Here is a 57,251-nt window from a genome sequence, read left to right as displayed (position 1 = left end):
ACGACCGTCGCCCGCGACGTGACCCGCGAGGACGTCCTGGCGGCGTACCGCGCCGCGGCCGAGGGCCCGCTCGCCGGCGTCCTGGAGTACTCGGAGGACGCGCTGGTCTCCGCCGACATCGTGGGCAACCCGCACTCGTCGATCTTCGACTCGGCCCTGACCCGTGTCGAAGGCCGCCACATCAAGGTCGTCGCCTGGTACGACAACGAGTGGGGCTTCTCGAACCGTGTGATCGACTCGCTCGAACTCCTCGCCGGCTGACCACAAGCCACCGGCCCGGCAGGCCCGCACACCTGCCCGGCCCCCCCCTGAGAGCGCTCCGGCCCGGCCGTCCCGTAGAGGACGCCCGGCCGGAGCGCTCCGCCATGTGTGGTGCGTTGCGGTGCGGGTCCCGCTCGCTTGATTGGGCAGACGCCCAATCCCGCCCCGACAGCACTGGGCTCCTGCCGGGAGACACCCGTGTCGGCGAGCCCGACCATGGGCACTGGCCGCGATTGCGAGGACGCGCAACGCGCCGTACCCATGAAGGAGTTCCTATGTCAGGGAGATTCAGCCGGACGCTCGGCAGCGCCCTCCTCGCCGTCGTGCTCGCGGCCGTCGCCACGCCGGGCACCGCCGGCGCGGCGGAGGCACCGACGGGCAGGATCGCGTCGCTCGGCACCGACTGGGGCCAGCCCGGCCCGTACGAGGTGAACGTCGACATCGGCGTCGTGCACACCTTCTACTACCCGCGGAACATGGGGCAGTCGGGAGAGCGCCACCCGGTCGTCATCTGGGGCAACGGCACCGGGGCCGTGCCCGGGATCTACAGCTCGCTGCTGCGGCACTGGGCGAGCCAGGGCTTCATCGTCGCCGCCGCCAACACCCCCACCTCGAACTTCGCGATCACCATGCGTTCCGGGATCGACGTCCTGGAGCGGTGGAACGCGGACAGCGGCAGCCCGTTCTACGGGAAGGTCGACCTCGAACACATCGGCTCCGCCGGGCACTCGCAGGGCGGCGCGGCGGCGATCAACGCCGCGATCGACCCGCGCGTCGACACCGCCGTGCCCATCCAGCCGGGTCCCCTCGCCAGCGCCGACCTGATGGACGAACCCGTCTTCTACCTGGCCGGTCAGCGGGACCTGACGGTGTGGCCCGCCCTCGTGAAGGCGTTCTACCGGGACTCCTCCCACGTCCCCGCCGTCTACGGCGAGGTCCGCGGCGCCGGTCACCTCAGCTCCATCGGCGACGGCGGCGACTTCCGGGCCCCGACCACCGCCTGGCTGCGCTTCTGGCTCATGGGCGACGAGCAGGCCCGGGGCATGTTCTTCGGCCCCGGCTGCGGCTACTGCGTGGACGACGACCTCTGGTCCGGCTGGGAACGCAACACCAAGGCCCTGCAGATACCCGGTCCCACGGCCTGACGCGGAGCCGCGTGCCGACGTGGACCGCTCGTGAGACCCGTCCCTCCCGGGGCGGGTCTCACCCGTCGAGGAACTCCGCACACCGGTACGGGCCCAGCACCGCCCCCTCGGCCGCCCGCACGGTGACCTCGACGTCGTCCGCACTGACCTTCGGGTCGAGGACGGACTGGGCGCGTGCCAGCGTGCACACCAGCTGCCCCGTGCCCTGGTCGTGCCCCGACAGCGGATACGCGCCGTCCATGCGGATCGTGACGCGGGCACCCGTCCCGCTCACCGTGTAGCCGCCCAGCTCCTGGACCAGCGAGGTGAGCCCGTCGCGCTGCTCGGCGGGCCCGGGGCCCTGGGCGAGGAGCTTCATCACGGAGTTGAGGTCCTTCAGCTCCCGGTCGAGCAGCGGCACCCCGCGCAGACCGCTGTCCGAGGCGTAGTACAGCCGCATCCCGCGCGTCAGCCCCGACGCCGGCTCGCCCGCGCCGATCACCCCGGTCGGCTGGACACCGCAGCCGACGAGGGCGAACCCCGCCGTCGCCAGCACGGCGACCGCGGCTCCCTGAGGGATCCTCACTCCGCTTCCTCTCCGGTACGTCGCTCGCCCGTGCGCCGCCGCAGGGGCAGGCGCAGCGTGAACACCGCGCCGCCACCCGGCCCGTCGGCCGCGTCGATCGTGCCGCCGTGCAGCCGCGCGTTCTCCAGCGCGATCGCCGTGCCGAGGCCGCTGCCCTGTCCGCCGGCGTCGGCCGCGCCGCGCGTGCGGGCCGCGTCCGCCTTGTAGAAGCGGTCGAAGACCCGGTCCCCGGCCCCCGGCGGCAGCCCCGGACCGTGATCGGCGACCGCCAGCGTGACGCACTCCCCGTCCTCGGCGACGGCCGTCCCGAGCGTCACGGTGACCGGCGGGGCCCCGTGCCGCAGCGCGTTCCCCACGAGATTCGCGACGATCACGTCGACGCGGCGCCGGTCGACGCTCGCCCGCACGCCCTCGGCGAGCTCCGTCCGCACCCGGTCCGTCCAGCCGCGCAGCGCCAGCGACGCCCGTACGGCCTCGGCGAGGTCCGTCTCGGCCGCGTTCAGCCGCACCGCGCCCGCGTCGAAACGGGAGATCTCCATCAGATCCTCGACGAGCCGCGCCAGCCGGGCCGTCTCCGCGCCGACCGTACGGGCCGCGCGCGCCGCGTCCGGCGGCAGCTGGTCGGCGTCCTCCTCGAGGACCGTCGCCACCATCGTCATCGCCGCGAGGGGCGTGCGCAGCTCGTGCGACACGTCCGCCACGAAGCGGCGCGCCTTCGCCTCCTGCTCGCGCAGCTCGGCGTCGGAGGCCTGGAGCGCGTCGGCGGTGTCGTTGAACGTCCTCGCCAGGTCGGCGAGTTCGTCGTGCCCGGTGACGGCGACCCGGCTGCCTAGATCCCCGGCCGCGAGCTCCCGCGTTGCCCGCCCCAGCTCCCGCACGGGACGCAGCACCGTCCGTGCGGCGAGCAGCGCCAGCACGGCGGCGAGCAGCACCACCGGCAGGACGCCCGACCGCACGGAGTCGAGCAGGGCGGCGGTGTCGTCGCGCTCGGCCCGCAGATCGGTGATCGCGAAGACCTCGAGGCCCGAGGTCCTGCGGTCTCCGTCGGCGTACGTCACGGGCATGCCGACGACCAGATAGGGCTCGCCCCGCCACATCACCCGCTGGAAGCGGGCCCCGGTCCCGGTGCGCACGGCGGTGCGCAGTTCGGCGGTGATCCGGCCGTCCGTGTCGGCGAGCGAGTCGGAGACGGCCACGAGGTCCTGGTAGCGGGCGACCACGATGCGGGCGCCGATGCCGTCCGAGACCTTCGCCGCGAAGCGGGACAGAGAGCGCTGGTCGGGCGGGACGTCGAAGTCGGCGGCGACCGCGGTGACCCGCTCCCGCAGGTCGTTCACGGCGGCGTTCTGGGTGCGCTGGAGAACGGCGGTCCGCGCGTCCCGGTAGGCGAGCGCGGTCGCGGTCACGGCGCTGACGAGCGCGACGACGACGAAGGCGACGACGAGCCGGGTACGCAGCCCGCCGACGAGCCGGCCGCCCCGCGACCGCCCGGACCGTCGCCTCACAGCGGCCCGAAGCGGTAGCCGAAGCCCCGCACCGTCTGCACGTACCGCGGCTTCGCCGGTACGTCCTCCAGCTTGGCCCGCAGCCGCCCGACCGCCGCGTCCACCAGCCGGGAGTCGCCCAGGAACGTGTGGTCCCAGACGGACGCGAGGAGCTGCTCGCGGCTGAAGACCCGGCCGGGGGAGGCCGACAGCTCCAGGAGCAGCCGGAGCTCCGTGGGCGGCAGCGCGATCGGGACGCCGTGCTTGGTGACGGTCAGGCCCGCGCGGTCGATGACCAGTCCGGCGGGGTCGCTCTCCGCTCCCCGCACGGGACCGGAGGGCTCCGCCCGCCGCAGCGCGGCCCGGATACGGGCTTCGAGGACGGGCGCGGTGACCGGCTTGACCACGTAGTCGTCGGCGCCCGCCTCCAGGCCCGTCACGATGTCCCGGTCGTCGCCGCGCGCGGTCAGCATGATGACCGGCAGGGTCGTGGTCCGGGCACGGATCCGGCGGCACACCTCGAAGCCGTCCATGCCCGGCAGCATCAGGTCGAGCACGGCCAGCTCGACCTTCGCACCGCCCGGGCCGTCCAGCAGGGCGAGCGCCTGCTCGCCCGTGGCCGCCGTGTCGACGGCGTACCCGTGCCGGCGCAGCACGAGCTCCATTCCGTCCCGTACGGACGCGTCGTCCTCGATGAGCAGTACATGCGGCATGGGAACGATTATGGGCATCCCGATCGCCGATCAGGCGCCCGGGGAGGCGACGGATCCGCAGGTCCGGGGCATTGTTACGTTCTCATCATGTGGCCATGGACAGGTCATCACGTGCCATGGCGAGGGTGGAGCCCATGAAGCCCACCACGACCTCCCGTGCCACGGCCCGGCTGCGCCTCACCGCGCTCGCCGCGCTCCCCGTCCTCGCCTTCACGGCGGCCTGCGGCGGCGGCGACAATGCCGGCGGCGCGGAGAAGAACGACGAGATCGCCTCCGTGCCGGAGACCCCGTCCGCCTCGCGGTCCGCCTCGGCCGACGGCGGCGGCAGCGCCCCGAGCACCGCGCCCGCCGGGAAGAGCGCCTTCTACGACGCCCAGCTGACGTACGTCCGGTGCATGCGCACCAAGGGCGGCTACAAGGACTACCCGGACCCGAAGCTCAGCGGGCACCTCGACTGGTCGAAGATCGAGGAGATCTCGTCCCGGCCCGGCCAGAACGAGGCCGCCAAGGGCGGGAAGAACGGCGTCTGCGCCCCCGAACTCCAGCGGGCCATGCAGGCCGAGCCCAAGCGCGACCAGCAGAAGGACTACGAGTCGATGCTCGCGCACGCCAAGTGCATGCGCGACAACGGCGTCTCCCGCTTCACCAACCCGACCATGAGCGGCGGCAACGCCCAGCCGGGCGGCGACCCCAACCCCGCCTCGCCGACCATCGACACGCACTCGCCGGCGTACAAGCAGGCCCGCGAGGCGTGCAAGACGAAGCTGCTCGACGGTCTGGACGGGATGCAGTGAGGCGCCGCTCGGCCCTTCTTGCGCTCGGCGCGACGACCGTCGCCGCCGCGGTCACCGGGGGCGTCCTCGTCCTCGACCGCGGCGGCGAGACCGGCACGTCCGGCAAGAGCGGCGACCTGCCGCCCGCCACCGCGACCGTCGTCCGCACCGACCTCGTCCGGTCCAAGACGGTCGACGGCACGCTCGACTTCGCACAGCGCCGGACCGTCAAGTCCGCCGTCGAGGGCACCGTCACCGTGGCCGCCCCCGAAGGGAAGACGCTGACCATGGGGCAGGCCCTGTACGAGCTGAACGACAAGCCCGTCACCCTGCTCTACGGACCGGTCCCCATGTTCCGCGAGATGAAGACGGGCGACCGGGGCAGCGACGTCCTCCAACTGGAGCGCAACCTCCGCGACCTCGGCTGGGGGGCCGGCCTGTACGTCGACACGCGGTACGGCAAGGACACCGAGGCCGCCGTCAAGCAGTGGCAGAAGTCCCTGAACCGCGAGCCGACCGGCAGGGTCGGGAAGGGCGACGTCGTCTTCCAGCCCGGCAAGGTCAAGGTGGTCTCCGCCGACGCGGCCCTCGCCGACCAGGTCGCCCCGAACGGCCCCGTCCTGACCATCGCCTCCACCCAGCCCGTCATACGGGCCCAGCTGGACCAGTCCGACGGGGCGCTCACCTCGCGCGGCACCAAGGTCGAGGTCACCCTGCCGAGCGGGAAGACCGCGGCGGGGCGGGTCGCCGGGACCGTGCGCCCCGAGGAGTCCGCGGCGGGCGGCGGTGCGGGCGCCCAGGACGGCATCACCGTCGAGGTCGTCCTGGACGGCGGAGTGGGCGCGGCGACCGGCGAGGACGCCAAGGCGTCGGCGAGCGTGAGGTTCGTCAGCGAGGCGCGCAGGGGAGTCCTCGCCGTCCCCGTCGAGGCGGTCGTCGCCCTGCGCGGCGAGAACGGCGGCTACGGCCTCCAGATCGTCCGGGGGACGGGCACGACGACCGTGCGCGTGGAGACGGGCATGACCGCCGACGGACAGATCGAGGTCAGCGGCCCGGACGTGCGCGAAGGCCTGAAGGTCGGGGTGGCGGCATCATGACGCCGACCCCGGCGACCGGCGCGACGCCGACCCCCGCGACCGGGACGAGCGGTGCTCCCGTGATCGAACTGCGGGACGCCGGCAAGGCGTACCCCGGCGGCGTCCACGCCCTGCGCGCGGTGAACCTCACCGTCGAGGAGGGCGAACTGCTCGCCGTCGTCGGCCCGTCCGGCTCCGGCAAGTCCACGATGCTCAACGTCATGGGCACCCTCGACAAGCCCACCACCGGCACCGTCCGCGTCGCCGGGTACGACGTGTCCCGGCTCTCCGACTCCCGGCTCTCCGCCCTGCGCGCCCGGCACATCGGCTTCGTGTTCCAGCACTTCCACCTGGCGGCGGGGCGCGACGCCGTCGACAACGTCGCCGACGGGCTGCTGTACGCGGGCGTACCGCTGAGGGAGCGGCGGACGCGCGCGCGGGAAGCGCTCGCCAGGGTCCGTCTCGACCACCGCGGCTCCCACACGCCCAACGAACTGTCCGGCGGCGAGAAGCAGCGCGTGGCCATCGCCCGCGCCCTGGTGAAGGAGCCCCGGCTGCTGCTCGCGGACGAACCGACCGGGGCGCTCGACAGTGCGTCCGGCGAGATCGTCATGGAGTTGCTGCACGAGCTGAACGCCTCCGGCACCACGATCTGCGTGATCACCCACGACCAGGAGATCGCCGACTCGCTGCCGCGCCGGGTCCGCTTCAAGGACGGCGAGATCGTCTCGGACACACGGTCCGGATCCGCCGGGGAAGGGGCCCGCTCGTGAAGCCCGAGAACCATGGCCTCAAGCCCTCCCGCCTCTCTCCCGGTGACATCCTCCGCGTCGGCGCGGTCGGCCTGCGCGCACGCCGCGCACGCGTGGTGCTGTCTGCGCTCGGCATCGCCATCGGCATCGCGACGATGGTCGCGGTCGTCGGACTCTCCGAGTCGAGCCGCGCGGACCTCATGGCCCGGCTCGACCGCCTCGGCACCAACCTCCTCACCGCCGAGGCCGGCAAGGACGCCATGGGACAGGAGATCAGACTGCCCAAGAACGCGGTCGCGATGGTCGAGCGCATCGGGCCCGTGCGGCACGCCACGGCCACCGGAGACGTGGACGCCCGCGTCCGCCGCAGCGACGTCGTCCCCGAGGAACGCACCGCGGGCGTCACCACCCAGGCCGCGGGCATCGACCTGCTGTCGGCGCTCGGCGGCGAGGTGGCGAAGGGCGTGTGGCTCGACCCGGCGCGAGAACGGCTCCCGGTGACGGTCCTGGGCGCGGTGGCCGCGGACCGTCTCGGCATCACCCGCACCGGCGAGACGATCATGATGAACGACACGCGCGTGGTCGTCGTCGGCATCCTCGCGCCGCTCGAACTGGTCCCCACCCTGGACCGGGTGGCCCTCGTCGGATTCCCCGCCGCCGAGCACTACTTCGGCTTCGACGGCCATCCCTCGACCGTCTTCGAGCGCTCTACGGACGCCTCGGTGGAGGACGTACGGGCGGTCCTGGCCCGCACCATCAGCCCGGGTGACGAGGGCGGCGTCAAGGTGTCCCGCCCCTCGGACGCGCTGGCAGCCAAGGCCGCCACCGACGAGGGGCTGACGACCCTGATGCTCGGGCTCGGAGCGGTGGCCCTCCTGGTCGGGGGAGTGGGAGTCGCCAACACCATGGTGATCTCCGTCCTGGAGCGCCGCCAGGAGATCGGCCTCCGGCGCTCGCTCGGCGCGACCCGCAACGCGATCCGGCTCCAGTTCCTGACCGAGTCGCTGCTCCTGTCGGCGCTGGGCGGCGCGACGGGCGCGCTGCTCGGGGCGTCGGCGACGTACGTCTTCGCCCGGGTCCAGGGCTGGACGGCCGTGGTCCCGCCCTGGTCGCTGGCGGGCGGCCTGGCCGCGACGCTCCTCATCGGGGTGGTCGCCGGCCTCTATCCGGCGATCCGCGCCTCGCGCCTGCACCCGACGGTGGCGCTGAACGCGAGCTGAACGCGGGCGCGTCCCGGCACCGAAGGAGCCGGGACGCGCCCTGAGGACCGGACGGTGTGGATCAGGCGATGTCGAACCGGTCCAGGTCCATCACCTTGTTCCACGCCGACACGAAGTCGTGCACGAACTTCTCCTTCGCGTCGTCGCTCGCGTAGACCTCGGCCAGCGCGCGCAGCTCGCTGTTGGAGCCGAAGACCAGGTCGGCGCGGGTGCCGGTCCACTTGACCTCGCCGGTGGCGGAGTCGCGGCCCTCGTACGTGGTCGCGTCCTCGGACGTCGCCGTCCACGTCGTCCCCATGTCGAGCAGGTTGACGAAGAAGTCGTTCGTCAGGGAGCCCGGGGTCGTGGTGAGGACACCGTGCGCGGACTGCTGGTGGTTCGCGCCCAGGACGCGGAGGCCGCCGACGAGGACCGTGAGCTCGGGCGCGCTCAGGGTCAGCAGGTTCGCGCGGTCGATCAGCAGGTACTCCGCCGGGAGGCGGTTACCCTTGCCGAGGTAGTTGCGGAAGCCGTCGGCCTGCGGCTCGAGCGCGGCGAAGGACTCCACGTCCGTCTGGTCCTGCGCGGCGTCCACGCGGCCCGGGGTGAACGGCACCTCGACGTCGAAGCCGCCGTCCTTGGCCGCCTTCTCGACGGCCGCGGAGCCCGCGAGCACGACCAGGTCGGCGATCGAGACCTTCTTGGTGCCCGCGGCGTCGAAGGAGGCCTTGACGCTCTCGAGCGTACGCAGCACCTGCGCGAGCTCGTCCGGGTTGTTGACCTCCCAGTTGCGCTGCGGCTCCAGGCGGATGCGGCCGCCGTTGGCGCCGCCCCGCTTGTCGCTGCCACGGAAGGAGGAGGCCGAGGCCCAGGCCGCGGAGACCAGCTGGGAGACCGTGAGGTCGGAACCGAGGATCTGCTCCTTGAGGGAGGCGATGTCCGCGGCGTCGAGCGTCTCGCCCTCGCGCGCCGGCAGCGGGTCCTGCCACAGGAGGACCTCGGAGGGGACCTCCGGACCGAGGTAGCGGACGGCCGGACCCATGTCACGGTGCGTCAGCTTGTACCAGGCGCGGGCGAAGGCGTCCGCGAACTGCTCCGGGTTCTCGTAGAACCGCCGCGAGATCTGCTCGTACGCCGGGTCGAAGCGCAGCGACAGGTCGGTGGTGAGCATCGTCGGGAGGTGCTTCTTCGACGCGTCGTGCGCGTCGGGGATGATCGCCTCGGCGTTCTTCGCCACCCACTGGTGCGCACCGGCCGGGCTCGTGGAGAGCTCGTACTCGTACGCGAAGAGGTGCTTGAAGAAGTCGTGGCCCCACTGCGCGGGAGTGGTGGTCCAGGTGACTTCGAGACCACTGGTGATCGCGTCGGCGCCCTTGCCGGTGCCGTAGGAGTTGGCCCAGCCGAAGCCCTGTGCCTCCAGGGGCGCGGCCTCGGGGTCGGCCCCGACGTTCTCCGCGGGGCCGGCGCCGTGGGTCTTGCCGAAGGTGTGGCCACCGGCGATGAGCGCGACGGTCTCCTCGTCGTTCATCGCCATGCGGCGGAACGTCTCGCGGATGTCGCGGGCCGCGGCGACCGGGTCCGGGTTGCCGTTGGGGCCCTCGGGGTTGACGTAGATGAGGCCCATCTGGACAGCGCCGAGCGGGTTCTCCAGCTCGCGGTCACCGGTGTAGCGCTCGTCGTCGAGCCAGGTGGTCTCGGGGCCCCAGTAGACGTCCTCGTCGGCCTCCCACACGTCGGCGCGCCCGCCGGCGAAGCCGAAGGTCTCGAAGCCCATCGTCTCCAGGGCGACGTTGCCGGTGAGGATCATCAGGTCGGCCCAGGAGATGTTCTGGCCGTACTTCTTCTTGACCGGCCACAGCAGACGGCGGGCCTTGTCAAGGTTGCCGTTGTCCGGCCAGCTGTTGAGCGGCGCGAAGCGCTGCTGGCCGGCGCCGGCGCCACCGCGGCCGTCGCTGATGCGGTACGTACCGGCGCTGTGCCAGGCCATCCGGATCATGAGCGGGCCGTAGTGGCCGAAGTCGGCGGGCCACCAGTCCTGCGAGGTGGTGAGCACCTCGGCGATGTCCCGCTTCACGGCGGCGAGGTCGAGGGCGTTGAACGCCTCGGCGTAGTCGAACTCCGCGCCGAGCGGGTTCCCCACGGCGGGGTTCGTGGCCAGGATCTTCAGGTTGAGCCGGTTCGGCCACCACTGGCTGTTGCCGCCGCCCTGGGTCGGGTGCGCGGCGCGTCCGTGCGCGACCGGGCAGCCACCGCTGCCCTCCGCCTGCGCGTCTCCGACGATTGCTTCATGGTTCTCAGACATGCGGAATCCTTCCGGACCTGGCGAATCACGGTGCTCAGGAAGTGTGACGACACGCGCGGGATGGTCCGTCACGTCGCCGTCTCCCGCCGTGCTGGAGCCTTCCTGCCCCTTGGCCGTCAACAGAACAGATCCTACGATGGACCTAGTCCAAGTCAAGAACCCTGCCAAACACTGTCCGACGGCTGGCGCGCCGAAGAGGTGAGTAGACATGAGTGACCTGCTCGAGCGACTGCGAGCGCGAGGCTGGCGGATGACGTCCCAGCGGCGTGTCGTCGCGGAGGTCCTGGCCGGCGACCACGTGCACCTCACCGCGGACGAGGTGCACGCCCGGGCCGTGGTCCGGCTGCCGGAGATCGCGCGGGCGACGGTCTACAACACGCTGGGCGAGCTGGTGGCCCTGGGGGAGGTGGTGGAACTGTCCACGGACGGACGGGCGAAGCGTTACGACCCGAACGCGCACCGGCCGCACCAGCATCTGGTCTGCTCCGGCTGCGGCGTCATCCGTGACGTCCACCCGACGGGTGACCCGCTGGCCGTCCTCCCGCCCGCGGAGCGGTTCGGCTTCACCGTGTCGAAGGCCGACGTGACGTACCGCGGACTCTGCCCGGCCTGCGCCTGAGCGGGCGCCAGGGAACGCAGGGGAAACGCGGAGGAGCCCCTCCACCGGTGGACGGTGGAGGGGCTCCTCCGCTGCGTGTGCGCCGCGGTCGGGCGGCGACTGCGCGGCGACTACTTGAGGACCGAGAGGGCCTCGTCGTAGCCGGGCTCGTCGGCGATCTCGCCCACGAGCTGCGCGTGCAGGACGGTGTCGTTCTCGTCGAGGACGACGACGGCGCGCGCGGTCAGACCGGCCAGCGGCCCGTCCGCGATCTCCACACCGTAGTTGGTGTGGAACTCGCGGCCCCGGAGCGTCGAGAGGTTCTTGACGTTCTCGAGACCCTCGGCGCCGCAGAAGCGGGCCTGGGCGAAGGGCAGGTCGGCGGAGATGCAGAGCACCACCGTGTTCTCCAGCTCGCCGGCCTTCTTGTTGAAGGCGCGGACGGAGGAGGCGCACGTCGGGGTGTCGACGCTGGGGAAGATGTTGAGGACCTTGCGCTGACCGGCGTAGTCCTTCAGCGTCTTGTCCGCCAGCCCCTCGGCGACGAGCGTGAAGTCGGGAGCCTGGCTGCCGGGAACCGGCAGGGCGCCGTTGACCTGGACGGGGCTGCCCTTCAGCGTGACCTGGGCCATGGGAGATCTCCTTCGGACGGTGTGAGTGGCAACGCGGGAAATCGTACGGCGTGCGGACCTGCGCCGATGACACGGGCCATGGCGGCGGGCCGGGGAGCGCCGACCGGCGGCGTCCGGCTCGGGGGACTCCCGGCTATTCACGTACATGAATAGCGTTTCGGTCCAACGTCTCGAACGCCCTTGACGGCAATGGTTCAGACCTTTAGGTTCCCCACTCGACAGGCGTCCCGCGTTCACATACATGAAGAAGGGGTAACCCCTTGTCCACATGGCGCGATGAATCCCGTACGGCACGCATCCGAAGGCGTTCGCTGCTCTCCGCCCCCCTGCTGCTCACCGCCCTCCTCGCCACGCTGCTCGCCGGCCCCGCCGGCGGCCGTGCCGAGGCCGCCCCCACGACCTTCGTCCACCCCGGTGTCCTGGTCTCGCGGGGCCAGCTCGACTTCACCCGGGAGAAGGTCAACGCCGGGGCGCAGCCCTGGAAGGGCGCCTTCGACCAGATGATGGCGAGCAAGTACGCCTCGCTGTCCCGGGTCCCCAAGCCCCGCGCGGTCGTCGAGTGCGGCTCGTACTCCAACCCGAACCTCGGCTGCACCGACGAGCGCGAGGACGCCATCGCCGCGTACACGCTCTCCCTGGCCTGGTACATCACGCGCGACGACCGGTACGCCCGGAAGGCGATCGAGATCATGGACGCCTGGTCCGGTGTGATCACGGACCACACCAACTCCAACGCGCCCCTGCAGACCGGCTGGGCGGGCTCCTCCTGGCCGCGCGCCGCCGAGATCATCCGCTACACCTCCACCGCCTGGCCCCAGGCCCGCGTCGACCGCTTCAAGACGATGCTGCGCACGGTCTACCTCCCCGAGGTGACCAACGGCTCCCACTCCAACGGCAACTGGGAGCTCAGCATGACCGAGGCCGCGATCGGCATCGCCGTCTTCCTGGAGGACCGCGCCGCCTACGACAAGGCCGTGGGCAAGTTCCGCGGCCGCGTCCCCGCGTACATCTACCTCGCGAGCGACGGCGCCCTCCCGAAGGCGGCGCCGGGCAGCGGCCTCGACACCCGCGACGAGCTCGTCAAGTACTGGCAGGGCCAGACCACCTTCGTCGACGGGCTCACCCAGGAGACCTGCCGCGACCTCACCCACACCGGGTACGGCCTGGCCGCCATCTCCCACATCGCCGAGACGAGCCGCATCCAGGGACAGGACCTCTACCCCGAGGTCGCCGACCGGCTGCGCCACGCCCTCGGCCTCCAGGCCAAGTACGAGCTCGGCGAGCCGGTCCCCGGCTGGCTCTGCGGCGGCACCCTCCGCGACCACCTCGGGCCGGTCACCGAGGTCGGCTTCAACGCGCTGCACGACCGCATGGGGTACGCCATGACGAACACGCAGCGGCTCACCGAGGCCAACCGCCCGGCGGGTACGAACAACCTGTTCGTCGCCTGGGGCACCCTCACCCACGCCGCCAACCCCCGCTGAACACCCGGCGAATTCCCCTGAGTACGCGCTGAGTACCCGCGCCCGTCTCTGAGTACGACAGACAGCTGCTCGACGGGCGCGGGGCGTGCGACAGTACTCCGACGGAGCCCGGGGGGCTCCACGAGTGAGCGCGGGGGGCGACGGCCGTGGATCTGTTCGACGGTGAGCTGGGCGGAAGAGACGACAGCAACGTGGAAGCCGGGGGCAGTTGCTCCTGGGTCACCGTGGTGGTCATCGGCATCGTGGTCCTGATCGTGGTGCTGATGAACTGGCTCTGGGACCTGCTGCACCGCCTGATCTGAGCCGCCGGCACGCTGCTTCGAGGAGCAGCGGGTGACCCGTCCCGACGGCCGGCGAACCGGCGTCAGGACACGGACCTGCCGAAGAACTCCAGCTCCGCGATGGCCACCTGCTTGCGCGGGTCGGCCCGCCACGCCGTGCGGAGGACGAGGCGCACCGACAGCGCGTCACGCACCCGCAGGTCGACGCGCTGGGTGCCGCCGTCGTTGATGAGGTGCTGCGAGACGCGCGTCTCGCCCGAGGCGTCCTTGACCACGAGCTCGAAGGTGCGCGGGGTCGCCTGCCCGTCCGCCTGCGTCGTGTTCTTCGCGCTTCCCGGGGTGATCAGGACGCTCAGCAGATCGGTCGGCTCGGCGAAGACGGCCTCCAGGTACTGGCCCGCCGAGTCACCCGCGTAACCCGTGCCCCACCAGGTGTTGGAGTACCCGTCGCCCGCCAGCTTCGGGTCCTGCTTCGGCGCGGAATGGGAGGCCGCCCAGTTGACGGGATGGACCGGGACGCGCGTGGCGAAGTGGTCCTGGACCGCGCGGGCGGCCGGCGGGCCGCCGACGAACCCGCCGACGACGACCGCCACGACCGCCGTCGCGATCAGGGCGCGGACGATCCAGCGGCCCCGGTCGCGGGTGAGCCCGGGACGCCGGCCCGCGTACGGGCCCTCGGCCGTGGACAGCCGCTCGGGGACCATGGGCGTCGCGCAGTACCGGCAGAAGTGCCGGCCCGGAGTGTTCGCGAGCCGGCAGGCCGGGCACGGGGTGCCGCCCTCGACGGGGGCGGGCGCCGCGGCGGACCTGGTCGCGGGCCGCGCCGCCTCCGGGCGTGCCGGAAGCACGGGAGCGGCGACGGCCGGCTCCGCGGGCCGGCTCCCCGGGACGGGGACGAGGAGGGAGCGTGCGACCGTGTCCGAAGCCCCCTCGGACACCGGCCTCGCCTCGGACACGGCGGCGGGCACAGGCGCGGGCTCGGGTGCCGACGCGGTCGCGGACACGGGCGCCTCGCGGGACGGGTCCACGGCGGGCAGCGGGGCCGTGACCTCCTCGGATCCGGCGGCGGGCGCGCCTTCCCGGACGTCCGGCGCCTCCGGATCCGGTCCGGCCGCGGCGGGCGCCGGCTCCTCCCGGTCCGGGGCGGCGGCGTCCGGCGCCGCGGCGGAAGCACCGGCGGAAGCGCCGACGGGGGCTGTCGCCGCCGGGGCGTCCCAGCGGAGGAACGCCCCGCAGCTGTCGCAGAACGACTGGTCCGCTGCGCGGACCGGGCTCGCGCAGTCCGGGCAGGGGCGGGACAGGGACGCGTCACTCATGGGGGTCAGGCTCCTTCGGAAGTACGGGAAGTGGTCACCGAGACCGTGAACGGCAGGTGCGCGGGGCGGGCCGCGCCCACGACCGCGCGCAGCCGGTGCGGATCGACGGCGGCCGGGTCGGCGACCCGGAGGACGACGTGCAGCCCGGCCACGGGCGCCCCGGGGAACGGGCCGAGCGGGCGGCCCGACCAGCTCGCACCACCGCTCTCGGTGATCTCCGGCGGGACGCCGAAGGCGAGCCGGACCGCCGCCGCGAGACCCTGCCGGGTGCCGCGGACCCGGTGCAGCGCCACCGCGGAGGCGACCGCGTGGCGGCGCAGCGGAAGCGGCTCGGTGCCGTCCAGCTCCGCGCCGACCCAGGTCGCGAGGTAGTCCACGAAGTCGGCGGGGGCCAGCGCGGGCGAGAAGTACGCCTCCAGCGAGTCCAGGACGGTGAACAGCGGAGCGAGGACCACGTCCAGGCCGGCCACGAACCGCTGCCCGAAATCGTCCTCGGCGTAGACGGCGGGCAGCGCCGCCCCCAGCGGGTACGGGGTCGCGAGCCCGGGCACCGTACCCCGCGCGGACCCGCTCACCGCGCCTCGATCACACGCACGCGGTGGTCGAACGGGAAGAGCAGCGCCGAGGGCGACAGCTCGATCCGGTCCGTCGTGTCACCCCGCCGTCCCGTCAGCGGATCCGCCGGATGCAGCAGGACCTCGTCCACCAGCTCCACGCCCGGCACCCGCTGGAGCGCCGCGAAGACCTCTCCCGCCCGCAGCGGGCGCCCGAACGGCCAGCCCTCGCCGTGCGCCCCGCCCGTCAGCGGGTCCAGGTACGCGTACAGCATGTCCAGCGCCTCGGCCCGTACGCGCTCCGCCTCCGCCGCCCGGAACGAGTGCAGCGTCGCCACCACCGTCACCCCCTGGTAGAACGGCGGCCCCACGGCGAGCCGGGTGCCCAGCGGGCGCCGCTCGTCGAGGAATCCGGTCACCCGCGAAAGGAGCTCGTCGCCCGGCACGAGCTGCTCGAACCGCAGCCGCCCGCCCCGGTCCGGCACCGCCTGCGGCACCACCAGGACCCGGACCGCGTTGTCGCCGGCCTCGGCCGCGTCCGCCGCCAGACAGGCGATCCGCGCGGCCTCGGGCGCGGCCCGCCGCGCCAGCTCCTCGTAGTCGCGGGCGGTGACGGCCCGCTCCTGCGCCCGCAGGGTGATGGGCGCGCGGGCCTTGGCCTCCTCGACGGTCTCCCCGTCGACCCCGCCCCGCGCCGCCTCGCGGTTCTCCACCCGCGCGATGTACGGGATGGAGCTGCGGAGCACCGTGATCGTGGAGCGGGCCACATTGCCCGCCCGGCCGCCCCCGGTGCCGTACCGGGCGGCGCGGATCGCCGCGCCCTTCGGCGGCACGGCCCCGAACTGCCGCAGCGTGCCGTCCGGTTGGCGCACGCACGGGCCGAAGGCGATCTCGCCGGTCGTCGCGTCCAGCGTGCAGTGCCGGTCGCCGGGGCGCGAGGAGGCGAAGTCGCGGACCACGGTCCACTCCTGCCAGCCGCCCTCGGGATCCTCCTCGTCCACGTCGCCGCCCGCCCGCTCGGCGACCTGGAGGAGCAGCGGAGGCCGGTCCACGACCGGCGCGTGCGCGAGCCGCACCCGCTGCCCCGGGACGCCCTCGGACGCGCCCAACTGCTCGCTCCGCACCGTCTCGGCGTGCGCCGCGCGGACGGTGCCGCCGATGGTGAACGCGCCCGCCGCCCGTACCGTCGGCGACTCGCTGTAGGACGGCAGACCCTCGACGGGGTCCACGACACGACAGCGCACCCAGCCTGCCGCATGCCCGCCGAGCCGCGACACCGCGTGCCCCGACGGCATGTGCAGCACCACCTCGCCCGGCCGGTTCAGCCCGCCCGTGGAGTCCTCGTCGACCTCGCACACGGTCCAGCCCTCGGCCGCCGTCCACGCCTCCCACACGAGCGGCGGCCGGCGCGGGTCCACGCCGACGCCGTCGACGCGGCTGTCCAGGTCGAGGACGAGCACACAGTCCGGCACGGCCGCCGAAAGCCCGAGGAGCAGCAGGTCGCCGACGCGCGGCAGCGGCGAGAACGCGGGGACGTCCTCACCGCCCCGGAGGTCCTGCGAACGGTCCTCGGGCGTGCCCCCCGCCTCCTGCCGCAGGAGGTGCGTCAACTCGCAGGGCACGACGGTCAGATCGGCGCTCGTCGCGAAGACGACGGCCTCCTCCGTCTCCGTACGCCCGGTGGAGACCTCCGTGCCGGCGGGCAGCAGCACCGGCTCGGGCTGCGGCGCCGACAGCCGGAACGTGATGTCGGCACGGGCGGCGGACGGCGGGAAGAGCGTCACGCCCAGCAGGTCGAGGAAGGCCAGATGGTTCTTCTCCGGAACCCGGTTGAGACGGTAGACGAGCTGGTCCGCCATGTGCGCGACGGCCTCCACCAGCGTGACGCCAGGGTCCGAGACGTTGTGGTCGGTCCACTCGGGGCACGCCTGCTGGATGTAGCGCTTGGCGTCGTCGACGAACTGCTGGAAACGCCGGTCGTCGAGATGGGGTGCGGGCAGGGCCATGGGTGGCTCTTTCAGTCCTCGGAGGGGATGACGTAGAAGGGGAAGACGAGATTGCGCGGGTTGTTGGCGCCGCGCACCCGGTAACGGACGTCGATGTACAGCGTGGTCGGGTCCGTGGGCGCCGGGGCGACCGTGACGTCCTCCACCTCGATGCGCGGCTCCCAGCGGTCGAGCGAGGACATCACCTCGTACCGGACCCGGCCCATCGTCGCGTCGTTGACCGGAGAGAACACCAACTCGTGCACCGCGCAGCCGAATTCGGGCCGCATCGGACGCTCGCCCGGCGCCGTGGCGAGCACCAGGCGCATCGACTCCTCGATCTCGCGGTCGCGCCGGACGAGAGCGATCGAGCCGCTCGGACCGGTGCGCAGCGGGAACGCCCAGCCCGCGCCGACGAAGTGTTCGCTCATGGGTCGGTCCTCCTCAGAAGGGCAGGTTCGCCGCGATGGGGTTGGGCATCGGCACGGTCGAGGTGATGAAGGCGGGTGCGTTGACGACGGCCTGGGTCAGGGCCGAGACCTTGAACTTCGCCCCGGCCTTGATGTCCACGCCGAGCCCCGCGTTCAGCTGGATGCGCCCCTTCGCCGAGAGCGTCAGATCGGTCCCCGACTCGACCGTCACCCCCCGGGCCCCGGAGATCGTGACCGTCCCGTCGCTGTCGATGGTCAGGGTCGTCCGGGCCTCGTTCAGCTCGACGCTCAGTCCCCCCTTCGCGGTGCGCAGCCGGATGCCGTGCGAGGCACGCGTCCGGCCGCCCTCCTCGCGCAGCTCCACCGTGTGACCGGTACGGGACGTCATCGCCCGCCACTGCACCCGCCCGCTCGTCGGATCCACCGGCGGTACGCGGTCGGTGGCCGGGGTGTGCCGGTCGACGCCGTTGTACAGCCCCGCCAGGACGTAGGGATGCTCCAGCGACCCCCGGTCGAAGGCGCACAGGACCTCGTCGTCCACCTCGGGGAGGACGAGACCGCCGCCCCCGCGCCCGCCGAGCTGCGCGACCCGGCACCAGCCGCTCTCGTACGTCGCCGACAGCCACGGGAACCGCAGCCTGACCCGGCCCAGCGACAGCGGGTCCTTCGTGTTCGTGACCAGCGCCACCGCCACGCCCGGCATGGGCGGCGCCGGCTCGCCGCCGCCGGATGCCGTCCCGTACAGCGAACGGAACTGCCGCCCGGACACGGTCAGCCACGTGGTGAACTGCCGCCCCGAGGCGAAGACATGACGCACCCCCGTCGCCGTGTAGCGCCCCTCGAAGGGGAAACCCGCGCCCTTCACGGCCACCGGCTGCCCCGGCTTCAGCGCCGGATTGCCGGTGACGGAGACCTCCACCTCCGCGAACGACCCGGTGACGTCGTCCGCGAGCGCGGCGGCGGCCTGCGCCACCTCCGACTGCGTCGTGAACGGCGTGCCGGTCGCGGCGAGTTCCGCCGGACCGAAGGGCGCCGAGAGCTGCGCCGGGGTGATGTCGGACACGATGTCCCGGCTCGCCACGGCGGGCGTCGGCGAGGACAGCGCCTGCTTCGTGCGGGGGTCCCAGCCGCGCACGTCGACCTTGCCGACCTGCCCCGCGGCCGTCACCGACACCCGGCTGTGCAGGGTGTTGGAGCCGAAGTCCAGGACGTACGGACTCTGCGCGGCCGGCGTGGTGTCGGCCGGCGCGGAGGAGGCCGGGGGCAGCGCGGCGAACACGAGCCGGCCCGCCGGGTCGAGGGACAGCCGGACGTCGTTCTCGCGCGCGAGCCGGGACAGGAAGTCCCAGTCGGTGATGTTGGGCTGGGTCGCCAGCTCGTACACCGTCGGTGTGGCGTCGACCTTGCCGAGCGGGATCCGGTTCAGGGACGCGAGCTTCCGGACGATGTCCGAGGCGGTCATGTTCGGGTAGCCCTCGACGCGCCGGCTGCGCAGAAGGCGGTGACCGGGGTCGTACCCGCGCACGATCAGGTAACGCCCGTGGCCCGGCGCCGCGTCCACCTCGACGGCGGTGACCTCACCGGTGAGCATCGGCTCGCCCAGCCGGCCGTCGGTGAACGGGGACAGCACCGCCATGGCCCCGACCTTCAGATAGGGGAACTTCGCGGTGAGAGTGCCGTCCTTGTCGCTGAACGTCAGCTGGAAGGCGGAGGGGACGTTGACACTGGCATCCACCCAGCCCTCGGTGAGCCGGACCGCGAGCGGGTCCGGGAGCGGTGTGCCGTCGAGCTGCACGTGCAGGACGGTGGTGAAGGTCTTCTCGCTCATGAGGTGCCCTCGGTCTCCGGCGTTTCGGTGGTGGACGGGAGCAGCAGTTCCGTGCCGGGGCGCAGCCGCATCGGGTCGTCGATGCCGTTCGCCTCGGCGATGACCCGCCAGCGGGTCGCGTCCCCGTACTCCCGCCAGGCGAGGGAGGCCAGGGAGTCCCCGGCGACCGTGCGGTGCACGCGCCGCGCAGAGAGCGCGCCCGAGGTCGGGTTCTGCCCCTTGGTGGCGGTCGACACCTCGGTGAGGGAGAGCGAACAGGTGGCGCGGATCGGAATGCCGCTGGGGCTGAAGAGGGTGTACGTCGCCGAGACGGAGGTGACGTACGCGACGAACCGCACCGTCGAGAACGACCCCCAGGAGAACTTCACCCACGGCGGCGACGGCGCCTTCGCGCTGATCGACTGCTGCGTCACCTCGCAGCAGGACAGCAGCAGTTCCACCTGCTGCTGCACGTCGTTGGAGGTCGGGTCGCCGGAGCGGTCCAGGAAGACGTCCAACTGGAGCTTGGCCGGCTCGCTGCCGGTGAACTTCGGCGGCGCGCCCCGCGTGTACGCGACGGCCGGCTCGGTGTGCCAGTGCGCGGACCGGCTCAACTGGAGCTGGTCCGGGTTGAACTGGAACTTCACCTCGCCCAGCCTGCCGCCGATGGACCCGCCGAGATCGGTGGGCGGCTGATGGATGGCGAGCGAGGCGCGCGAGAGTCCGCGCGCGGCCAGGGCGCCCAGGATGCCGGCCATCTCAGGCACCTCCCGCGTCGGTGAACCCGTGGTGCGCGATCTCCAGGGTCTCGGTGGCGACGGCCGGGCTCGCCGGATCGAGCGTCGGACCGGTCCAGCGGACCGGCAGCACCTCGACGAGACCCCACTGGGCGACGATCGACCCGTCGGCGCGCAGCGCGGCGATCTGCGCGGTCGGGCGGGTGATGCCGGTGGCCAGGGACGAGATCCAGGCGGCGACCTTGGCGGTGTCGGGGGTGAGGGGGCGGGTGAGGCGGATGGTGGAGAAGGTGACGCGGGTGGGGAGCTGCCAGACGAAGCCGTTGATGCCGCCCTCCTGCCGCTGCTCCACCTCCACCTCGGAGGAGAGGCCGTCGCAGCCGTTGAACAGGCCGAGGTCCTCGCCGTCGATGGTGAGCTTGAAGAAGACGGTGGATGCGGGGTCCAGCTGCGTGGGCATGGTGGCGGGTCTCTCGGTTAGTCGGTCGGTGTCGGGCGGGGCCCGGGCGGTGCCGGACGGATGCCGGCGATGGCCCGGGGCGAACTCCGGTGGGATCCGGTCAGCGACCGTGGTCCCGGAGCCGGCCCACCCGCTCGCGGTCCGCGCGGAGCTCGGCGCGCAGGAGACGGGAGAGCGGGGTGACGAGCCGACGCGCCAACTCGTCGAGGTGGGTCGGGGATTCGGCGTCGGTGGGGAGTGGGGCGGCGGCGGCCGGGGTGGTGGTGGCCGGGCTGGTGCTGCTGCGCTGCACGGAAGGCGTCCCCGGGCTCGCGGTACGGGTGACCGTGGTGGCGCGGGGGGCCGGTGGGGCTTGTGCCGGTGGGGCAGGTTGCGCGGGCTGTGCGGGTTGGGGCACGGCCTGGGGAGCGGGTGTCGCGGGAGTGGCGGCGGTCGGGCTGGTCGGCGCGGTCGCGGGAACGCTCTGACGCTGGACGGACACCGGTCGGGCGACGGGCCGCGCCGGCGCGGGCGTGCCGATCGGGACGACGGGGCGAGTGCCGGCGACGGGAGTCGCGGCGGCACTGCGCTGGACGGCGGGCGCGGGCGCCGACGTGACGAGGGGAACGACGGGTACGACGGGTGCGGGTACGGGTGCGGCGGGGCTGCCGGGCGCGGCGAGGGGCGCGGGCGCGCGCTGGCCGGGCGCGGTGCGCACGGTGGGGCTCGCGGAGGTCTGGGGGTTCCGGGGGGAGCTCATGGGGCCGGTCGTGGGGCCGGGGAGGCTCGGGGCGAGCGGCCGCGTCGAGGCGAGCGGACGTGCGGACCGGCGCTGCACGGCGGGCGCCTTGGCCCGGGGGACGTCGGCGACGGTGACCAGGGGGACGGGCGCGGGGATGACTCCGGGCGCGGTGGGCCTGGTCGGTGCCGGTCCGGGAGCTGCCGTCGGCGCTGTGGGCGGTGCGGGGGTGGCCGAGGCGGGAGTCGGTGCGACCTGGGTGCGCGGACCGGTCGGAAGGCTCGCGACCGTCGGGGGAGCCGGAGATGTGGCCGGGACCTGAGGACGAGGCGTGGCGGCGGCGCGCTGCACGACGGGGGGTACGGGCGCGGTGACGGCGGGCTGGGCAGGGCTCGCGGCGGCGGGGGCCTTCGGCGTCGTCGGAGGGGTCGCCGAGGTACCCGGCTTGGCCGGGTGCGGCGCCGGGCTCGGCGTGGTGCCGGTGGCGCGGGGCTTCCCGGGGGCGCTCTGAGCGTTGGAGGGCGGTGTTCCCGGGGTGCGCGGGGTGCCGGGAGCGGGCGGCTGGGGTGCTGCCATCCGCTGGACCGACGCTGACGCGGTGTCGGACGGGAGCGAGGGTTCCGGGCTCGCGGACGGCCGCGTGATCGGCGCTCCGATCGGGGACCTGCGCGGTGCGGGGCTCGTACGCGACGCGGGTGCGTCGGGGGTGGAGCGCTGTACGGGTGCGCCGAGACCAGGCCGGGCCGGAGGTGTCACGGCGGCCGGACCCGGACGGGTCGCCGGCTTCGCCGAGGGCGCCTCGGCGGCCGGGCGTACGGAAGGAGCCGGGGTCCCCGGCGTCACGGGGGGCGCCGGACGTACGGGCGCGGGAGTGGGTGCCGGGGTGACCGGGCGTACGGGCACGGCGGCGGGCGCCGGCGCCGCCGGGGGTACCGGAGTCACGGGGGTCGCCGGCGGGGTGGACGCCGTGGTGTTCCAGTCGGCACCGGGCGCGCGACGTGAACGACGTACGGGCGGACGCCGCTGCACGGGAGGAGCAGACGTGTCGCCCGCAGTGGAGGGTGTCCCGGGCCCCGCGGGGGGAGCGGAGCCCGGGACGTTCTGGGGCCGCACGGGGGCCGAGGGCCCCGGTGCGACGGTGGGGGAAGCAGGGGTGGGCGGCACTGCGGCCGGGGTGGTCGGTCCGCCCTCGGGCGTACGCGACGGTGCCGCCGCCCGCTGGACGGGAGCCGTGCCCGGTGCGGCCGTGCCACCGGGCCGCGCGGTACCGGCCGGGGCCAGCTGACGGAGCGGCTGCACGGGCCGGGCGGAGACCAGCGGCGAGCGCCGGACGGGTGCGGGGCGTACGGGGGCGGGGCGCGAGGGCGCCGCGACCGTCGGCGTCCCCACACGGGAGGCGCGCTCAGTGTGACCGACGGGCGCGTCGGGCGCTGTGACGGGCTTGGCCACGGCACGCGCTTCAGGAGTCCGGACCGGGCCGCTTGTGGGCGCGGCGGCCCGCTGAATCGCCGGGGGAACCGCTCGGGACACCGGGGCGGTCGGAGGAGAGGGCGGAGCGACGGGCGCGGACGGTGACACCTGGCGGGCCGGGTCGGTCGGCCCGGCCGCGCGCGGCGCGCTCGCCCCGCGCACCGGAGGGGCCGCAGCTTCGTCCCGTACCGGACGACGACTCGTCCCCGTGTCCTTCCGTACGCCCGACGGGGCGGTGGCGCGCTGGACGGCCGCCGGCGTGGCGCCACCGGTCCGCGCGTCACGTTCCCCACTCGGAGCCGAACGCGGTGCCGAACGTGGTGCCGAGCCCGGTCCCGAAGCCGAAGACGAACGCTGTGCCGAGACCGATCCCGAACGCGTAGCCGTAGCCGAGGTCGAAGCCGGGCCCGCACCCGAAGCCGTTCCCGCCACCGGGAGTCGCAGCCCCGGGAGTTCCGGCGGCTCCGCCCCCTCCGGGCCGGGCGCCGGCTGCCGTACGGGCCGGACCGCGTCCAGGAGCAGGCCGCCGGGCGCGTCCGGGACCGCGCCGTGGCCGAGGTCGGTCTGGAAGGAGGGGTTCCAATGCGTCGCGAGCGACGCGGCGAAGCCGTACTCCGCGACGGTGCGCGGAGCGTCGAGGACCCGCTGCACGGGCGGCAGTGCCCGCCACGCGTCCCCGGGCGCCGTGGCACGTGCCACGGACGCCGAGCTCTCCTCGGAGGCACCGGCCTCCGCCCCGGGCGACTTCCGCGCCCGCCACTTCTCGAACATGCCCATCGTCCCCGACCTCCCTTCCCTGTCCTGTCCTTACGCCTGCGCCCGCTCCACCAGCGAGGCCACCTGCGCCACGTACCTCCGCCGGTCCGCGTGCTCCAGGTCGAGGATGTCGTCCATGCCCCAGTGGAAGTGGAAGGCGAGGTACGCGGTCTCCTCCTCGATCCGGTCGACCGCGTACGTCACGATTCCCCCAGGCGGCTCCCGGCCAGCTCGACCTCGAAGGACTCCTCGCAGTGCGGGCAGGCGACGGCGGCCCGCGTGTGGCCCTCCGCGTTGATCTGCCGGTAGAAGTCCTGGAGGAACGCCAGGTCGGAGGCGAACATGTTCTCCACCGTCCCGTCGTGGACCGACGGGAGCGTGCCCAGCCGGGTGATCACCCGGCCGAGCAGCACCACGGACAGGTACGCCGGGTTCTCACGGACCCGGATGTCCCGCAGCGGGAGCAGCTCGTCCCTCGCCGTGGCCAGCCGCATCGCCCCGTTGCGGTGCACGGTGCCCGCCTCGTCGACGAACCCGCGCGGCAGCTCGAACTCGAACTCCGTGCGGAGGGGCTCCTGTTGGCGGTGCTGCTGCGTACCCGCCGATCCTTCGCGTCGCATTAGCCGAGGGTCAGCTCTTCGAAGGTGATGGTGACCTGCTCGGTCAGGGCGGCGGCGTCGCCGGCCTTGGTCGCGCTCAACTCCACCTTGGTGCACCAGGCGTTGCGCAGGTTGTAGCGCTTCACCTCGCTGAGCTGGTAGTCGAGGAAGATGATGGACGCGTCCTTGCGGGCCGCACCCATGTCGCCGGCGATGGAGGACGCGATCCACTCGGTGAAGGCGGCGGACTGGGTCGCGCCGCGGGTCACCGTGCACTCACCGGCCTTCTTCACGCCGGGGAGCTTCTTGATCATCGGCTTGCCGTCGGCCGAGACCTGCTGGAACTCGATGACGTCCTGCTCCATCGAGAGGCCGCTGATCTCCTGCAGGGTCTCGACCATGACGCCGTCGATCTGCAGGCCGAAATTGTGGGTAGTGAGGGCGTCACCGGTGTCGAGAGACATGGGGGATCACTCCTGTTCGTGGGGCGGGTGCTGGCGTGAGGGAGGGGCGGTGCGGTGGCGCGGCGGGGGAGGTCTACTCCTCCAGGTCGCCGCCACCGCCCTGGAACTGCGCGAGGCGGAAGACCACGAACTCGGCGGGCTTCACCGGGGCGATGCCGATCTCGCAGACCACGCGGCCGAGGTCGACCGACTCCGGCGGGTTCGTCTCGGCGTCGCACTTCACGTAGAAGGCGTCCTCGGCGCGCTGGCCGAACAGGGCGCCCTGACGCCACTCGTTGACGAGGAAGGCCGAGATGTTGCGGCGGATCCGCGCCCACAGCGACTGGTCGTTGGGCTCGAAGACGACCCACTGCGTACCGACGAGGATGGACTCCTCGAGGTAGTTGAAGTAACGGCGGACGTTCAGGTAGCGCCAGGCCGGGTCGGAGGCCAGGGTCCGCGCGCCCCACACCCGGATGCCGCGGCCCGGGAACGCACGGATGCAGTTCACGCCGATCGGGTTGAGCAGGTCCTGCTCGCCGCGCGTGATCTGGAGCTCCAGGTCGACGGCGCCGCGCACGATCTCGTTGGCGGGGGCCTTGTGGACACCGCGCTCGGAGTCGTTCCGGGCCCAGACGCCGGCCATGTGGCCGGACGGCGGAACCGTGCGGGTCTGGCCGGTGGCCGGGTCGAACGACTTGATCCACGGGTAGTAGAGGGCCGCGTACCGGGAGTCGTAACCGGCCGTCTCCTGACGCCAGGTGCGGATGTCGCGGGCGTTGAGGGCGGGCGGCGGGTCGAGGATCGCCATCCGGTCGCCCATGAGCTCGCAGTGCGCGATGAGACCGAGCTGGACGGCCTTGACCTGCTCCAGGTCGATGAGCCCCTGCTGATAGGCGGCCATCAGGTCGGGCACGGCGACCATGTTGATCTCGTCGTACGCCTCCAGGCCGCCGAAGCCGGTGCGGTCGGCGGAGTCGCCGATGAACTGCCCGGACTCCAGCGCGGCGGACGCGCCGGCCCGCGCCGCGACCGGTGCGGGCACCTGCGCGGGCGGGGCGAGGGTCACGGCCTGCGCCTCGGGCCTGGCGAGCTGCCCGCCGGCCGCGGCCTCCTCCAGGAGGATGGTCTTGGAGCGCTGCTTGACCTGCGCCACGACGTAGTTGCGGGCGCTCTTCTTGGCGGAGGCGTCGAAGCTCTCGACGACCTTCTCGCCGTCCTTGACGACCAGCTTGAAACGCTCGGCGTCGCCCTCGACGTCCTGCACCTCGACGGTGAGCGACCCGCCCGCCTCCGATCCGGCGGCGATCGCGGCGACCCGGAACGCGCCGAGCGCGACGGCCTCACCGGCGACGAGCTGCGGCACGGCCGGCTCGGCGGACCCGATGGCCTGCGTGGCGCCCAGCGCGTCCCCGCCGCCGACGCGCACGACGTATGCCGCCGTGCCGCCGTTGTTGAAGAACCCGTAGACGGAGTGGGCGAGGTAGTACCCGTCCGTGAAGTCGCCGAACGAGGCCACGTACTGCGACCAGTTGGTGACGAGCACCGGCTCGTTCAGCGGCCCGACGGGCGAAAGGCCGACGAACGCGGCGACGGACGTCCCGACGCCCTCGATGGGACGGGAGCCGCTGGCGACTTCCTCGACGTAGACGCCGGGGGACAGGTAGGTGGGCACGCTCGGTTGCTCCTCGGTGGTGGGGTCTGTCGGCCGGTGACCGCGGAGACACGGCGGTTCACGGCCGCGGCGTCGGCATCGGCGTCGTCGCGGCGCTCCGACACGACCGACTCTCCTCCGAACCCGTCCCTCGCGGGAGGAGTGAACGGGCGGGCGCGAGGGCAGGAGGACCTGCCCGAAAGTCCCGTGCCCGACGGGTCGCCACAGGGGGCGTCGGGGGCACCGCATCCTGCCCGCGAACAGGGTCGTTCGGGCAGCCGCGCACCCCGCTCTCCCCCCTAGCCTTCGCCCATGACCATGTGGACCTCTCTGGACCCGGCCGATGTGACCGTCGAGCCAGGGGCCCGGACCTCCGCCCGCCTGCGGGTACGCAACACCGGGGACACCGTCGAGGAGTACCGGCTTTCGATCGTCGGCAAACCCTCGGGCTGGTCCCGGGTGGAGCCGGACGTCCTCCGCCTCTACCCGGGCAGCGAGGGGACCGCCGAGATCTCGTTCGCCCCGCCCCGCTCGTCGGACGTGGAGGCCGGACCCGTCGCGTACGGCATCCGTGTCGACCCCCGGGAGAACACCGGTGCCCGGGACGTGCTGGAGGGCCGGCTGACCGTCACGCCCTTCACCGAGACGCGCGCCGAACTGCTGCCGCCCGCGCTCATAGGCCGCTTCCGCGGCCGGGCCCGGATCGCGGTGGACAACCTCGGCAACACCCCGTTGACCGCGTCCCTCGTGGCGCGCGACGAGGCGAACCGCCTCACCTTCGACGTACGGCCCAACGCCGTGCAGATCGCCCCGGGCCGCGCCGCGTTCGGCGAACTCGTGGTGCGGCCGCAGTCGGTGCGGTGGACCGGTGCCGAGGAGTCGCACCGCTTCACCGTGGCCGTGCGGCGGGCCGGCGACGACACCGCCCTCGACCTCGACGCCACGTTCGACCAGCGGCCCGTCCTCGGGAACTGGCTCGTGGTGGTGGGCGGACTCCTCCTGACCGCCGTGATCGCCTTCGTCGTGCTCTGGTTCAACTTCTCGCCGAAGATCGTCAGCGCGGCCAAGGAGATCCGGGCGACGAACGCGCCCCGACCCGCGCCGCAGGGCAGTGGGGACACGCTGCCCGAAGCGCCCCCGCCGCCCAGCGACGCGGCAGCGCCGCCGCCCGGCGGGGACGATTCCGGCGGCGCCCCGCCCCCCACCGACGGGGCGGCACCGCCGCCCCTCGAACAGGGCGACGGCGGGGGCGGCGGAGACGGCGGGAACGGCGGCGGAGGCGGTGGGGCCGGCGGCAATTCGGGCGGTGACACGACCGAGGCCCTGCCCCGCGAAGGCACGTCGACCCAGCCCGTGCAGGACGACGGCGGTGAGACCACCGCACCGGCACCGACCACCGGCGGGAACAAGCAGACCACGCCCCCGCCCGCCCCGGTGAGGAACCAACCCCCGTGGCGCATGGGCGACGCACCGGAGCTCGTCGTCGAGTTCGCCCAGGAGCGGCTGGCCTCCCTCGACAACGCCTGCGACCTCAAGCCGGGCTGGACCAGGGGAGTGATCGACACGCGGACCCGCGCCTCCCTGATCTGCTACCAGAACCTCGTCGTGTCGGAGGGGGAGAACAAGGGGAAGAACTCCGCCGCGATCTTCCACACCGACACGGCGGGCGAGCTGGGCCGGGCCACGCTCACCTCTCTGTGGGCCCAGGGGATCACCGTCGACTCGGTGAAGCCCGGCACCACCACCTGGCAGACCACGCAGCTGATGGCGGCCTTCTGGTGGGCGATCAACCGCGGCTTCGATTCCGGCGACATGGTCGTGGCGCGCACCAACGCCCAGTACGGCATCGACCACTTCCGCTGGAAGCGGGACAAGACCAGCAAGTACAGCACCCAGGTCACCGACCACATCAAGCAGTACCAGTCGGCCGTCGGACTCCCGGCCACGGGCACCGTCGACGGCAACACACTCAAGAAGATGGTCGGCGGCAGCGTGAAGCGCTGAGCCGACCGGCCAGGACGTGAACGGACGAGGGGGCCACCCGCACGGGTGGCCCCCTCGTCGAGGTCTCAGGGGGCACGCCCCCCTGATGTTCCTACGGTGCCCAGGGCATGCCCGCGTCGAGCACGAGCCGCCCCGCCTTCTCGTACTCGCGCCGCGCCCCGGCCCGTACGTCCGCACCGGTCACCGCCGTGCCGCGCGCCGCCGCCAGATAGCCGGCCGTCACCGCCGCCGACCGGATCGCGCCGCCCGCGAGCTCGAACTGCGCCGCGCAGCGCGCGATCTCCTCGCCCAGGCCGTCGGCCTTCGGCGTGCCCGCCAGGCAGGAGTGCCAGAGCGCGACCCGCTGCTCGGCGTCCGGGAACGGGAACTCCACTACCAGGTCGAGCCGGCGGGTGAACGCCTCGTCGATGTTGGCCCGGAGGTTGGTGGTGAGCACCGCGATCCCGGCGAAGGACTCCAGCCGCTGGAGCAGATACGCGCTCTCCAGATTGGCGTACCGGTCGTGCGAGCTCTTCACCTCCGACCGCTTCCCGAAGACCGCGTCGGCCTCGTCGAAGAGCAGCACGCAGTCGGTGCGGTCCACCTCGACGAAGATCCGCTCCAGGTTCTTCTCCGTCTCGCCGACGTACTTGTCGACCACCGACGAGAGGTCCACCACATAGAGGTCCAGGCCCAGTTCGCCCGCGACCACCTCGGCGCCCAGCGTCTTTCCGGTGCCCGACTCGCCGGCGAACAGCGCGACGACACCGCGACCGCGCCCGCCGCCGGTGCGGAGCCGCCACTCGCCGAGCACGCGCTCCCGGTTGCGGGCCCGCCCCGTCAGCTCGTGCAGCATGCCCAGCGGGTCCTCGGGCAGGACGATGTCGGCGAAGCCGACGGCGGGCCGGATCCGCCGCGCATGGCTGTCGAGGAGCGGCGCGGAGACGAGCCGGGCACTGCGCTGCACCTGCGCGAGGGTCGGCGTGGTTCCCTCGAACGCCGCGAGGGCCCGCGCCGAGCGGGCCGCCCGGCGGACCTGGTCGCCGCTGAGGCGGTACGGCGCGGTGGCCTCGTCCAGATCGAAGTCCCCCTCCAGCACCCCCAGTTCCCGGTGCCAGAGGTCGCCGGACCCCGGTGTCACGCCCGGGGCGTCGAGCGCGAGCAGCTCCGCGTCCGGCGCCCACCTCGGGTCGGGCGCGTCGGTGCCCGCGAGGACCACCGTCGCCCCGGACGAGGCCAACGCCCGTACGAGCGGAGCGGGTTGCGGCGGCAGCGGCTCGACGACCACGGCGGCGCCACGCAGCCGCGCCTCGCGGAGGAGCGCGCGCGCCGCCACGGCGTCGACGGACTCCGGCCGGTATCGCAGTACGGGCCGCCCGGCCTCGCGCAGCGCGGCCACGACGGAATCGGTGGCGGCACCGGGGACGCGCTCCCGCAGGTGTACGGTCACGGGCCCGGCGGCCGCGACGCGGGCACCGAGCGTCCCGGCCGCCGTCGCCGCCGGGGCCTGGCCCGTCTCGGTCGGCGGCAGCAACTCCACACCTCTGCCGAGCAGTTCCGCGTCGAGGCGGCTGTCGTCACCCAGCAGGTGCGCGACCAGCCGCTCCGGCACGCGCAGTGCCCGTCCCGGCAGTGGCCGGTCCTCGTCCTCGACGATCAGCAACCCGCCGGAGAGCAGGGGAGCCGCCGAGTGGAAGCGGTCGCGCGCTGCCGGGTCGAGGGGACCGGTGCCGGCGAGGTCGAGGGCGAGCGCCACGGTGGCGCGGCGCCGGCCGACGTCGTCGTTGAGGTACCCGTACAGTGCCTCGAAGCCCCGGTCCACATCGGGCGCGAGGGCCGCGACGAGGATGTGCGCGTCGAGCGCCGACAGGCCGAAGGTCCGGGCGAGCAGGGCGAGTCGGGACGAACCGTCGGTGTCCGGCAGCGGGACGGCGTCGTCGTGCCCCGCCGCGCGCACCGGCTCCGCCGCGATCCGGCGGGCCGTCTCCTCGGTGACGTAGAGGCCGCGCAGCGGATCGCCCGCCGTGGGGTCTCCGGCGCCGCGGGCGTCCACGAGCGCGGCGACGCGCGCACGCAGCGCGGCGATCAGATCCAGCACGCCGTCACCGCCCGCCCGCGTTCTTCGTGCCGGTCGTCCCGGTCGTGCCGGTCGTCCCGTTCGTGGTGCTCGTGGTGCTCATCGTCACCGAGCGCCGCATCATCCGGGGCCGCGAGTCTCCGGGCACGCCGTCGATCCCGCGCACGACGAGCTCCGCGCCCTCGGTGACCGGCGGCGCCACCTCGTACACGGGGGTGACCGGGAACGGCGTGCTGACCACGACGTCCAGGGAAGGCTTGAGCTCGCCGCCGAGCGCCGACCAGATGTCCGCCAGCGACCGCGACTCCGCCGGCGGCACCGCGACGGAGAGCGGAAGGGACTCGGTGATCGGCCGGACCGACTCCGGCACCGCGTCGCCGGTCAGCACCTCGTGCGGGAGCAGCAGCGCCAGCGCGCCCGAGAGCAGCCGGTGTTCGTCCTCCGGCCGGGCCGTCCAGGCGGTCACCAGGTACGAGAGCCGGAACCACCGCGGCGGCTGACGCCTGCGCGTCACGATCCCGTTGGCGTCCCGCTCGGCGTAGGCACCGCGCTCCCGCCGGGCCACGTCCTCCCGGATGTCGTACAGATAGGCGTTCAGGGTGGGGGAGTTACGGCGCGCCGCCCAGTCGCGGGTCGGCGCGTCGAAGGCGATGTCGCCGGTGACGGCGGGCGCGAGCAGCCGGCGCAGCGCCTCGTCGATCTCATGGATCATCAGATGTAGCCTTCGCGGAGCGCGTACGCGACGGCATGCGCCCGGTTGGTGAGCTGGAGACGCGTCATCAGCGCGTGCAGGATGTTCTTGACGGTGCGCTCGGAGTAGGCGAGCTTCTCGCTGATCTGCCGGGTGTCCAGGCCCTCGGCGAGCAGCCGCAGCACGTCCACCTCGCGCGGCGCCATCCCGAAGAGCGGCACCGCCCCGCCGGTGGTCGTCCCCGCCGTCGTCGCCCTCTGCAGCCGCCCCACCTGGTTCAGGAGGCGGCTCACCAGGTCCGGCGGCAGCTCGCCCTCGCCGCGGGCGGCGCTGTGCACGGCGCTCAGCAGGCGCTGTTCGGTGGCCTGGTGCCGCCAGATGATGGCGCGCACCCCGTACTCGACCACCGCGAGCAGGTCGGGTTCGCGCAGCTCCCGGGCGACGAGGACGACACGCTGGTCCCTGCCGCGCAGGAGGCGCCGCAGTTCGGCCGTCGTGGGTTCGTCGATCCGGTCGGCGAGCATCACGGCCACCGCCGGGGAGTCCCGGCACCCGTCGTCCTGCTCGGGGACGAAGTCGACGGTCGGCTGGTGCCGCAGGTGGCTGATGAGCCCGGCCCTGCTGAGCGGATCGGATGCGTGGACGGTCACCGTCACCCGCTGTGTGAGCACTCCGGCTACCTGCCCTTTCCCGCGCGACACGAGGGTCCGGGTGTGGTCGGGCACCCGGGCTCGGCGGTTAAAACGGGCATGCCGGTCTCTGGCGGCCGCTGGTCGGCGCGCATGGTGGGGCCCCCTGTGTTCTGCTGGTCCGCGGCCGGCTCACCGGCCACCGTGGTCCCTCCCAGCTTCCTCAGTGGTGCTCACGTCGCGCTAACGTTCCGCTGCCGTTCATCCGACCCACCGTCCCGGGGCCTGCCATCCCATCTGCCGTGTGGCTCGCGTCACGTGAGGGGCGCGGCCCGCGTCGCCGCTCGCCGCCGGCCGTTCGCTGTTCGCCGTTCGCTGTTCGCCGTTCGCCGTTCGCCGTTCGTCGCTCGCCTCTCGCCTCTCGCCGTTCGTCGCCCGGAGCCGTACGACGACGGCTGCGGCCCGCTCCCCGGGCCGCAGCCGATCCGGTCAACCGGCGGCGGTGCCGAACCACTTCGCCAGGTGGACGAGCAGTTCGTCCTGGTCGTCACCGACCCATGCCACGTGCCCGTCCGGCCGCAGCAGCACGGCGGGTACGTCGAGTTCCTCGGCGGCGTCGACGACGTGGTCGACCCGGTCCGCCCAACCCTCCGCCGAGAGGCTGCCGGTCCGGTCGAGCAGCAGCCCGCGGCCACCGCGCATCAGCTCGTACAGGCGCCCCTGCTTCAGCGTCAGGTCCCGCATCCGCAGGCCGAGCAGCTCGTGGCCCTCGCCGAGGTCGTAGCGGACCCCGATCGCGGTGATCTCCTCGGTCACGTACCGGTTGGCCTCCTCGAAGTCCAGGAGCTTCGAGAACAGTTCGCGCAGGGCCTTCGGGCCGGGCCCGTCCTCCAGGAGCACGCCCTGCGCGAGGGTGCTGGTCAGGACGCGGTCGCCCTCCGGGTGACGCTCGGCGTGGTAGCTGTCCAACAGGCCGTCCGGCGCCCAGCCGTTCACCTCGGCGGCCAGCTTCCAGCCGAGGTTGAACGCGTCCTGCACGCCGAGGTTGAGGCCCTGCCCGCCGGTCGGCGGGTGGATGTGCGCCGCGTCGCCGGCCAGGAGCACCCGGCCGACCCGGTAGCGCTCCGCCAGACGGCTGGCGTCGCCGAACCGGGAGAGCCAGTGCGGCGAGTGCGCGCCGAAGTCGGTGCCGGCGACCTCCCGGAGCCGCTCCTTGAACTCCTCCAGGGTCGGCGTGGCCGGGCGGTCCTCGCTCACGTCCGCGGCGGGCACGATGACGCGGTACGTCCCGTCCCCGTTGGGGATGGTGCCGAACCGCACGACGGTCCTGCGGACGTCCGCCGTCACCGAGGCCACCGTCTCGGGGTCCTCGGCGAGCTCCATCTCGCCGAGCAGCGTCTCGTTCTGCGCGGGTTCACCGGGGAAGCCGACGCCGAGCAGCTTGCGCACCGCGCTGCGGCCGCCGTCGCAGCCGACGAGGTAGCGGGCCCGCAGCCGGGTCCCGTCGGCGAGCTCGGCGGTCACCCCGTCCACGTCCTGCTCAAGACCGACGAGTTCGCAGCCGCGCCGGATCTCCACGCCGAGCTCGACGGCGTGCTCGGTGAGCAGCCGCTCGGTCTCGGTCTGCGGGAGCAGAAGACCGTACGGATGCGCGGTGTCCGCCTGCTCCGGCCACGGCTTGACGATGGCGGAGAACAGGGAGCCGACCGAGAACGGCTCGCCGACCGCCCGGAACCGGTCGAGCAGGCCGCGCTGGTCCATTACCTCGACGCTCCGCACGTGAATGCCGCGCGCACGCTGCTGCCGGGTCGGTTCGGTCAACTTCTCGAGGACGACGGCCCGTACACCGTGGAGCCGCAGTTCGGCGGCCAGCATGAGTCCGGTCGGTCCGCCGCCGGCGATGATGACGTCGAGTATCAATGATCTTCCGTTTCCGCAGGTCGTGGCTGAGATCGCTGATTCTGCGTCATACCCGGGGTCTTGCCGCAAGTCCCCTTGTGGGCTATACCTTGAGGAAGGCGAGGAGTGCGTGAACTCCTCGCCTTCGTCGTTGCCGGTCGCCGGTCGCCGGTCGCCGGTCGCCGGTCGCCGGTCGCCGGTCGCCGGTCGCCGGTCCCGGACCCGGGACGCCGGGTGCGGTCGTCGCGTCACGGCCGTTGTCAGTGGCATGGGCAAGGATGTTCCCCATGACGATCCTTTCCGCCGATGAGGCGTTCTCCGGCATGTCCAGCACGTCCGACCGTGCCGCGTACGAGGCCGCTGTCGACCGCCTGCGCGAGGCGTCCCGCACGTACTACGGCGCGGGCTACAGCCTCATGGACGACGTCACGTACGACCGGCTGCGGCTGGCCGTGAAGGCGTGGGAGGAGGAGCACCCCGACGCCGTCGCGCCGGGCTCGCCCACCGACCAGGTCGCCGACGGAGCCGCCCCCGTCGGCGACGTCGCCCACACCACGCGCCTCCTCAGCCTGGACAACGTCTTCGCCCCCGAGGAGCTCGCGGCCTGGGGAGCGTCGCTCCAGCGCCGGCTCGGCCACGAGCCGACGGGCGGGTTCACCGTCGAACCGAAGATGGACGGCGCGGCCGTCGCCGCCCGCTACCGCGACGGACGGCTCGTGCAGATCATCACCCGGGGCGACGGCGCCCGGGGCGAGGACGTCAGCCACGTCATCGGCACGATCGCGGGCCTGCCCGAGCAGCTGCCGGTCGCCGCCACCTTCGAGGCCCGCGGCGAGGTCCTGTTCACCCAGGAGCAGTTCGAGACCGCCAACGAGGTGCGCACCGCGCACGGCGGCGCGGTCTTCGCGAACCCGCGCAACGGAGCGGCGGGCACCCTGCGGGCCAAGGACCGCCCGTACCGGCTCGCCATGACGTTCTGGGCGTACGGCGCGGTCGACCTCGACGGCGGGGAATTCCTCCCCGCCGGAGCCACCCACGCCGAGACGCTGGCCGCGGTGGCGCGCGCCGGTGTGCGGACGACGGCGGACAACCCGGCCGGGCTGCACGTGGTCGCCACGCTCGCAGAGGCGCAGGAGAAGGTCGACGCGATCGCGGCGCTGCGCGCGGGCCTGCCCTTCGGCATCGACGGCGTCGTCATCAAGGCCGACAGCGCGGCCGAGCAGGCCGCGGTCGGATCCGGCAGCCGCTTCCCCTACTGGGCCATCGCCTACAAGCTCCCGGCGGTCGAGCGGCAGACCGTCCTGGAGGACGTGATCTGGGACGTGGGCCGTACGGGCGTGCTCGCGCCCACCGCGATCCTCGCCCCGGTCGAGCTCGACGGGTCGACCGTCACCCGCGCGACCCTGCACAACCCCGCCGACATCCTCCGGCGCGACCTCCACATCGGCGACACCGTCACGGTCCACAAGGCCGGCGACATCATCCCGCGCGTCGAGGCCGCCGTCGTCGAGCTCCGCCCGCAGGACGCCACCCCGGTCCCCCTGCCGGAGGAGTGCCCCCACTGCGGTGGCGCCATCGACAAGACCCAGGAGCGGTGGCGCTGCGCGAAGGGCACCGCCTGCGCGCTGGCCCCGCTCATCGAGTACGTCGCCGGGCGCGACATCCTCGACATCGACGGCCTCGGCAGGAAGTACGTCGACGCGCTGATCGCCTCCGGCGACGTGCACGACGTCGCCGACCTGTTCATCCTCACCGAGGACCGGCTCACCGCCGCCTCCGGCAGTGCCAAGCGCGGCGCGAAGCTCGCCGAGCAGATCGAGCTCGCCAAGTCCCGCCCCCTCAGTCGCGTCTTCTGCGCGCTCGGCATCCCGGGCACCGGCCGGCGCATGTCCCGCCGCATCGCCGAGCACTTCGGCACCATGGAGGCCATCCGCGCGGCCGACGCCGACGTCCTTCAGGACGTCGAGGGCATCGGCCCGGAGAAGGCTCCGGTCATCGTCGAGCAGGTCGCCGCGCTCGCCCCGGTGATCGACAAGCTCATCGCGGCCGGCGTCACCATGACCGAGCCGCGGCGGGAGGACTCCGAGCAGGCCGAGGACGGGCCGCTGACCGGCAGGACCGTCGTCGTGACGGGGAAGATGACCGGCCCGCTCGACGGCTGGGGCCGCTCCGAGATGGGCGCGCTGATCGAGAAGGCCGGTGGGCGCGTCGGCAGTGGTGTCAACTCCAAGACCTCCTACCTGGTCGCCGCTCCCGCCGCGAACGGCAAGCCGAGCTCGAAGGCCGTCAAGGCGCAGGAGCTCGGCGTGGAGGTGCTCACCCCGGAGGCCTTCGCCGCGCTCACGGCCGCCTACCTCGACTGACGGGGCGCGCGCCGGCGTCGTCCGCCGACAGCGCCGGCGACTTCCACCCACAGCGCCGGCGACGTCCGCCGACGGCTCCGGCGGAGCGTCGGCGCGGGCCGGGCCGTGCGCCCGCATGCCAGAATGAGTCCCCTTTCGTTCGCGATCCACCGAGGTTCACGTGACCAAGCCCGCCGCCCGTCAGCCGTTGCGCAGCAACGCGCGGTCCAACCGGGCGCGCATCCTGGCCACGGCCCGGCGGGAGCTCGGGCGGAACCCCGACATCACGCTGGAGGAGCTGGCGCGGGCCTCGGGTGTCGTCCGGCGCACGCTCTTCGGGCACTTCCCGGGGCGCGACGCCCTGCTGGAGGCGCTCGCCGAGGAGGCCTCCGAGACGTTGCGGAGCGCGCTGACCGAGGGTGCGCGGCCGGCGGAACCGGCCGAGCGGGCGCTCGCGCACTTCGTGTTCTCGTTGTGGCCCGTGGGGGACCGCTACCGGATGCTGCTGGCGCTGGCCCGCCGCGACCTGGGTGTCGAGCGGGTCGCCGAGATCCTGGCGCCCGCGCGCGCCGAGGCCACCGGCATCCTGGCGCGGGGCCAGCGGGACGGTGTCTTTCCCGCGCACCTTCCGCCCGCCGTGCTGAGCGCCGGGCTGGAGGCCCTGACGGTCGCGCTCCTCGAATCGGTCAACACCGGCGAGCTCGCGGACGACGGGGCCCCGGTCGCCGTTGCCGTACTCGTCGCCGCGGGCGTTCCGGAGGCGAAGGCGCGCGTCGTGGTCGACGACGTCGCCGCGGTGGTCCTCCCGGAGGCCCCCGCCGCCGATTGAGCCCAGGGAGGCGCCGGACGACCGGCCCTCCCGCCCTCCGACCGTTCTTCTCTGCCCCGGCGTACACCGCCGGGGCAGAGCCATGTGCGGGGGAGCCGCAGTATTTGCACAGGGATGGGCAATAATCTAATCTGCACATCAATGGGCAAGTAATTCGTCCTGCTAGGAGCCCCCCTCATGTCCCCCTTCCTGAAAACCCCCGTCGAGAAGACGGACGGGCCGTACGCGCGGCGCTGGTGGGCCCTGCTGGTCCTGTGCCTGAGTCTGCTGATCGTCGTCATGGCGAACACGTCGCTGATCGTGGCGGCGCCGGACATGACCCGAGACCTCGGTCTGAGCAGCAGCGACCTGCAGTGGGTCATCGACGGCTACACCGTCCCGTACGCCGCGCTGATGCTGGTGCTCGGTGCGATCGGCGACAAGTACAGCCGCCGGGGCGCCCTCGTCACGGGCCTGGTGGTCTTCGCGGCCGGCTCCGTCCTGGGCAGCCTCGTCGACGAGACCTCGTCCGTCATCCTGGCCCGGGCGATCATGGGCATCGGCGCCGCCGTCGTCATGCCGGCCACGCTCTCCCTGCTCGTCGCGATGTTCCCCCGCCACGAGCGCGCCCGGGCCATCACGGCCTGGACCGCCACCTCGGGCCTCGCCATCGCCGTCGGACCGCTGGTCGCCGGCTGGCTCCTGGAGGACCACTCCTGGGGCTCCACGTTCCTGATCAACGTCCCCTTCGCGGTCCTCGCCGTCGTCGGCGCGCTGTTCCTGGTGCCGCCGTCGAAGGCCGAGGGCATGGGGCGGATCGACTACGTGGGCGGCCTGCTGTCCATCGTCGCCGTCGGCGCCCTGGTGTACGCGACCATCGAGGGCCCGCACTTCGGCTGGGGTGCCGGCCCGGTCACCGCCGCCGTGGTGGCGGGCGTGAGCCTGCCGGCCTTCGTGTGGTGGGAGCTGCGGCACCCGCACCCCATGCTCGACGTCCGGAAGTTCCGGCTGCGCCCCTTCAGCGGCTCCATGCTCGCGGTGCTGTTCTTCTTCTTCGGAACCTTCGGCGCGATCTACTACGCGACGCAGTTCCTCCAGTTCGTCCTCGGCTACGGAGCGCTCGAGACCGGCGTGCGGCTGCTGCCACTGGCCGGAGCCGTCTTCGTCGGCGCGGCGGCGACCGGGCGGCTGACCCCGAAGCTCGGCATGAAGGTCACGGTCGTGGCCGGCATGGTGATCGGCACGGCGGCCGTCCTCCTGCTCACCCGGATCGACACGGCCTCGACGTACAGCGACTTCCTCGCCCCGATGATGATGCTGGGCCTGGCGATCGGCCTGAGCGTCTCGCCCGCCACGGACACCATCATGGGCACCTTCCCCGAGTCGGAGCTGGGCGTCGGCGGCGGAGCCAACGACACAGCGCTCGAGCTCGGCGGTTCCCTCGGCATCGCGGTGCTGGGCTCCCTGCTCGGTACGGCCTACCGGGACGAACTGGCCGACCTGGTCGGCAACCGCCTGCCCGCCGCGGCGCTCCACACGGCCCAGGACTCCGTGGGCGCCGGCCTCGCCGTCGCCGAACGGGTGGCCCAGGACCCCGCCGCCGGACCCCAGCAGGCCCAGGCCCTCGTCGGCGCGGTCCACGAGTCCTTCGCCCACGGCGTCGCCGCGACGAGCCTCGTCGGCGGGATCATCATGGCCGTCGGCACGGCGATCGTCCTCGTCGTCCTCCCCGGCCGCCGCCGCGCGGCACGGAACCTGCCGTCGGACGGGGCGGCGGAGCGCACCGCCGAGCGGGTCGACGCCGCGTAGCGAGGGGAGACCGCGCCTCCGTGGGCCGCGGAGGGAGACTACGTCTCCGCGGAAGCGGATTACGCCTCCGTGGGCCGCGCAAGCGGATTACGCCTCCGCGGGCCGCGCGGTCGCCCGCCCGGTCAGCCGACCGAGCCGGGCGGCCGCGCTGTCCAGGAGCATGTCCAGGGCCGCCGGATACGCGCTGTGGTTCATGCGTGCGGCCAGCAGGCCGGCCGTGGCGGCGATGTGCGGGTGCGAGGCGGCCGACAGTCGGGCGTAGGCCGATTCCCACATGCGCTCGTCCGCCTCGCGGGCGGCCGGGGGCAGGGCGAGGGAGGCCGCGTCCAGGGCGGCGAAGGCGAGGCTCTGGTCGATGAAGGCGTGGTAGATCCGTACCGCGTCCGGGTCCGGGAAACCCGCGGTCCGCAGCACGGCCAGGATCGCCTCGTCCACCGCCGTCTCCTGCTCCCGCCCGGTCACGCGGCTGGCGGTGAGGACGGCGGCCTGCGGATGCGCGAGATAGGCGCCGTGGATGCGCAGACCCAGACGGCGCAGGTCGCCGCACCAGTCACCGGTGGGCGACCAGCCCTCCAGAGCCCGCCCGATGAGCTCCGCCCCGATCGCCAGGGTCAGGTCGTCCATCCCGGCGAAGTACCGGTAGAGCGTGCTCGGATCGGCGCCCAGCGCGAGTCCGAGGCGCCGCGCGGTGAGCCCCTCGCCGCCGTGCTCGGCCAGCATCCGCAGCGCCGTCTCCACGATCAGCCGCTCCGAGAGCACCGCGCCGTTCTTCGTCGGCCTCCGCCGTCTGCGCGCCGACTCCGGCACCACCTGCTTGCCCATGACAGGCTCCTTCCGCCGCCCGGGCACCTTATGCCAACGCCATAGACGTTAGCGAGGCAACGGGGGTTTCATCGCCTGCACCAGAGGTCACACCTTCGGAGAGGGAGATTCCTGTCATGCGTGTACTGCTCGTCGGCGCCGGTGGCGTGGGCACCGCGATCACCCGGATCGCGGCCCGCCGCCCGTTCTTCGACCACATGGTCGTCGCCGACTACGACCTCGCCCGGGCCGAGGCGGCCGTCGCCGCCCTGGGCGACGACGCGACCCGGTTCAGCGCCTGCCGCACGGACGCCTCCGACGAGAAGGCGGTCGCCGCCCTCCTCACGGAGCAGCGCTGCGACGTCCTCCTGAACGCCACCGACCCGCGCTTCGTGATGCCGCTGTTCCAGGCCGCCGCCGCGGCCGGCGCGCACTACCTGGACATGGCGATGTCCCTCTCGCGCCCCCACCCGGAGCGCCCGTACGAGCTGTGCGGGGTCAAGCTGGGCGACGCCCAGTTCGCGCAGGCCGAGGAGTGGGAGAAGGCCGGGCGGCTCGCGCTCGTCGGCATGGGCGTCGAGCCCGGCATGTCCGACGTCTTCGCCCGCTACGCCGCGGACGAGCTCTTCGACGAGATCGAGGAGATCGGCATCCGCGACGGCGCCAACCTCACCGTCGAGGGATACGACTTCGCCCCGTCGTTCAACATCTGGACGACCATCGAGGAATGTCTCAACCCGCCGGTCGTCTACGAGGCCGGCCGCGGCTGGTTCACCACCGAGCCGTTCAGCGAGCCCGAGGTCTTCGACTTCCCCGAGGGCATCGGCCCCGTGGAGTGCGTGAACGTCGAGCACGAGGAGGTCCTGCTCGTACCGCGCTGGATCGACGCGGCGCGCGTCACGTTCAAGTACGGCCTCGGCGAGGACTTCATCGGCAAGCTCAGGACCCTGCACGCGCTGGGCCTCGACAGCACGGCCCCCGTCACGGTGGCGACGAGCCTCGGCCCGGCGGAGGTCTCGCCCCGCGACATCGTGGCGGCCGTCCTCCCGGACCCGGCGACCCTGGGCGACCGGATGACCGGCAAGACCTGCGCGGGTACGTGGGTCAAGGGCGTCAAGGACGGCGAGCCGCGCGAGGTCTACCTCTACCACGTGGTCGACAACGAGTGGTCGATGCGCGAGTACGGCTGCCAGGCCGTCGTGTGGCAGACCGCGGTCAACCCGGTCGTCGCCCTGGAGCTCCTGGCCGCCGGCACCTGGTCGCAGTCGGGCGTCCTCGGCCCCGAGGCCTTCGCCCCGCGCCCCTTCCTGGACCTGCTCACCGCCTACGGATCGCCCTGGGGCCTGCGCGAGCAGTGACCCGGCCGGCGCCGGGGGCGTCCCGCCGCAGGGCGGCGCGGCCACTGAGGCCACGCCGCCCCGCGGTACGTCGTACGTCCCCGGTCGCGACGGATCAGTCGGTACGGCCGGGCTTCTCGCCGGTCTTGTCCGTGATGCCGCGGGACAGGACGGCCGTCGTGGCGGTGACCTGGCCGGTCTTGGCCCACGGCGTGTCCTCGACCATGACGCCCCGCTCGCCGAGGAACTCCAGGGTGTTCTTGTCGAAGATCCACTCGGTCCGCTCGCCGGCGTGGACGCGGCCGACGGCGACACCGTGCCGGCCGGCCGCGTCGACGGTGTCGTCGACGACCGAGACACCCGGGATCCGGGCCGCGGCCTTGTACAGGGCGGCGCTCACCTTCGGCGGGGCCAGCTGCTCGCGCAGCAGGTCGCCGATGGTCACGAACGCCTCCTGGTCCGGTCCCGGTCCCTGGCCCCTCGTCTCGTCGTAGATCTTCTTCAGGAGCACGTCGGGGTCGGTGGGCAGCGACGCCAGGTAGCGGTACGTCGGGCTGTTCAGAGTGGGACGGGCATTGCCGACGGGCTTCACGGGCCGGCCGCTCTTGTCCACCGCGTCGGCCAGCGGGATGTCCTTGCCCCGCTCGCGGAGCAGGCCGGTCCGGCTTCCGTCGACCGAGAGCCAGACCGTGCGGCTGTGGGGCGTGTCCAGGCGCATCGTGGGGTCGACGTCGCTCTGGCTCGACCAGGCGACCGTGCTGGAGACGTACACGAACTGGTTGTCGCGGACGGCGGGCGCGGGCTTCGCGGCGGCGACGGTGGCGATGCGGTCCAGCAGCACCGCCGCCGGCGTCACCTCCGTCGTCCTCCGGTCCGTGCCCGGGGCCACGGCGGCGTTCGGGTCGGCGCCGGGCCGCGGGTCGAGCTGACCGCTCGTCGCCAGCGTCACGGCCAGGGCGCCCGCGGCGAGCGGAACCGCGGCGATCGTCAGACGGCGGACTCCGAAGCGGCGCTTGGCGGCCGGAGCGGCGGCGGGCGTGGCGTCCTGCCGGAACTCGCGCAGCAGCTGGTCCTTGAGGGCCTGGTGGTGGCGGCCGGGCCGGTCCCGCTCGGCAGGGACGGGCAACAGCCGGGCCATCTCCTCGCGTTCGGCCGGGGTGGGCCGGGACGGGGTGGTGCTCATCGGGCTTCCTCCTGGGTGGGCCGGACCGCGGGGGCGCGGTCACCATCTATCTGTCCGCGGCCCGGATTCGGGTTCCCGTTCGGTGACGAGGGCGGTGACGAGAGGCCGGTTCCGGCGTACTTGTGGAGCTTCTTGCGGGCGCGGGACAGGCGGGAACGGACCGTCCCCACCGGGATGTCGAGGGCCACGGCCGCGGCCGCGTAGTCCAGGCCCGACCAGATGCACAGGGCGACGACCTCGCGCTCCGGGCGTCGCAGCCGGGACAGCGCCCCCTGGAGCGCCGCCACCCGGCCCGCGTCGTCGATGCGGCCGACGAGGTCGTCGGCGAAGTCGGGGAACACCTCCTCGCGGGGAAGCCGGTTCAGGGCCGCCTCGTGGCGCCGGGCGGCCCGGCGGGTGTTCCGTACGACGTTGGTGGCGATCCCGAGCAGCCAGGGCCGCAGCGACCCGCCCTCCGGGTCCACCGACGCCCGCAGCCGCCAGGCCTCCAGGAACGTCAGCGACAGCACGTCCTCGGCCGCGGACCAGTCGCCGGTGAGCCGGAAGGCGTGGTTGTGCACCGCCCGGGCGTAGTCGTCGAAGAGAGACCCGAACGCGTCCGAGTCGCCCGCTCGTATTCGGGCACGCACACTCATGTCCATATCACCGGACTGTCCGACCGGCCCGAACGGGTTCCCGGAACGTGACGCACGCCACACCCGCCCCGAGGGGTACGCGCGTGGCGATTCCGCCGCCGATCCGGCCCCGCGTCAGGCCTGGGTGGCCGCCGTGCGCACCGCCTCCGCGAGCGGCAGGGCCGCACCCTCGCGGAACGCGGCGGCGTACGCGGACTCGCCGAGCGCCGCCACGGCCGCCGCGGCGATGCGGCGCACATCGCCGCTCTCGGCCTCCGGGAGCGGCGCCCCCACGCTCCGCCGGGCCGCGTCCGCAGCGCCGAGGAGCAGCGCGGCGCGCGTACGGTCCGCCGCTTCGCCCGTGATCGCCGCGACCCCCGCGACGCCTTCGAGGGAGAGCGCGAGCGCGCGCGGGTCCGCAAGCCGCTCCGCGAGCGCCAGGCCGTCCGCCTGATACGCGGACGCCTGCGCCACCTGACCACGGAGGGCGGCGACGAAGCCGAGCTCCACATGGATGAGGTGCTTTCCCGCCGTCGACGACGGGTACGCGTCCCGCATTGTCCGCAGGTGGTGCTCGGCGGCGTCGAGGTCGCCGGAGCGGCGTGCGCCGAGGGCGAGACCCATGAGCGCGAACACCTCCCCGAACATGTGGCCCTGCTCCGCCGCAGCGCGCCGGGCCTGCTCGTGCAGGACGCGGGCCCGCTCCCACTCGCCGGCCAGGAGCGCGAGGCGGCCGAGGCCGCCGAGCCGCGCCGAGGCCTCCACCGCGAGGCCCAGGCCCTCGGCGAGGCGCAGCCCTTCGGTCTGGCGGGCGGTGGCGGCGGCGTAGTCGCCCTCGATCTCGGCGAGCGCGGCGAGCACCGGCACGGTCAGCAGCTCGCCCCACCCGTCGCCGAGCTCACGGAAGGCCGAGGCGGCGTCGAGGCCGTCCTCCCGCGCGGTCCGCAGGTCTCCGGCGGCGAAGGAGGTATGGGCGCGCAGGGCCCGGGCCGCCGCGGTGCCCCACCGGTCGCCGGCCTCGGCGAAACGGTCGTGGGCACGGGAGTTGACGGCATGGGCCGCCGCCGGATCGCCCGCGTGGTAGAGGCCGTACGCGAACAGCCACAGCGCGCGACCCCGCCGCGCCGGGTCGGCGATGTCCGCCTCGGGACAGCCCGTCTCCGGTGCGCGCCCGCCCGTCAGCATGACGAAGGCGCCGAGGAGGACGCGCGGTTCGGCAGCCACGTCGGCGGGAACATCGGCCGGGAAGGCGTCCACGACCGCGCCGAGGGTACGTCGCGCCTCGTGCAGCCGGCCTCGCAGCAGCCACCAGGGGCACAGGGCGGCGGCCAGGCGCGCCGCGGCGCCCGGCTCGGCCGTCCGCAGAGCGTGATCGAGGGCGGCGCGGACGTTGGCGGAATCGGCGTCCAGCCGTGCGAGACGGCGCCGCTGGCCCGCGCCGCGCAGATGCGGTTCGGCGTCCTCGGCGAACCGGCGGTAGTAGTCGGCGTGCCGATCCGCCACGGTTCCGGACTCGGCTGCCTCGTGGAGGCGTTCGCGCGCGTACGCGGCGACCGATTCGAGCAGGCGGTAGCGCGGGCCCTCGCCGGTCCGCGTCGCCGAGACGAGGGAGCGGTCGACCAGGCGGCCCACCAGGTCGACCACCTCGTCGCGGTCGATGCCGCCGCCCGCGCACACCGCCTCCGCCGCGTCCAGCGTGCATCCGCCGACGGGGACGGCGAGGCGGCGCAGGACGGCCTGCTCGGGGGCGTCGAGCAGGTCCCAGCTCCAGTCGATCACCGCGCGCAGCGTCTGCTGCCGGGCCGGGAGACCGCGCTGTCCGGAGGCGAGGACACGGAAGCGGTCGCCGAGCCGGGCGGCCAGTTCGCGCACGCCGAGGGCCCGGACGCGGGTGGCGGCGAGTTCCAGGGCGAGGGGGAGCCCGTCGAGGCGTCGGCAGATCTCCGCGACGGCGTCCCGCACCTCGCCGGGCTCGCTCTCGTCCGCGTCCTCGGAGCCGAACTCGGAGCTGTACTCGGAGCCGTATGCGGAGCTGTACTCAGAGCTGTACTCGGGTGCCGCCGCGACGGCCCGCTCGGTGAACAGCAGGGCCGCGTCGTCGGGGCCGAGGGGCGCGACGGCGTATACCGCCTCCCCGGGGAGGCGGAGCGACTCCCGGCTGGTGGCGAGCACGCGGACTCCCGGCGCGGTCCGCAGCAGGGACGCGGCCAGCTCGGCGGCCGGTTCGATCACGTGCTCGCAGTTGTCGAGGACGAGCAGGACACGGCGGTCCCGCAGCGCACCGTGCAGCGCGGCCGAGGCGCCGGCGGCACCGCGCGCCGACGACGCCGTGTCGCGGACGCCGAGGGCCGAGGCCACCGCCTGGACGAGCTCGTCGGCGTCCGAGCGGAGCCCGCCGAACTCGACGAACCACACGCCGTCGGGGACGGGGTGGTCGAGGTCACCGCTGCCGGGTACGTCACCGTCGGCCGCGTCGCCCCCCGCCTCGCCGCCTGCCTCGCCCCCCGGGGCGCCGCCCGGTTCGCCGCCCGCGTCGCGGGCGAGCTGCTCGGCGACGGCCAGCGCCAGCCGCGTCTTGCCCACTCCGCCGGGCCCGGTCAGCGTGACGAGCCGCTCGGTGCGGACGAGCCCTACGACGGCCTCCCGTGCGGGGCCGCGTCCGACGAGCGTCGTCGGCGGAATGGGCAGGTGCTGCCGGCGGGGCGTGAGCACCTGCGGGTCGGAGAGGACGGGCGGGACCGTGGCCTCCGCCTCCATGCCCTCTCCGACCTCCATGACCTCCCGGGCCTCCCCGGCCTCCCCGTCCGGTGCGGCACGGACGACGACCGGCGGCTCGTCGGAGGCCGCGACGGGTATCAGCCCCGCGTCCTGGCGCAGAATCGCCTCGTACAGCGCCGCCAGACCGGGACTCGGGTCGAGGCCCAGCTCGTCGGCGAGCAGGGTGCGGAGTTCCGTGTACGCGGTGACCGCCTCGCTCTGCCGGCCCGCGCCGTACAGGGCCCGCATCCGCACGGCGCGCAACCGCTCGCGCAGCGGATGCCGGGTCACGAGACCGGCCGTCTCGCCGAGCAGCAGCGGATCCCCGAACTCCAGCCGGGCCTCCGCCTGTTCCTCGACGACGGTGAGCCGCTCCTCGGTCAGGCGCTGGGCCGCGGGCCGTACGAACTCCTCGTCGGCGAAGTCCGCGTACGCGGGCCCGCGCCACAGGTCGAGGGCTTCGCCGAGCAGCGCCGCCCGGGCGCGCGGGTCGGCGACGAGCCGGGCCCGCGCCGCGAGCTGCCGGAACAGCCCGGCGTCGACCCCGGCAGGGCCGTCGTCGAGGCGCAGCCGGTACCCGGCCGGCTGGTGGAGCACGCGGTCGCGGCCGACGGCCCTGCGCAACTGGGAGACCTTGGCCTGGAGCGCGTTGGCCGGATTGCCGGGGACGGCGTCGCCCCAGATGTCGTGGACGAGGCGGTCGGCCGACACGGCCTGCCCGTCGTGGACCAGGAGGTCGGCGAGGAGCGCCCGCACCTTGGTCTCCGGCACGCGTACGGGTTCTCCGTCGGCGTTCCACACCGCCACTGGACCGAGCACCCCGAACCTCTTGGATCCCGACCCTACACAGTGATGATCATCCGACCGTCAGCGGACCGTCAGCGGACCCGAAGCGTGCTCGGCGAAGGTCTGTTCAGCAGGGCTCGCCGCCCCGCAGAAGACCGAAGAGCCGAAGAGACGGATGAAGGAGCACGACCATGAGCACCACCACCGCGACCGAGATCACGACCGCGACGGTTTCCCCGCAGGCCGACACGACCGGCGCCGCTGCCTCCCCGCTCTTCGAGCCCGCCCGCCTCGGCGCCCTGCGACTGCGGAACCGGCTGGTCATGGCGCCGATGACCCGGAACCGCGCGAGCGCGACGGGTGTTCCGGAGCCGATCATGGCCACGTACTACGCCCAGCGGGCCTCGGCCGGGCTGATCATCGCGGAGGCCGCGACGCCCAACGCGGTGGGCGCCACGTACCCCAACATCCCCGCCATCCACGACGACACCCACGTGGCCGGCTGGCGCCGCGTGACCGACGCCGTGCGGGAGGCCGGCGGGCAGATGTTCCTGCAGCTGCAGCACGGCGGCCGGGTCGGACACCCGGAGACCACGGGGCACCACCCGCTCGCCCCGTCGCCGGTCCCGCTGCCCGACACGATCTTCACCCCGTCCGGCCACCAGGAGTCCGTGGTCCCCCAGGAAATGACGGTCGATCAGATCGAGTCCACCGTAGCGGACTTCGCCGCGGCCGCCCGCAGGGCGGTGGACGCGGGCTTCGCCGGCGTCGAGGTCCACTCCGCCAACGGCTACCTCCTGCACCAGTTCCTGTCCAACGCCACGAACCTGCGCACCGACGGCTACGGAGGCTCCGTCGCCCACCGCATCCGCTTCACCCTCGAAGTCGTCCGCGCGGTCGCCGACGAGATCGGCCCGGAGAAGGTGGGCGTGCGCATCGCCCCCGGCGTCACCGCCAACGCCATGCACGAGGACGACGTCGACGCCGTCTACCCCGCCCTCGTGGGCGAACTGAGCGACCTGGGCCTCGCCTACCTGCACGTGGTCTTCGCCGACCCGGACCAGCCCCTCTTCCACACCCTCCGCGCGGCCTGGCCCGGCACCCTCGTCGCGAACCCGGCCCTGCCGTGGCCCGGCCCGCTGCCCGCCGACGGCGGCCGCGCCGCCGGTGAGCGCCTCCTGGCCGCCGGTGCCGACCTGATCGCCCTGGGCCGGTCCTTCCTGGCCAACCCCGACCTCGTCGCCCGGATGCGCGCCGGCGCACCCCTCAACCCGATCCGGGACGCGCACCTGATGTACGTCGGCGGCGAGACGGGCTACACGGACTACCCGACGCTCGACTGAAACCCTCGGTGGATGCCCTCGCGTGTTACTTGTCGGTAGGCGATGATGGTGGACAATCATTCGACGGCGGACAGCCATTCATGCGGCCGGGGGCTGAAGTAGCGGTGACGACTTTCGAAGAAGAACGGACCACGGTGCACGCCTTCCGGGACGACGCGCTGGGGGAGCACGACGCCGTCGGTCTTGCCGACGCGATCCGGCGGGGCGAGGTCAGCGCAGCCGAGGTCGCCAGGGACGCCGCCGAGCGGGTCCGGTCGGTCGACGCGCGGCTCCACGCGGTCCAGGCGCACGTCGCCGCGCCGGCGCCCGCGGCCTGGGCGGGCGGAGCCTTCGCCGGGGTCCCCACCTTCGTCAAGGACAACACCGACTACGTGGGACTGCCCACCGGTCACGGCAGCGCGGCCTTCACCCCGCGCGCGGCACGGCGGAACGCGCCGTTCACCCGGCAGTTCCTGAGCAGCGGCGTCACGGTGCTGGGCAAGACCCGGCTGCCCGAGTTCGGGTTCAGCCCGACCACCGAGTTCGAGGGCGCCGAGCCCGTGCGCAACCCGTGGAACACGGGCTACTCGTCAGGAGGTTCGTCGGGCGGCAGCGCGGCGCTCGTCGCCGCCGGGGCCGTGCCGATCGCCCACGCCAACGACGGCGGCGGTTCCATCCGCATACCCGCCGCCTGCTGCGGACTCGTCGGCCTCAAGCCGACCCGCGGCAGGGTCGTCCCGAACGCCCAGAGCCGCCAACTGCCCCTGGACCTCGTGTCCGACGGCATCGTGAGCCGCTCGGTGCGGGACGCCGCGGCCTTCCTCGCCGACGCCGAGAGGTTCTGGCGCAACCCGAAGCTGCCGCCCCTCGGCCTGGTCGAAGGCCCTTCGGAACGGCGGCTGCGCATCGGGTACTTGCGGGACTCACCGAGCGGTGTCCCCTCCGACACCGTCACCGGGGACGCCGTCGCGGAGACCGTGGAGCGGCTCGAACGGCTCGGACACACCGTGCAGCCGGTGGAGTTCGCCATCGACCCCCGCTTCACCGACGACTTCCTCACCTACTGGGGACTGCTGTCGTTCCTCATCGGCTCCACCGGCCGCACGCTCGGCCCGGACTTCGACCGGCACCGCATGGACGGCCTCAGCCGGGGGCTGCGCGAGGAGTACCTGAAGCACTGGAAGGGCACTCCGGGCGTGGTGCGGAGGCTCAAGAAGACAAAAGAGGCGTACGCGGCGGGATTCCGTGGACTCGACCTCGTCCTCTCCCCGGTGCTGGCCCACACGACACCGCCGATCGGCCATCTGAGCCCGGCCGTTCCCTACGCGACCCTGATCGAACGGATCCTCGCGTACGTGGCGTTCACCCCCGTCGACAACGTCGTCGGAACGCCGTCGATCTCGCTGCCCTCCGCGAGCGCGACCGAGGACGGCCTGCCCATCGGTGTCATGTTCGCCGGCCGTCCCGGCAGCGAACGGACCCTGCTGGAGGTCGCGTTCGCCCTGGAGGCGGACCGCCCCTTCCGGCGGATCCAGGACGCGTGACACCGCGGTCGGCGACGGTGCGTCGTCCTGTCGTCGTCGCCGATCCGCGCATGACTTCCCTTCCGGGAGACGGTGCCGGGCGATTCTTCCGGTGACCTTCGGCGACGCGCCGTTCCCCAAGAGGGTGGCCATGATCGGTGCGAGCAGTCAGGATTGCCTCGACCACGTCGAGACACACGCGACCGAACGCGCCCCACGAGCGTCGCGGAAGCGAACTGCCCGCACCGTCCCCGGACATAAGGACCCGTCGTCATGGCCCAGCCCGCCACTCCTTCCCTCTCCTCGCTGCTCGTCAGCCATGTGGAGCTGTACGTCACCGACGCCCGTGCCGCCGCCGAGGCGTTCACCGGCGGATACGGATTCCAGGTGTTCGCCACCGCCGAGCGCACCGGCGCCGAGGGCGCGAGCCGCTCGCTGGCCCTGCGGCAGGGCGACATCGTCCTCGTGGTCACCCAGGCCCTCGACGCCGCGCACCCGGCCGCCGCCTACACGGCCGTCCACGGCGACGGCATAGCCGACATCGCCCTCACCACCGCCGACGTGCGTGCCGTGTTCGCCGAAGCCGTCGCCCGCGGGGCGACCCCGCAGGCCGCGCCCGCCGACCACGACGGCGGCTGGGGCACCGCTCGGGTGGCCGCCGGATTCGACGACGTACGCCACACCCTCGTCCAGCGTCCGCCCGCCGGAGCCGAGGCGCACGGCACGCCGCTGCCGCTGCCCGGCTTCACCGCGGTCGCCGAACTCGCCCCGTCCGTCGCCGAGTCGCCCGCGCTGACCGTCCTCGACCACGTCGCCGTCACCGTCAGGACGGGCGAACTCGCCGCCTCCACCGGCTACTACGAGCGGGTCTTCGGCTACGAGTCCGTCTACGAGGAACTGATGGTGCAGGGCAGGGAGGCCATGGACTCCAAGGCCGTCCGCAGCCCCGCGGGCGACCTCACCTTCACGGTCCTCGCCCCCAGCCCCGACCATCAGGCGGGCCACATAGGCGACTTCCTCGCACGCCACGGCAGCGGCGGCGTGCACCACCTCGCCTTCGCCACCGAGAACATCGTCGAGACCGTCGCCCGCCTCGACAAGCGCGGCATCGTCTTCCTCTCCACCCCCGACGCCTACTACGAGGCACTCGCCGCGCGCCTCGACCTGAGCCGCCACTCCATCGAGGAGCTGCGCGAGCCCGGCATCCTCGCCGACGAGGACCACGCGGGCCAGCTGTTCCAGATCTTCACCCGCACCGTCCACCCCCAGCGCACCCTCTTCTACGAGATCATCGAACGGATCGGCGCCGACACGTTCGGCGGCGGCAACGTCCGCGCGCTGTACGAGGCCGTCCAGGCCGAGAAGGCCGAACACGACGGCAACACCCGCGCGGAGAACGCCCAGTGACCCCCACCGCACTCGACGGACTGCTCACCCCCGCCGACGCGGAGGCCCTCGCGGCCGACGTGCTGCCCGCCGGTGTCGAGCGGTTCATCGCCGGCGGCGCCGGAGGCGAACTCACCCTCGCCGCCAACCGCGCGGCCTTCGACCGGCTCCACCTGCTGCCCCGTGTCCTCGCCGACGTCTCGGCCACCCGCACCGCCGCCACCCTCCTCACCGACCCCGCCGCCCTCCCCGTGGCCGTCGCCCCCATGGCCTACCAGCGCGCCGTCCACCCCGACGGCGAACTCGCCGCCGCCCGGGCCGCGTTCGCCGCGGGCATCCCCTTCACCGCCTGCACCTTCAGCAGCACCCCGGTCGAGGACATCGCCGCGACCGGAGCCACCGTCTGGTTCCAGCTGTACTGGCTGCGCGACCGGGCCCACACCAAGGAGCTGCTGGCCCGCGCCGAAGCCGCCGGGGCGAGCGCCCTGATGCTGACCGTCGACACCCCGTACATGGGCCGCCGACAGGCCGACATGCGCGGCGCCTTCACCCTCCCCGAGGGCGTCTCGGCCGTGCACTTCGAGCGCGGCCGAGACGGGGTTCCGCACGGCGCGCAGGACGGCGTCAGCGCCATCGCCGCCCAGACCGCCGGCGTCGTGGACCCCTCCCTGTCGTGGAACGACCTCGACTGGCTGCGCGACCACACCCGGCTGCCGCTCGTCCTCAAGGGGATCCTCGACCCCGCCGACGCCGACCGGGCCGCCGCCCTCGGGGTCGACGGCATCGTGGTCTCCAACCACGGCGGCCGCCAGCTCGACGGCGCACTGGCGGCGCTCGACGCCCTCCCGGCGGTCGTCGACGCCGTCGCCGGCCGCAGCCGGATCCTTCTCGACAGCGGCGTCCGCACCGGCACCGACGTCCTCAAGGCCCTCGCCCTGGGCGCCTCCGGCGTCCTGCTCGGCCGCCCCGTGCTGTGGGGGCTCGCCGCCGGGGGAGAGGCGGGCGTCGCCAGGGTCCTCACCCTGCTCCGCGAGGAACTGGAGAACGCCCTCGCCCTGGCGGGCTGCCCCGACATCGCCTCCGCCGCACGGCTCCGTACGGCGCGTACGCCCTAGGGGGTGTCAGGACGACCTTCGCCATGTGCCGCTCGCCCCTGAGGACCACGCCGGTCCCACGGTACGGGCGAGGGGGCGAAAACGCCGGGGTGCGGGGGCAGTTGAGGTGGTCGTGGACACAGAACCGCCCCGGTAGTACGGGGGAGTCCACCGGGGCGGTACGTCTTCCAGTGTAGAGGAGTGCGCGCCCGCGGGGGCGCCGATCGCTCAGGTCCGGGGCCCCCGGCCCGTGGCCGAGCCGAAGCCCAGCCAGGTGTGACGGTTGCCCCACCAGCACCAGCCGACCTTCGGGGCGTTGCGCCGCTCGCGGCCGTCCCGCCCCGTGCCGTTGCTGATCCAGATGGCCGGGGTGCGGGCGTCCAGGGAGCCGTTCGCCTTGCGCAGCCGGGAGCCGATGGTCATGAAGCAGCGGTTCCGTTCGAGGGCGGCCGGCTGCTGGAGCACCCAGTGGATGCCCTCGGTGAGCAGGAGCGGGGTGCGGTCCTCCTTGGCGAGGGCGGGAAGCGCCTCCTCCGGGCTCCAGTTGGCCATGTGGTCGCCGCGGTCGAGGCCGGTGACCACGTAGAAGGGCGCGTCGGGGAGCTCGATGTCGTACGGGGCGAAGTCGTCGACGTCGGGCATGTCGACGACCACGAAGCCGGGCTTGTCGTCGCGGCGGAGCAGCGGGGCGAGCGCGGAGGCCGGGGCGCGGTCCGGGTGGACGACGAGCAGAGCGCCACCGTCGCTGTCATCGCCGCCGCCGGAAGTCGCTTCGGCAGCGGCCGAGGCGGCCGCTTCGGCGGCGAAGGCCCGCAGCGCGTCGGCGGAGACCCCGGCGATCTCGTGCACCCCGAGCTCGATCAGGCGCTCGGCCTGCGCGTCGAGCTGCGGGAGCGAAGGCACGGTGGTGGCGGTGGACGACGTGTCGGGCAAGGTACTCCTCGGGTGGAGGCGGAGGCGGGGACTTGGAGTGAACGGCAGGGTCTGCGGGATTGTTCCCGCCACGACGGACGTTCTCTCGGACTGCGGATCAACAGCCCTGCCGTCGGCCGTCCCCGGTCCGGTCACTCGATTGGTTCGACCCGCCTCGCCGCCCCGCCGTCGCTCCAGCAGGCTGGAACCCGTGGCGGCGTGGCTACGGGCTACGCGGATCAGGAGGACGGTGAGTGAAGGGCGCCACCGTGGTGACGACGGACCCGGACCGAGCCCCGGCGGACCCGCGATGAGCTCCCTCGGACCGGGCACGAATCCCGCGCGGCCCCTGGACCCGGCGGTCTTCGACGGCGCCGTCGCCGCGGTCGCGCTGCTCGCGGGCCCCGAGGGCCGGCTCCTCTACACGAACGCCGCCTTCACGACGATGTTCGGCGCCCGGCAGCTGGGACTGCCCGCCCGGCAGGCGTTCCAGGACCCCGACGGCTGGCGGTTCCTGTCGGTCCTGGACGAGGTACGGGCCACGGGTCGGGCCCGCCAGGTCACCGGGGCGCGCGAGCCCGACCCCGCCGCTCCCGCGCAGGCGCGGTACTTCGTCTACTCCTGCAGCCCCGTGGCCACCGCCGAGGGCGAGGGGATCCTCGTGGTGGCGATGGACACCACCACCGAGACCTTCGCGCTCCAGCGGTACCAGGCCCTCGTCTCCGCCGTGTCGGTGATGGTGTGGGTCATGCACGCCGACGGGACCATGGAGGAGATCGTCCCCGGCTGGGAGCAGCTGACCGGCGTCCCGTGGCATCCCCGTGCCGACGAGGGCTGGTACGCGCACATCCACCCCCGCGATCGCGACAGGCTCGGCGCGTGCTGGCGCGAGGCGGCGACCCGTGGCCCCGGCGGCGTCTTCCAGTGCACCTTCCGCGTACGCGCCGCCGACGGCTCGTACCGCCATCTGTCCACGCGCAGCGTCCCCGTCCTCCGGGAGGGCCGGGTCGCCGAGTGGATCGCCGCCACTGTCGACATCGAGGACACCTGGCGCGCGCAGCTGCGGGAACGGCTCCTCGCCCGGGTCGCGACCGTCACGGGGCAGAGCCTGGGGGAGGCCTTCGGCGAGGTAGTGAAGATCGTCGTCCCCGAACTGACCGACGCCTGCCTCATCCTGCTGCTCTCCCACGAGGAGTGGCCGCTGCCCGAGCACGCCCGCGTCACCGCCCGGCGGGTCGCCTCCGCCACCCGCCCCGGACTGCCGGCGCCACCGGCGCTGCTCGGGCAGAGCGTCACGGTCTCCCGGACGGTCCGCGAGGTCCTGGAGCTCCGCGTCCCCCGCACCTTCGGCATCCCCGCCGGCGGCTCCGTACCGGCGGAGCTCCTGCCGGCCGTCACGGAACGGTGGCTCGCCGCCTCGGGAGCCACGAGCGTCACCCTCATCCCGCTGGTCGTCGACGACACCGTCCTCGGCTACGCGGCCACCAGCACCAACGGCGACACCCCGACCCTCGGCCCGACCGAGACCGACCTGCTGCGCGAGGTCCTCCACCACGCCCAGCAGCCGATCCGCAAGGCCCTCGACCTCCAGCGCGCCCGGCGCACCGCGCTCGCCCTCCAGCGCGCCCAGCTCACCCGGCCGCCGACCGTCTGCGGTGCGATCCTGGCCGCCTTCTATCAGCCGGCGAGCTCGGCCAACGAGATCGGCGGGGACTGGTACGACGCGTTCGTCCTGCCCGACGGCACGCTCGTCCTCGACGTCGGCGACGTCGTCGGACACGACCTTGCCGCGGCCACCGCGATGACCCAGATGCGCAACATGCTCCGCGCCCTCGCCTACAGCCGCGGGCCCGGCGCCACCCCGGCGGACGTGCTCGCCCGGTTCGACGAGGTGGCCGAGGGTCTGGGCGCGGCGCCCTTCGCGACGGCCGTCCACACCCAGCTGCGGCGGCTGCCGGACTTCCGCTGGTCCTTGAGCTGGTCCAACGCCGGTCACCCGTCGCCCCTGCTCATCCCGGCCGACGGCGACCCGCTCTTCCTCAACGGCACGGAGGAGGACCTGCCGCTCTGCGTCGACCTCGGTGTCCCGCGCAGTACGCACACCCGCGTCCTCGGTACGGGGGACACCCTCCTGCTCTACACCGACGGCCTGGTCGAGACGCCCCGGGCCTCGCTCACCGACGGACAGCGGCGACTGGCCCGCGAGGCGGCCCGGCACCGTCACGCGGCACTGCCCGAACTGCTGCACAACCTCCAGGGCCTCTCCGACCACCGCGACGACACCGCGATGATCGCCTTCCGCGCCGACCCGTCCGAGTCGCCGTAACGGCGCAAACCGCAGATACTGCCCGAAACGGCCAAGATCGGCCCTCGGGACGGAGAAGGCGATGGACGACTACCCCTTGCTCGACCTCTTCTGGACCATGCTCTGGTTCTTCCTCTGGATCATGTGGCTGTTCCTGCTGTTCAAGATCATCACGGACATCTTCCGTGACCACGAGCTGAGCGGCTGGGGCAAGGCGGGCTGGCTGATCCTCTGCCTCGTCGTGCCCTTCCTCGGCGTCCTGATCTACGTCATCGCACGCGGGACGGGCATGACCCAGCGAGAGACGGCGCGCGCCAGGGAGAGCGAGGCGGCCTTCCAGGACTACATCCGCAAGTCGGCGGGCGGCGCTTCGGGCGAGTCCGGCTCCGGCGGTGCCGGAGCCTCCCACGAACTCGCCCGGCTCGCCGACCTGAAGGAGAAGGGGGCGCTCACCGAGGAGGAGTTCCAGAAGGCCAAGGCGAAACTCCTGGCCTGACGGAGGCCGGCGCGGGGCGAACGGGGTGAGGAGACGGCATGGAGTGGAAGCTGCGGCTCGCGCGTCTGCGTACCGGCGCCGAGCAGCGCTTCCCCGTGCTGACCGAACTCACGAGCCGGCTGCTGTCCGCCAACCTCCTGGACGCGGGGACCAGGCTCGCCGCACAGGCGTTCCTGGCCGCGGTCCCCCTCCTCTTCGCCTTCGCGGCCTTCGCCCCGCACAGCGTCCGCGACCAGCTGGGCGAGTCCCTCCGCGCGATGTTCGGCTTCACCGGGGAATCCGACGAGCAGTTGCAGCAGGTCCTGAACGGCTCGAACAGCGACGAACTCCGCGAGACGACCGGAGCGGTCGGGGCGGTGGTGGCCCTGGTGTCGGCGACGAGCTTCAGCCGGGCCATGGCCCGGGTCTGCGAGCGCGCCTGGCGGCTGCCCAGGGCCAAGACCCGGATCGCGGCCTGGCGCTGGGTGGCGTGGCTCCTCGTGCTGCTCATCGTGCTCGTCCTCCAGGGCCCGATCCGGGGCGGCTTCGGCGCCGGCGCCCTGGTGGGCGTCATTCTCACCTTCCTGTTGGCCACCGGTGTGTGGCTGTGGACCCAGCACCTGCTCCTCGCCAAGCGCGTCCCCTGGCTGGCGCTCCTGCCCGGGGCGCTGCTGGCCGCCACCGCCACCACCGCGCTCGGCCTGACGGCCCGGATCTACGTGCCGGCGGCGGTCGACCGGGCCATGGGTGAGTACGGTTCCTTCGGCCTGGTCCTCGTCATGCTGTCGTGGATGATCGTCGTCTGCGGTGCGGTCACCTTTGCGGTCACCATCGGCGCCGTAATCGCCCAGGAACCGCCGCTGGACAGGTACCTGAGGCGAGGCGGGAACGACGCGCCCCCGCCCTCGGAGGACGTGAACGGCACCTGACGACCGTCGCCGGCGCCGTGCGTGCTCCTTGCGGGCAGCGGGCAGCGGGCAGCGGGCAGCGGGCGGCAGGCAGCAGGCCGGGGAGTCGGGGAGCCGAGGAGTCGGCAGGGCGTGACCTGCGAGCGCGACCGTCGTTTCGGATCATGGCCGTCCGGCCGCCACCCCGAGCGAAGGCGCAGCGAGCCCATGCCCACACCGCCAGAGACCGACCGCCCGGCCCGCCCGGCTTCGGCCCGGCCGGCTCACCCCGCTTCGGCCCGGCCGGAGTACGGTGGCGACGCCGGTCCGCTGGCCGTGCACCCGAAGGTCTTCCGGGACGAACTGGCAGCCGCCGCCGAGTGGGTCGCCGGCTACCTCCAGGGGATCCCTCGGCGTCCGGTGACCCGGCCGATGCCGCCGGAGCACCGCCAGGCCATGGCCGCGGGGTCGCTGCCGCAGGACGGCCAGGAGCTCGGCGCGCTGCTGGAGTTCGTCGATCAGGCCATCGCCCCGTACCCGACCGGCAACGGCCATCCCGCCTTCTTCGCCTGGATCAACTCACCGCCGTCCCCGGCCGGGGTCATCGCCGAACTGCTGGCCACCGCGGTCAACGCGACCTGCGGCATGGGCGAGCACGCCCTGATGGACCTCGAACGCGGTGTGCTGCGCGACCTGGCGTCGCTGGCGGGCCTGGCGCCGACCGCGGGCGGTGTGCTGACCAGCGGCGGCTCGATGGCCAACCTGCTCTGCCTGGGCGCCGCCCGCACCTGGTTCCTGCGGCAGCACGGCGCCACCGACGGCCCCGCCTACGACCGGGCGCACGCGCGTCTCGTCGCCTACCACAGCGACCAGGCCCACATGTCGGTCGCGAAGGCCGCGGCCGTGATCGGCCTGCCGCCCTGGCGGCTGCGCGCCGTGCCCACCACACCGGACCGGTCCATGAACGTCGATGCCCTGCGGACGATGGTCGACGCCGACCGCGCGGCCGGCCTGCTGCCGTTCTGTGTCGTCTCCAACCTCGGCAGCACCGCGACCGGTGCCGTCGACCCGATCGAAGCGATCACCCGGGTCTGCCGCCGGGCGGGTGTGTGGCACCACGGCGACGGTGCCTGGGGCGGACTCGGCGCGCTGGTCCCCGAACTGGCATCCTCCTACCGAGGCGTCGCAGGCCTCGACTCCCTCACCGTCGACCCGCACAAGGCCCTGTCCGTGCCGGTCGGTTGCGGCGCCGCCCTCGTCACCGACCCCTCACGGCTGCGCGACGCGTTCACCTTCCGCGCCTCCTACCTCGACGGCGACCAGGACTGGCCCTGGATGTCCGACTACACGATCGAACTCACCCGCCCCGGCACCCGCGCCCTCACCCTCTGGGCCACCCTGCGCCACCTCGGCCGCTCCGGTGTGGTCGCCCTCCT

General features: G+C 73.5%; 48 protein-coding genes (2 of these 48 only partly in view). 22 read left to right on the top strand and 26 right to left on the bottom strand.

Translation table 11 applies throughout. The features are described from left to right. Together gap and ACFC0G_RS23915 are read left to right on the top strand one after the other, a co-directional pair. Positions 1-261, top strand: the end of a protein-coding gene (gap, locus tag ACFC0G_RS23920) for a type I glyceraldehyde-3-phosphate dehydrogenase (RefSeq protein ID WP_376406450.1). Its footprint begins 735 nt before the window's first position; 261 of the gene's 996 nt are visible here — the last part of the coding sequence; the start codon falls outside the window, past its left edge; its stop codon occupies positions 259-261. A 275-nt stretch (positions 262-536) separates the two neighbouring features. After that, positions 537-1,406, top strand: coding sequence for an acetylxylan esterase (locus ACFC0G_RS23915; RefSeq protein ID WP_376406448.1), 870 nt, complete (start codon positions 537-539; stop codon positions 1,404-1,406). A 58-nt stretch (positions 1,407-1,464) separates the two neighbouring features. Here ACFC0G_RS23915 and ACFC0G_RS23910 read toward each other — a convergent pair whose 3' ends face one another. Genes ACFC0G_RS23910 through ACFC0G_RS23900 form a run of 3 tightly spaced genes read right to left on the bottom strand, consistent with a single transcriptional unit; the run spans position 1,465 to position 4,168 of the window. After that, positions 1,465-1,971 carry a hypothetical protein gene (locus ACFC0G_RS23910; protein ID WP_376406446.1) on the bottom strand — a complete coding sequence of 169 codons (507 nt, stop codon included), beginning with the start codon at positions 1,969-1,971 and terminating at the stop codon, positions 1,465-1,467. After that, positions 1,968-3,476: an ATP-binding protein gene (locus tag ACFC0G_RS23905; protein WP_376406444.1), complete on the bottom strand. Its 1,509-nt coding sequence runs from the start codon at positions 3,474-3,476 to the stop codon at positions 1,968-1,970. The genes ACFC0G_RS23910 and ACFC0G_RS23905 overlap by 4 nt, the downstream gene beginning before the upstream one ends. Beyond that, entirely contained in the window at positions 3,473-4,168 is a 696-nt protein-coding gene (locus tag ACFC0G_RS23900; RefSeq protein ID WP_376406442.1) for a response regulator transcription factor, read from the bottom strand. Before ACFC0G_RS23900 ends, ACFC0G_RS23905 begins: the two co-directional genes overlap by 4 nt. Positions 4,169-4,302: 134 nt before the next feature. Here ACFC0G_RS23900 and ACFC0G_RS23895 point away from each other — a divergent pair, with 134 nt between their 5' ends. Genes ACFC0G_RS23895 through ACFC0G_RS23880 form a run of 4 tightly spaced genes read left to right on the top strand, consistent with a single transcriptional unit; the run spans position 4,303 to position 7,989 of the window. Continuing rightward, on the top strand, positions 4,303-4,962 hold the full coding sequence (locus tag ACFC0G_RS23895; RefSeq protein ID WP_376406440.1) for a hypothetical protein: 660 nt from the start codon (positions 4,303-4,305) through the stop codon (positions 4,960-4,962). Continuing rightward, positions 4,959-6,038: a peptidoglycan-binding protein gene (locus ACFC0G_RS23890; RefSeq protein WP_376406438.1), complete on the top strand. Its 1,080-nt coding sequence runs from the start codon at positions 4,959-4,961 to the stop codon at positions 6,036-6,038. The genes ACFC0G_RS23895 and ACFC0G_RS23890 overlap by 4 nt, the downstream gene beginning before the upstream one ends. After that, positions 6,035-6,790, top strand: a complete 756-nt coding sequence (locus ACFC0G_RS23885; protein ID WP_376406435.1) for an ABC transporter ATP-binding protein — start codon at positions 6,035-6,037, stop codon at positions 6,788-6,790. Before ACFC0G_RS23890 ends, ACFC0G_RS23885 begins: the two co-directional genes overlap by 4 nt. Continuing rightward, the gene (locus ACFC0G_RS23880) at positions 6,787-7,989 is read left to right on the top strand and encodes an ABC transporter permease (protein ID WP_376406433.1); all 1,203 of its coding nucleotides are present in this window, start codon (positions 6,787-6,789) and stop codon (positions 7,987-7,989) included. The genes ACFC0G_RS23885 and ACFC0G_RS23880 overlap by 4 nt, the downstream gene beginning before the upstream one ends. Positions 7,990-8,050: 61 nt before the next feature. Here the strand turns inward: ACFC0G_RS23880 and katG are convergent, their stop codons facing one another. Then, entirely contained in the window at positions 8,051-10,270 is a 2,220-nt protein-coding gene (katG, locus tag ACFC0G_RS23875) for a catalase/peroxidase HPI (RefSeq protein ID WP_376406431.1), read from the bottom strand. Positions 10,271-10,478: 208 nt separating this feature from the next. On the opposite strand from katG, the gene ACFC0G_RS23870 reads away from it, so the two are divergent. After that, on the top strand, positions 10,479-10,889 hold the full coding sequence (locus tag ACFC0G_RS23870) for a Fur family transcriptional regulator (protein WP_376406430.1): 411 nt from the start codon (positions 10,479-10,481) through the stop codon (positions 10,887-10,889). A gap of 110 nt (positions 10,890-10,999) precedes the next feature. On the opposite strand, the gene tpx is transcribed toward ACFC0G_RS23870, so the two are convergent. Further along, positions 11,000-11,500: a thiol peroxidase gene (gene tpx / locus ACFC0G_RS23865; protein ID WP_376406428.1), complete on the bottom strand. Its 501-nt coding sequence runs from the start codon at positions 11,498-11,500 to the stop codon at positions 11,000-11,002. A 260-nt stretch (positions 11,501-11,760) separates the two neighbouring features. Here tpx and ACFC0G_RS23860 point away from each other — a divergent pair, with 260 nt between their 5' ends. Together ACFC0G_RS23860 and ACFC0G_RS23855 are read left to right on the top strand one after the other, a co-directional pair. Continuing rightward, positions 11,761-12,984 carry an alginate lyase family protein gene (locus ACFC0G_RS23860; RefSeq protein WP_376406426.1) on the top strand — a complete coding sequence of 408 codons (1,224 nt, stop codon included), beginning with the start codon at positions 11,761-11,763 and terminating at the stop codon, positions 12,982-12,984. A 146-nt stretch (positions 12,985-13,130) separates the two neighbouring features. Next, entirely contained in the window at positions 13,131-13,286 is a 156-nt protein-coding gene (locus tag ACFC0G_RS23855; RefSeq protein WP_376406424.1) for a hypothetical protein, read from the top strand. A gap of 62 nt (positions 13,287-13,348) precedes the next feature. Here ACFC0G_RS23855 and ACFC0G_RS23850 read toward each other — a convergent pair whose 3' ends face one another. The 12 genes from ACFC0G_RS23850 to ACFC0G_RS23795 form a co-directional block, all read right to left on the bottom strand. Next, positions 13,349-14,581, bottom strand: a complete 1,233-nt coding sequence (locus tag ACFC0G_RS23850; protein ID WP_376406422.1) for a zinc ribbon domain-containing protein — start codon at positions 14,579-14,581, stop codon at positions 13,349-13,351. A 5-nt stretch (positions 14,582-14,586) separates the two neighbouring features. Then, positions 14,587-15,156: a phage tail protein gene (locus tag ACFC0G_RS23845; RefSeq protein ID WP_376406420.1), complete on the bottom strand. Its 570-nt coding sequence runs from the start codon at positions 15,154-15,156 to the stop codon at positions 14,587-14,589. Further along, positions 15,153-17,141, bottom strand: a complete 1,989-nt coding sequence (locus tag ACFC0G_RS23840) for a putative baseplate assembly protein (RefSeq protein ID WP_376406418.1) — start codon at positions 17,139-17,141, stop codon at positions 15,153-15,155. Before ACFC0G_RS23840 ends, ACFC0G_RS23845 begins: the two co-directional genes overlap by 4 nt. 11 nt (positions 17,142-17,152) lie before the next feature. Further along, positions 17,153-17,551, bottom strand: coding sequence for a GPW/gp25 family protein (locus tag ACFC0G_RS23835; RefSeq protein ID WP_024759521.1), 399 nt, complete (start codon positions 17,549-17,551; stop codon positions 17,153-17,155). 13 nt (positions 17,552-17,564) lie between these two features. Further along, entirely contained in the window at positions 17,565-19,379 is a 1,815-nt protein-coding gene (locus tag ACFC0G_RS23830) for a VgrG-related protein (RefSeq protein WP_376406415.1), read from the bottom strand. Further along, entirely contained in the window at positions 19,376-20,116 is a 741-nt protein-coding gene (locus ACFC0G_RS23825; RefSeq protein ID WP_376406413.1) for a LysM peptidoglycan-binding domain-containing protein, read from the bottom strand. Before ACFC0G_RS23825 ends, ACFC0G_RS23830 begins: the two co-directional genes overlap by 4 nt. A gap of 1 nt (position 20,117) precedes the next feature. Further along, on the bottom strand, positions 20,118-20,555 hold the full coding sequence (locus ACFC0G_RS23820) for a phage tail protein (RefSeq protein ID WP_376406411.1): 438 nt from the start codon (positions 20,553-20,555) through the stop codon (positions 20,118-20,120). 100 nt (positions 20,556-20,655) lie between these two features. Then, positions 20,656-21,849, bottom strand: a complete 1,194-nt coding sequence (locus tag ACFC0G_RS23815) for a hypothetical protein (RefSeq protein WP_376406409.1) — start codon at positions 21,847-21,849, stop codon at positions 20,656-20,658. Between the two features lie 1,701 nt (positions 21,850-23,550). Further along, the gene (locus tag ACFC0G_RS23810; RefSeq protein WP_376406407.1) at positions 23,551-23,703 is read right to left on the bottom strand and encodes a DUF6760 family protein; all 153 of its coding nucleotides are present in this window, start codon (positions 23,701-23,703) and stop codon (positions 23,551-23,553) included. Beyond that, positions 23,700-24,119 carry a hypothetical protein gene (locus ACFC0G_RS23805; RefSeq protein ID WP_055639579.1) on the bottom strand — a complete coding sequence of 140 codons (420 nt, stop codon included), beginning with the start codon at positions 24,117-24,119 and terminating at the stop codon, positions 23,700-23,702. Before ACFC0G_RS23805 ends, ACFC0G_RS23810 begins: the two co-directional genes overlap by 4 nt. Then, a complete protein-coding gene (locus tag ACFC0G_RS23800; RefSeq protein WP_024754772.1) occupies positions 24,119-24,562 on the bottom strand; it encodes a phage tail protein in 444 nt (147 codons plus the stop codon). The genes ACFC0G_RS23805 and ACFC0G_RS23800 overlap by 1 nt, the downstream gene beginning before the upstream one ends. Before the next feature lie 73 nt (positions 24,563-24,635). Continuing rightward, a complete protein-coding gene (locus ACFC0G_RS23795; protein ID WP_376406405.1) occupies positions 24,636-26,216 on the bottom strand; it encodes a phage tail sheath family protein in 1,581 nt (526 codons plus the stop codon). Positions 26,217-26,507: 291 nt separating this feature from the next. Between ACFC0G_RS23795 and ACFC0G_RS23790 the strand changes: the two genes are divergently transcribed. Beyond that, on the top strand, positions 26,508-28,199 hold the full coding sequence (locus ACFC0G_RS23790) for a peptidoglycan-binding protein (RefSeq protein WP_376406403.1): 1,692 nt from the start codon (positions 26,508-26,510) through the stop codon (positions 28,197-28,199). 91 nt (positions 28,200-28,290) lie between these two features. Here the strand turns inward: ACFC0G_RS23790 and ACFC0G_RS23785 are convergent, their stop codons facing one another. From ACFC0G_RS23785 to rox, 4 genes are all read right to left on the bottom strand, one after another. Continuing rightward, on the bottom strand, positions 28,291-30,276 hold the full coding sequence (locus ACFC0G_RS23785; RefSeq protein ID WP_376406401.1) for an ATP-binding protein: 1,986 nt from the start codon (positions 30,274-30,276) through the stop codon (positions 28,291-28,293). Between the two features lie 4 nt (positions 30,277-30,280). Then, a complete protein-coding gene (locus ACFC0G_RS23780) occupies positions 30,281-30,967 on the bottom strand; it encodes a DUF4255 domain-containing protein (protein ID WP_376406399.1) in 687 nt (228 codons plus the stop codon). Beyond that, the gene (locus ACFC0G_RS23775; protein ID WP_376406397.1) at positions 30,967-31,617 is read right to left on the bottom strand and encodes a LuxR C-terminal-related transcriptional regulator; all 651 of its coding nucleotides are present in this window, start codon (positions 31,615-31,617) and stop codon (positions 30,967-30,969) included. The genes ACFC0G_RS23780 and ACFC0G_RS23775 overlap by 1 nt, the downstream gene beginning before the upstream one ends. Positions 31,618-32,064: 447 nt before the next feature. After that, a complete protein-coding gene (rox, locus tag ACFC0G_RS23770) occupies positions 32,065-33,492 on the bottom strand; it encodes a rifampin monooxygenase (RefSeq protein ID WP_376406774.1) in 1,428 nt (475 codons plus the stop codon). Positions 33,493-33,761: 269 nt separating this feature from the next. Between rox and ligA the strand changes: the two genes are divergently transcribed. The 3 genes from ligA to ACFC0G_RS23755 all read left to right on the top strand — a co-directional run bounded on the left by ligA (position 33,762) and on the right by ACFC0G_RS23755 (position 38,433). Beyond that, positions 33,762-35,837, top strand: coding sequence for an NAD-dependent DNA ligase LigA (ligA, locus tag ACFC0G_RS23765; protein ID WP_376406395.1), 2,076 nt, complete (start codon positions 33,762-33,764; stop codon positions 35,835-35,837). A gap of 160 nt (positions 35,838-35,997) precedes the next feature. Continuing rightward, positions 35,998-36,645: a TetR/AcrR family transcriptional regulator gene (locus ACFC0G_RS23760; RefSeq protein WP_376406393.1), complete on the top strand. Its 648-nt coding sequence runs from the start codon at positions 35,998-36,000 to the stop codon at positions 36,643-36,645. A gap of 177 nt (positions 36,646-36,822) precedes the next feature. Continuing rightward, positions 36,823-38,433: an MFS transporter gene (locus ACFC0G_RS23755; protein WP_376406391.1), complete on the top strand. Its 1,611-nt coding sequence runs from the start codon at positions 36,823-36,825 to the stop codon at positions 38,431-38,433. Positions 38,434-38,520: 87 nt separating this feature from the next. On the opposite strand, the gene ACFC0G_RS23750 is transcribed toward ACFC0G_RS23755, so the two are convergent. Then, positions 38,521-39,255 (bottom strand): TetR/AcrR family transcriptional regulator, encoded by a 735-nt coding sequence (locus tag ACFC0G_RS23750; RefSeq protein ID WP_376406390.1) that lies wholly within the window; start codon positions 39,253-39,255, stop codon positions 38,521-38,523. A gap of 116 nt (positions 39,256-39,371) precedes the next feature. Here ACFC0G_RS23750 and ACFC0G_RS23745 point away from each other — a divergent pair, with 116 nt between their 5' ends. Next, positions 39,372-40,592, top strand: a complete 1,221-nt coding sequence (locus ACFC0G_RS23745) for a saccharopine dehydrogenase family protein (protein ID WP_376406388.1) — start codon at positions 39,372-39,374, stop codon at positions 40,590-40,592. Positions 40,593-40,686: 94 nt separating this feature from the next. Here ACFC0G_RS23745 and ACFC0G_RS23740 read toward each other — a convergent pair whose 3' ends face one another. From ACFC0G_RS23740 to ACFC0G_RS23730, 3 genes are all read right to left on the bottom strand, one after another. After that, entirely contained in the window at positions 40,687-41,754 is a 1,068-nt protein-coding gene (locus tag ACFC0G_RS23740; protein ID WP_376406386.1) for a CU044_5270 family protein, read from the bottom strand. Then, positions 41,751-42,395, bottom strand: coding sequence for an RNA polymerase sigma factor (locus ACFC0G_RS23735; RefSeq protein ID WP_376406384.1), 645 nt, complete (start codon positions 42,393-42,395; stop codon positions 41,751-41,753). Before ACFC0G_RS23735 ends, ACFC0G_RS23740 begins: the two co-directional genes overlap by 4 nt. A gap of 108 nt (positions 42,396-42,503) precedes the next feature. Further along, positions 42,504-45,896 (bottom strand): BTAD domain-containing putative transcriptional regulator, encoded by a 3,393-nt coding sequence (locus ACFC0G_RS23730; protein ID WP_376406382.1) that lies wholly within the window; start codon positions 45,894-45,896, stop codon positions 42,504-42,506. 206 nt (positions 45,897-46,102) lie between these two features. Here ACFC0G_RS23730 and ACFC0G_RS23725 point away from each other — a divergent pair, with 206 nt between their 5' ends. The 4 genes from ACFC0G_RS23725 to ACFC0G_RS23710 all read left to right on the top strand — a co-directional run bounded on the left by ACFC0G_RS23725 (position 46,103) and on the right by ACFC0G_RS23710 (position 51,257). Next, positions 46,103-47,254 carry an alkene reductase gene (locus ACFC0G_RS23725; RefSeq protein ID WP_376406380.1) on the top strand — a complete coding sequence of 384 codons (1,152 nt, stop codon included), beginning with the start codon at positions 46,103-46,105 and terminating at the stop codon, positions 47,252-47,254. Between the two features lie 104 nt (positions 47,255-47,358). Then, a complete protein-coding gene (locus ACFC0G_RS23720) occupies positions 47,359-48,777 on the top strand; it encodes an amidase (RefSeq protein ID WP_376406378.1) in 1,419 nt (472 codons plus the stop codon). 252 nt (positions 48,778-49,029) lie between these two features. Then, a complete protein-coding gene (hppD, locus tag ACFC0G_RS23715; RefSeq protein WP_376406376.1) occupies positions 49,030-50,163 on the top strand; it encodes a 4-hydroxyphenylpyruvate dioxygenase in 1,134 nt (377 codons plus the stop codon). Then, positions 50,160-51,257, top strand: coding sequence for an alpha-hydroxy acid oxidase (locus ACFC0G_RS23710; RefSeq protein ID WP_376406374.1), 1,098 nt, complete (start codon positions 50,160-50,162; stop codon positions 51,255-51,257). The genes hppD and ACFC0G_RS23710 overlap by 4 nt, the downstream gene beginning before the upstream one ends. Before the next feature lie 207 nt (positions 51,258-51,464). On the opposite strand, the gene ACFC0G_RS23705 is transcribed toward ACFC0G_RS23710, so the two are convergent. Further along, positions 51,465-52,169 (bottom strand): DUF5701 family protein, encoded by a 705-nt coding sequence (locus tag ACFC0G_RS23705; protein WP_376406372.1) that lies wholly within the window; start codon positions 52,167-52,169, stop codon positions 51,465-51,467. Between the two features lie 289 nt (positions 52,170-52,458). Here ACFC0G_RS23705 and ACFC0G_RS23700 point away from each other — a divergent pair, with 289 nt between their 5' ends. The 4 genes from ACFC0G_RS23700 to ACFC0G_RS23685 all read left to right on the top strand — a co-directional run. Beyond that, positions 52,459-54,474 (top strand): SpoIIE family protein phosphatase, encoded by a 2,016-nt coding sequence (locus ACFC0G_RS23700; protein ID WP_376406370.1) that lies wholly within the window; start codon positions 52,459-52,461, stop codon positions 54,472-54,474. 61 nt (positions 54,475-54,535) lie between these two features. Further along, on the top strand, positions 54,536-54,949 hold the full coding sequence (locus ACFC0G_RS23695; protein WP_376406368.1) for an SHOCT domain-containing protein: 414 nt from the start codon (positions 54,536-54,538) through the stop codon (positions 54,947-54,949). Positions 54,950-54,987: 38 nt separating this feature from the next. Next, entirely contained in the window at positions 54,988-55,857 is an 870-nt protein-coding gene (locus tag ACFC0G_RS23690; protein WP_376406366.1) for a YhjD/YihY/BrkB family envelope integrity protein, read from the top strand. Positions 55,858-56,043: 186 nt separating this feature from the next. Continuing rightward, positions 56,044-57,251: the 5' portion of a pyridoxal phosphate-dependent decarboxylase family protein gene (locus tag ACFC0G_RS23685; protein WP_376406364.1), read on the top strand. 325 nt of this gene lie beyond the right edge of the window; 1,208 of the gene's 1,533 nt are visible here — the first part of the coding sequence; its start codon is at positions 56,044-56,046; its stop codon lies beyond the right edge, outside the window.

This window comes from Streptomyces sp. NPDC056169, assembly GCF_042268445.1.
Classification (GTDB): domain Bacteria; phylum Actinomycetota; class Actinomycetes; order Streptomycetales; family Streptomycetaceae; genus Streptomyces.
Note: the sequence above shows the minus strand (reverse complement) of the source record. Positions and strands in the feature narration are given on the sequence as shown.

What these genes read in the sequence shown, in the direction of transcription:
- ACFC0G_RS23895 (WP_376406440.1), top strand. Translation starts at nt 4,303, where the DNA reads ATGAAGCCCACCACGACCTCCCGTGCCACGGCCCGGCTGCGCCTCACC.
- ACFC0G_RS23885 (WP_376406435.1), top strand. Translation starts at nt 6,035, where the DNA reads ATGACGCCGACCCCGGCGACCGGCGCGACGCCGACCCCCGCGACCGGG.
- ACFC0G_RS23750 (WP_376406390.1), bottom strand. Translation starts at nt 39,255, where the DNA reads ATGGGCAAGCAGGTGGTGCCGGAGTCGGCGCGCAGACGGCGGAGGCCG.
- ACFC0G_RS23690 (WP_376406366.1), top strand. Translation starts at nt 54,988, where the DNA reads ATGGAGTGGAAGCTGCGGCTCGCGCGTCTGCGTACCGGCGCCGAGCAG.
- ACFC0G_RS23695 (WP_376406368.1), top strand. Translation starts at nt 54,536, where the DNA reads ATGGACGACTACCCCTTGCTCGACCTCTTCTGGACCATGCTCTGGTTC.
- ACFC0G_RS23820 (WP_376406411.1), bottom strand. Translation starts at nt 20,555, where the DNA reads ATGCCCACGCAGCTGGACCCCGCATCCACCGTCTTCTTCAAGCTCACC.
- ACFC0G_RS23840 (WP_376406418.1), bottom strand. Translation starts at nt 17,141, where the DNA reads ATGGCCCTGCCCGCACCCCATCTCGACGACCGGCGTTTCCAGCAGTTC.
- ACFC0G_RS23830 (WP_376406415.1), bottom strand. Translation starts at nt 19,379, where the DNA reads ATGAGCGAGAAGACCTTCACCACCGTCCTGCACGTGCAGCTCGACGGC.
- ligA (WP_376406395.1), top strand. Translation starts at nt 33,762, where the DNA reads ATGACGATCCTTTCCGCCGATGAGGCGTTCTCCGGCATGTCCAGCACG.
- ACFC0G_RS23745 (WP_376406388.1), top strand. Translation starts at nt 39,372, where the DNA reads ATGCGTGTACTGCTCGTCGGCGCCGGTGGCGTGGGCACCGCGATCACC.
- ACFC0G_RS23805 (WP_055639579.1), bottom strand. Translation starts at nt 24,119, where the DNA reads ATGCGACGCGAAGGATCGGCGGGTACGCAGCAGCACCGCCAACAGGAG.
- ACFC0G_RS23815 (WP_376406409.1), bottom strand. Translation starts at nt 21,849, where the DNA reads ATGGCAGCACCCCAGCCGCCCGCTCCCGGCACCCCGCGCACCCCGGGA.
- ACFC0G_RS23900 (WP_376406442.1), bottom strand. Translation starts at nt 4,168, where the DNA reads ATGCCGCATGTACTGCTCATCGAGGACGACGCGTCCGTACGGGACGGA.
- ACFC0G_RS23755 (WP_376406391.1), top strand. Translation starts at nt 36,823, where the DNA reads ATGTCCCCCTTCCTGAAAACCCCCGTCGAGAAGACGGACGGGCCGTAC.
- ACFC0G_RS23700 (WP_376406370.1), top strand. Translation starts at nt 52,459, where the DNA reads ATGAGCTCCCTCGGACCGGGCACGAATCCCGCGCGGCCCCTGGACCCG.
- ACFC0G_RS23915 (WP_376406448.1), top strand. Translation starts at nt 537, where the DNA reads ATGTCAGGGAGATTCAGCCGGACGCTCGGCAGCGCCCTCCTCGCCGTC.
- ACFC0G_RS23800 (WP_024754772.1), bottom strand. Translation starts at nt 24,562, where the DNA reads ATGTCTCTCGACACCGGTGACGCCCTCACTACCCACAATTTCGGCCTG.
- ACFC0G_RS23835 (WP_024759521.1), bottom strand. Translation starts at nt 17,551, where the DNA reads ATGAGCGAACACTTCGTCGGCGCGGGCTGGGCGTTCCCGCTGCGCACC.
- ACFC0G_RS23850 (WP_376406422.1), bottom strand. Translation starts at nt 14,581, where the DNA reads ATGAGTGACGCGTCCCTGTCCCGCCCCTGCCCGGACTGCGCGAGCCCG.
- tpx (WP_376406428.1), bottom strand. Translation starts at nt 11,500, where the DNA reads ATGGCCCAGGTCACGCTGAAGGGCAGCCCCGTCCAGGTCAACGGCGCC.
- ACFC0G_RS23780 (WP_376406399.1), bottom strand. Translation starts at nt 30,967, where the DNA reads ATGATCCATGAGATCGACGAGGCGCTGCGCCGGCTGCTCGCGCCCGCC.
- ACFC0G_RS23790 (WP_376406403.1), top strand. Translation starts at nt 26,508, where the DNA reads ATGACCATGTGGACCTCTCTGGACCCGGCCGATGTGACCGTCGAGCCA.
- ACFC0G_RS23870 (WP_376406430.1), top strand. Translation starts at nt 10,479, where the DNA reads ATGAGTGACCTGCTCGAGCGACTGCGAGCGCGAGGCTGGCGGATGACG.
- hppD (WP_376406376.1), top strand. Translation starts at nt 49,030, where the DNA reads ATGGCCCAGCCCGCCACTCCTTCCCTCTCCTCGCTGCTCGTCAGCCAT.
- ACFC0G_RS23740 (WP_376406386.1), bottom strand. Translation starts at nt 41,754, where the DNA reads ATGAGCACCACCCCGTCCCGGCCCACCCCGGCCGAACGCGAGGAGATG.
- katG (WP_376406431.1), bottom strand. Translation starts at nt 10,270, where the DNA reads ATGTCTGAGAACCATGAAGCAATCGTCGGAGACGCGCAGGCGGAGGGC.
- ACFC0G_RS23825 (WP_376406413.1), bottom strand. Translation starts at nt 20,116, where the DNA reads ATGGCCGGCATCCTGGGCGCCCTGGCCGCGCGCGGACTCTCGCGCGCC.
- ACFC0G_RS23725 (WP_376406380.1), top strand. Translation starts at nt 46,103, where the DNA reads ATGAGCACCACCACCGCGACCGAGATCACGACCGCGACGGTTTCCCCG.
- ACFC0G_RS23735 (WP_376406384.1), bottom strand. Translation starts at nt 42,395, where the DNA reads ATGGACATGAGTGTGCGTGCCCGAATACGAGCGGGCGACTCGGACGCG.